Origin of the sequence: Cryobacterium sp. TMT1-62 (assembly GCF_004403145.1) — a bacterium.
Taxonomy (GTDB): domain Bacteria; phylum Actinomycetota; class Actinomycetes; order Actinomycetales; family Microbacteriaceae; genus Cryobacterium; species Cryobacterium sandaracinum.
The window spans coordinates 1-57179 of sequence record NZ_SOGZ01000021.1 but is presented as its reverse complement, the minus strand read 5'-3'; the positions used below and the strand labels follow the sequence as shown (position 1 = coordinate 57179).

Here is a 57179-nt window from a genome sequence, read left to right as displayed (position 1 = left end):
CTGCCCCGAAACCGAGATCCCCGTCGATCACGGGGATCTCTTCCGGCCAGCCCTCGGGCAGCTGCCCGCCCAGGCTGACATCGCCTCCGGTTGCCCCGTTCACCGCGCCGTCGACCGCGGAGCCGACGGCCTCGCCGGAGCATCCGGACAGCAGGGCCACGCCCGCGACGGCCAAGGTCACGGCCAGCACACGTACTCGGTTCAACTGCATCAGGGATCCCATCCTTCGGTTCGATCGTTCACGTGCTTAAAAGCGCGAAACCGCAGGGGCAGCACTATGGAAAACCATAACCGCACCCCTACGGTTTCGCTCGTCGCGGCCGCTCAGCCGCACGGTGGCGACGGTTAGTTCGCGTCCTGCTTTTTCAGACGCGAGACGTTGCGCTGACGTGCCGAGGCGGCCAACTCGACCTTGCGGATGCGCACGACGGCCGGGGTGACCTCGACGCATTCGTCTTCACGGGCGAACTCGAGGCACTGCTCGAGCGTGAGCTGCTTGGACGGGGTCATCGACTCGAACGTGTCGGAGGTGGACTGACGCATATTGGTCAGTTTCTTCTCCTTGGTGATGTTCACGTCCATGTCGTCGGCGCGCGAGTTCTCGCCGATGACCATGCCCTCATAGACCTCTTCGGTCGGGTTGACAAAGAACGACATGCGCTCCTGCAGAGCGATGATCGCGAACGGCGTGACCACGCCGGACCGGTCGGCGACGATCGAGCCGTTGGTACGAGTGGTGATCGTGCCGGCCCAGGCCTCGTAGCCGTGGAAGATGGCGTTGGCGATACCGGTGCCGCGGGTGTCCGTGAGGAACTCGGTGCGGAATCCGATCAGGCCACGCGACGGAACGATGAATTCCATCCGGACCCAGCCGGTGCCGTGGTTCGCCATGTTCTCCATGCGTCCCTTGCGGGCGGCGAGCAGCTGGGTGATCGCGCCGAGGTACTCTTCCGGCGAGTCGATAGTGAGGTGCTCGTACGGCTCGTGAATTTTGCCGTCGACGCGCTTGACGACGACCTGCGGCTTGCCGACGGTGAGCTCGAAGCCTTCGCGTCGCATCTGCTCCACCAGGATGGCGAGGGCGAGTTCGCCTCGGCCCTGGACCTCCCAGGCATCCGGGCGTCCGATGTCGATAACGCGGAGCGAGACGTTGCCGACGAGCTCCTTGTCGAGACGGTCCTTGACCATGCGGGCGGTGAGCTTGTGGCCCTTGACCTTGCCGATGAGCGGCGAGGTGTTGGTGCCGATCGTCATCGAGATGGCCGGGTCGTCGACCGTGATGGTCGGCAGCGGGCGCGGGTCCTCCGGGTCGGCCAGGGTCTCACCGATGGTGATGTCGGCGAATCCGGCGACAGCGACGATGTCGCCGGGGCCGGCGCTCTCGGTTGGGTAGCGGTCGAGCGCCTTGGTGATCATGAGCTCGGTGACACGCACATTTGCGATGGTGCCGTCGTGCTTGATCCAGGCGACCGTCTGACCCTTCTTGATGGTGCCCTGGAAGATGCGCAACAGTGCGAGACGGCCGAGGAACGGCGAGGAGTCGAGGTTGGTTACCCAGGCCTGCAGCGGGTGCTGGTCGTCGTAGACCGGCGCTGGAATGTGCTCGAGGATCGCTGCGAAGAGCGGCTCGAGGTCTTCGTTGTCGGGCAGCTGGCCGTTCTCGGGACGGTTGAGGCTGGCGGACCCGTTACGGCCGGACGCGTAGACGACGGGCACGTTGAGAACCAGGTCGAGGTCGAGGTCGGGCACATCGTCGGCCATGTCGCTGGCGAGGCCGAGGAGCAGGTCCTGGCTTTCCTCGACGACCTCGTCGATGCGAGCATCGGGACGGTCAGTCTTGTTCACCAGGAGAATGACGGGCAGGTGGGCCTCGAGCGCCTTGCGCAGCACGAAGCGGGTCTGCGGCAGCGGACCCTCACTGGCGTCGACGAGAAGCACAACACCGTCGACCATGGAGAGGCCGCGCTCGACCTCACCGCCGAAGTCGGCGTGGCCGGGGGTGTCGATCACGTTGATGGTGATGGGGCCATCCTTGGCGTGGATGCCCTTGTAGGAGATCGCCGTGTTCTTGGCGAGGATGGTGATGCCTTTTTCGCGCTCGAGTTCGTTCGAGTCCATGGCGCGCTCTTCGGTGTGTGAGTGCTCGGCGAACGAGTTGGTCTGCTGGAGCATCGCGTCGACCAGCGTGGTCTTGCCGTGGTCAACGTGGGCTACGATCGCGACATTTCGGAGGTTATTGCGCGTGGCAATCGCCATGAAGTAAATCCTTACGAAGAATGGATGCCGCAAAGTACCGCATGCGACGAAGAGTGGATGTGTGTGGTCAAAGTCCGACCCAACGGACAATCCTACCGCACTCTCCCCGTCCGGGGGCTGAGAGTCCCTCGGATCCCGACTCGGAGCACGAAAAACGGGGCGGAGGGCTCAAGTCCCCGTCCCGTCCTCCGTGCTGTGTTGCGGGTGTGTCCGCCACTGGGTGGCCCTGTGGTTGACGAGGCCGGACTTCACGGCGTACACGTTCGGCAGCGGCGCGATCGGGATGATGGGCACGTACGCGGCGAGGACCGTGTTGATCTCGTTGGCGATGACGATGCGCTTGTCGGTGTCGAGCTCCGTGTTGGCCACGTCGTAGCCGATTGCGTCGCCCACGTTGTCTTCATATCCCTTTTGACCCGGCATAAAGATGAAGCTGCCCTGGGTGGTGGCGTCGACGCCTACCGGCGTGTTGACCGACTCGGAGATGAGACCGCGGTTGACGGCGTGGCCGATGGCGCGCCGCAGTTCGACGTCCGCGAGCGGGCCCTTCGAGCCGTTCATGGTGACGTGGGTCCAGGTGAGGCCACCGGATGCCTGGATCTCGGCATCCGCGCGCTTCTCAGCCCTCTGGTCGGCATCGGCGTTCGACGAGATGTGGAGCAGGTCGGTTTCGGAGTTGCCGAACGACGTGGCTGCCGATGCGCCGCTGGCCGGCAGCACGCTCGTGAAGATCGACGCCCAGTCGGCGTTGATCGAGTCGAACGTGACCGTGAAATCGAATTCGGTTCCGGTGGATTCGATCGCGCTGATCTGGTCGAAGATGGCCGTGGAGGCTGGGGAATACTTCTCGTTGGTGCCGTTCATGGCCGTCAGGTGGCCACGTAGTCCTTGTACGTGATCGGAGTGCGCTCTTCCCAGACCGCGGCCGGGTTGAGCTCGGATCAGACCAGTGTGCCGGGAACGGCGACGATCTGCGTACAACGATGCGAAACCATGAAGACTCCTCCATCGTTCCCCCCGCCGGGATACCGGGGGAAGGAACTGCTCTCGTGTGCTTGAGGGGAGAGCCTATGCCTGCGTGAAGCGACTCTGCCCCAGATGCCAGTCTGGGGCACTCTAAGACGGAAAATGTAACAGTTTTGAAACTTTGAGGGCACAATGCGCAAGAACACGATCTGTCCTGGAGCAAAGCTCAGGCGCAACCAGAAAATTCAGGCCAGCGACGACCACGCCAGCTGAACGGCCGGCCCGAGGACGAGCACGGCGCCGACCAGGAACGACCGTCGATGCCAGCGGCGCACCACTCGCTCCCCGGCGCGCTGCGGAGCCTCGTGCCGGTCCCAGAAGCCGCGGATGGCCCGGTGCGCGGACGACCCGGTGATCCGCCCGCTGGCCTCCCGCACCTGCCCGGCCGCCCGAGAGGTCTCCGGCGAAGTCGCCACCGACGACCGGACAGCGGACGGTGCACCCCAGCACACGAGGCGTTCGCCCGATCGGGTCACCACGACGACCTGGTGCCGAAGCACCCGGAACCCGGTCAGCGGCCAAACTGGAAGTTGCCACCGGGGATGGCCGCGAGCAGCTCCTGGGTGTAGGCCTCGCGAGGACTGTCGAAGACCTCGTCCGTGGACGCGGTCTCGACGATCTTGCCCTTCTGCATGACGCAGACGTTGTCGGCGACGAGCCGCACGACCGCGAGGTCATGCGTGATGAACAGGTAGGTCAGGCCCAGTTCAGTCTGCAGCTCGGTGAGCAGGTTGAGGATCTGTCCCTGCACGAGCACGTCGAGGGCGGAGACCGCCTCGTCGAGCACGAGCACGTCCGGCTTGAGCGCCAGGGCGCGCGCCACGGCGATGCGCTGGCGCTGCCCACCGGACAGTTCGCTCGGGTACCGGTACCGGGTGGCCCAGGGAAGGGAGACCTGGTCAAGCAACTCGCGCACGCGGGCCTGCCGCTCCGCGGCGTTGCCGATCTTGTGGGCCAGCAGGGGCTCCGCGATCGTGTTGCCCACGTTGTACTGCGGGTCCAGGGAACCGTACGGGTCCTGGAAGACCGGCTGAACGCGACGCCGGAACTTGAGCAGCGCCGCACCCTTGAGCCCGGCGACATCCTGGCCGTCGAATTCGATCTGCCCGCTGGTGATGCTCTCCAACTGCAGGATGAGCTTGGCCACCGTCGACTTGCCCGACCCGGATTCGCCGACGAGCGCCGTGGTGGTGCCCTTCTTGATGGCGAAGGAGACGTCGTTGACGGCCAGCAGCTCGTTGTACCTCAGACCCTTGGTGCGGATGCGGTACATCTTGGAGATGTTCTGCACCTTGATCAGGTCCTGCGTCGCCGCCGCCTGCTCCCGCTCGGCCGCACGGGCCACGAGGGTCGTGTCGAGCGATCCACCGGAGAAGATCTCCACGTCGTCCGCATCCTGGCTCTTGGCCGACTGGATGCGGCGCGACGCGAGGCTCGGAGCCGCGGCCACAAGGCGCTGGGTATAGGGATGCTGCGGGTTGGCGAGGATCTCCAGCGACGGCCCGGATTCGACGACCTTGCCCTTGTACATCACGACGAGCTGCTCGGCCCGCTCGGCCGCGAGGCCGAGGTCGTGGGTGATGAACAGCACCGAGGTGCCGTAGTCGCGGGTGAGGGTGCCGAGGTGGTCCAGGATCTGACGCTGCACCGTGACGTCGAGCGCCGAGGTGGGCTCGTCGGCGATCAGGAGCTTCGGCCGGGCGGACAGGCCGATGCCGATCAGAACACGCTGGCGCATGCCGCCGGAGAACTGGTGCGGGAACTGCTTGAGGCGGTCCTCCGCGTCGCTGAGGCCCGCCTCCTGCAGCACCTGGATGGTGCGCTGACGCGCCGCCTTGCCCTGAGCCACGTTGTTTGCCCTGATGGCCTCCTCAACCTGGAAGCCGATGTTCCAGACGGGGTTCAGGTTGCTCATCGGGTCCTGCGGCACGTAGCCGATCAGGCGACCGCGCACATCCTGCATCTGTTTGTCCGACAGCCCGGCGAGGTCGCGGCCCTCGAACAGGATCTGTCCGGCCGTAATCTTGCCGGTACCGGCGAGGAGCTTGATGATGGCCTGTGCGGTCGTGGTCTTGCCCGAGCCGGACTCCCCCACGATCGCCAGCGTCTGACCGGCATACAGGGTGAGGCTGACCCCCCGCACGGCGGGGACGAGGCCGTGCTGGGTCTGAAAACCGACCTCGAGGTCGCGGATCTGGAGCAGAGGCTCGGTGGAAACGACGGCGCTCTCGCCGATGGATTCGATGACGGTCTGGCTCATCGGCGGGCCCTCGCTTCGGGGTCGAGGGCGTCGCGCACGACGTCGCCCAGCATGAGGAACGCGAGAACGGTCACGGACAGTGCCGCCGCAGGGTAGAGCAGCACCTGCGGGTTGGTGCGGAGCGAACTCTTCGCCGCGTCGATGTCGTTACCCCAGGACATGATGCCCGGCGGGAGGCCGATGCCGAGGAACGACAGGGTGGCCTCGGCCACGATGAACGTGCCCAGCGAGACGGTGGCGATCACGATCACGGGGGCGATCGAGTTCGGCACGACGTGGCGCAGCAGAATCCGGAATTTGCTGACGCCCAGGGCGACGGACGCCGTGACGTAGTCCGAGTTGCGGGCGGAGAGTACCGCGCCGCGCATGATTCTCGCGATCTGCGGCCAGGCGAAAAGCGACAGCACGAGTGCGATGGTGACGGGGGTTCGCTCCGGCAGGACCGACATGAGCACGATCGCGCCCAGCACGGTGGGGACGGCGAAGAAGATGTCGCCGATGCGGGAGACGATTGAGTCGAGCACGCCGCCGTAGTAACCGGCGAGCGCGCCGACGATGATTCCCGTGAAGGTCACCAGGATCGTGGCGAGCAGGCCGACGGTGACCGAGGCCTGCGTGCCGAAGATGATTCGCGCGTAGATGTCGCAGCCCTGACGGGTGTAGCCGAGCGGATGTCCGTCTCCCGGACCAGCGTGGCTGTCGCCGAGGTCGCACTCGGTGGGCGACACCTGGGCGAACAGGCTCGGGAACAGGGCGACGATAACGATCAGGAGGATCAGGGCCGAAGAGATCCAGAAGGTGGGCCGCACGCGCATGGCGTCCCAGGCATCCGCCCAGGTGCTGCGGGCCTTCTGCGATTCATCGAGGCGGTCGACGACTTCGACCGGGGTTTCTTCGAGCGCGGCCACGTAGTGGGTCTGCGCGTTCGGGTTCTTATTTGGCATAACGAATCCTCGGGTCCAGAGCTGCGTAGAGGAGGTCGACGAGCAGGTTGGCCAGCACGAAGATCACGACCATCACCGCGATGAACGACACCACGGTGGGTCCTTCGCCGAGCTTGATCGCCTTATAGACGGTGCCGCCGACGCCGTTGATGTTGAAGATGCCCTCGGTGACGATGGCACCGACCATCAGTGAGCCGAGGTCGACGCCGAGGAAGGTGACGACCGGGACCAGGGAGTTGCGCAACACGTGCACGCCCACCACCCGGCGGCGGGAGAGCCCCTTTGCTGTGGCGGTTCGCACGAAATCCGCGCTGAGGTTGTCGGAGACACTGGCCCGGGTGAGCCGCACAATGTAGGCGAAGGACACGGAGGCCAGAACAAGGGCCGGCAGCAGCAGTTCACTCAGGGGAGCTTCGCTGCTCACCGTGGTGCGCGCCCAGCCGAGCTTCACCGCGAAGACGTATTGCAGCACGAAACCGATCACGAACGTGGGGACGCTGATCAGGAGGAGGCTGACCACGAGGGCGCTGGTGTCGAAGAGCTTGCCCTTGCGGAGCCCAGCAACGAGACCGACGAGGATGCCGAAGATGGCTTCTATGGCCAGCGCGAGCAGGGCCAGACGGGCGGTGATCGGGAAGGCCTTCGCCATCACGTCGCTGACCGGGCGGCCGGAGTAGGTGGTGCCAAGGTCACCCTGGAAGAAGTTGCCGATGTAGATGAAGTACTGCACGATGAATGGCTTGTCCAGGTTGTACTGGGCGCGGATCTGCTCGATCACTCCAGGAGCCGGCGGCCGATCGCCGTACAGGGCCGCGATGGGGTCTCCGGGAAGAGAGAACACCATGAAGTAGATCAGGAGTGTCGCACCGAAAAACACCGGGATCATCTGGAGCAGGCGTTTGCCGGTATACCAGATCATCAGGTCCCCAAGCCGGAACGTATGTACATGAAATTCACAATCACTGGTCGAGTCTAGTCACGTGTGGGGTCCGGGGCTGTATGCCCCGAACCCCACACGTGTTATCTGTTTACTGCTGACGAGCTGGTTGAACGAGAGCTACTCGCTCTTGGTGATGTCGGTGTACATCGGCACGGAGTCCCAGCCGAAGACGACGTTCTCGACCGACTCGGACCAGACGCCACTGACGTTGGAGTACCAGAGCGGGATCGTGGGAAGGTCGGCGAGGAGGACTTCCTGTGCTTCCTGGTACTTCGCGGTGGCGTCCTCGACGGAGGACGCGGCTGCGCCTTCCTTGAGCAGCGCGTCGAACTCTTCGCTGGTGTAGTCCTCGTAGTTCGAGCCGGCACCGGTCTGGTACAGCGGAGCGAGGAAGTTGTACAGCGACGGGTAGTCACCCTGCCAGCCGGCGCGGGTTCCACCGGTCAGCTTGTCGGCGGAACGGTCGTCGAGCGCCGCAGCGAACGTCGGGTACGGCTTGCCGATGGCTTCGATGCCCAACGTGTTCTTGATGCTGTTGGTCACCGCGTCGACCCAGGCGGCATGGCCGCCGTCGGAGTTGTAGGCGAGGTCGAACGTGCCGGTGTAGGGTGCGATCGCGTCGGCTTCGGCCCACTTGGCCTTGGCTTCTTTCGGGTTGTATTCGAGGACTTCGGCACCCTTGAGGGAATCGGAGTAACCGTCGATGACCGGCGAAGTGAAGTCGGTCGCAGGGGTGCGGGTGCCCTGGAAGATGACGTCCGTGATTTCCTTGCGGTCGATCGACATCGAGATGGCGGCGCGTCGCAGCTTGCCCTCCTCACCACTCCAGTGCTCGAGGTAGTACGGCATGTTGAAGCCCTGGAAGATGGCGGCCGGCTGGTTCACGAAGCGGTCCGGGAAGTCCGACTCGTAGGACTCGAACGCGGCGTCCGGGACGGCGTCGAGCACGTCGAGGTTGCCACCCTGGACATCCGCGTACGCGGCGTCCATCGAGGCGTAGAAGACGATGTTCAGGCCACCATTGGCGGGCTTGCGCACGCCGTCGTACTCGGGGTTGGTGACGAGGTCGATTCCGACCTCGTGCTCCCAGGCGCCCTCTTTGGCCAGCATGTACGGGCCGTTGCCGATCGGGTTCTCGCCGAAGGCTTCCATGTCCTCATACGCGGCGGAGGGCAGCGGCATGAACGCCGTGTAGCCCAGGCGCAGCGGCCAGTCGGCCTCGGGAGAGGCCAGCTCGACCGTGAAGGTGGATTCGTCGACGACCTTCAGACCGGTCAGTTCGGCGTCAGCGTCGTAGCTGAAACCGGCGATGTTGTCAAAGAAGTAAGAGGCGCTCTGAGCGTTGCTGAACTTCGCTCCGAAGTTCCAGGCGTCCACGAAGGAGTCAGCCGTGACGGCCTCGCCGTCGGTGAACTCCCAGCCGTCGTTGAGCGTGACGGTCCAGTTCTGGGCGTCGTCGGACTCGATCGACTTGGCGACCTCGTTCTCGATCTCGCCTTTGGCGTTGTACGAGACGAGCCCGGCGAAGATCGAGGTGGTGATCTTGCCGCCTCCGGTCTCGGTGGTGTTCGTCGGGACCAGCGGGTTCTGCGGCTCGGATCCGTTCGTGGTGATGATCGCCGCGGTGTCACTCTCTGCCGGGGCGTCTCCGCTGGCGCAACCGGAGAGCACAAGGGCTCCCGCGGCAGCCAAGGCGATGGCAGGTATGCCCAGTCTCCTGATTTTCAATTTTCCTCCAGTGCACAGGGAAATGCCGCGTGACCCTCAGGCGAGCAGACATCTCGGATATACCGACCTTAAAGAGTGGGCGCGGACTTCGCATAATCTATTGGGGAAACGTTACAGATGCGAAACAAACTGCGCAGGATAGTTGCGCCACAGCAGGTTCTTGCGCGCAATCCGTCCACCGAATTCAGCAACCTGCACGTTCCGGGCAGTGGGAAGATGGGAGGATGATCGTGACCGCCCACGCACGCCCTCCGCTGTTGATCTTCGACGGCGACTGCGCGTTCTGCACGACCTCCGTGAACACCATGAAGCGTCTGATTCCCGGCATGCCGGCTTCCGCTCCCTACCAGTGGACCGACCTGACGTCCTATGCGCTGACGACGAAGGATGCCCAGTCCCGGGTTTGGCTGATCGTCGACGACCACCGGTTCGGCGGCGCCGCGGCCGTGGCCGCCCTGCTTCGGCACCAGCCGAATGTGCTCATGCGCGTCTTGGGCTGGCTCGGCACCGTGCCGCCGTGGTCGTGGGCGGCCGAAGTGGGCTACCGGCTCGTGGCGCGGTACCGCCACCGGCTGCCCGGGGGAACACCGGCCTGCCGGATGAAGCCGGGCGCGTGACTCTGCGCGGCAATCGAACCGGGCTCCGCTGGGAGGTAGGGATCGTCCTCGGAATGTCGCTCGGGGCATCCGCGCTCTACTCGATCATTTCGATCATCGCCCGGCTGACCGACGCCCGGCCGCTCTCGGAGCAGTCGGCGACCCTGAACGGGTCGCAGTCACCGCGGGAATGGCTCGACTTCAGCTATCAGTTCCTGAGCATCTTCTTCGCCCTGTTCGCCGTGGCCCTGGTGCTCTACCTGCTGTGGCTGCCGGGGCAGAGTCCGTTCCGGCGGCTGGGCTTCGACTTCACGCAGCCGGGGCGCGACCTAATGCGCGGTTTCGGGCTGGTGCTCGTGATCGGTATCCCCGGACTGGGGCTCTACCTCGCCGGGCGGTCCCTCGGCTTCACCGTGGCGATCGTGCCGTCGCCGCTCGACACGTTCTGGTGGACGATCCCGATCCTGGTGCTCTCGGCGTTGCGCTCGGCACTGGTCGAGGAGCTGATTGTGGTCGGCTACCTGTTTACCCGGCTGCGCGAGCTGGGTTGGTCCACCTGGACCATCATCGTGTCCTCGGCGCTTTTGCGCGGCAGCTACCATCTCTACCAGGGCATCGGGCCGTTCTTCGGCAATGCGGCCATGGGGGTGCTGTTCGGCTGGTGCTATCTGCGTTGGGGACGCACGATGCCGCTCGTGATTGCGCACTGGATCCTCGACATCGTCTCCTTCGTCGGGTACCCGCTCGCCCTCACCTGGTGGCCGGGGCTCCTCGCCCCCGCTGCCTGACCTGCCGGCCGACCTGACCTGCCTGACCTGCCGGCCGGCCGGCCTGCGAATTCGACGGAGATTTTGCCGAGAATGGCGCGAATCGGGCCAAAACCTGGCCGGACAGGCAAAATCTCCGTCGAATTCGTTAGGGAGTGGCGGTCTACTCGAAGGCCTCGGGGGGCGGGCAGGCGCAGACGAGGTTGCGGTCACCGAAGGCGTTGTCGATGCGGCGCACCGGCGGCCAGTACTTGCCACGGATGAGACTGCGCACCGGGTAGACCGCGGTCTCACGGTCGTAGGCGTGCGTCCACTCCCCCTCGATCACCGACTGTGCGGTGTGCGGGGCATTGTGCAGCGGGTTGTCCTCGGCAGGCCAGCGGCCGGCGGCTACGGCATCCGCTTCGGCCTTAATCGCGATCATGGCCTCGACAAACCGGTCGATCTCGCCCAGGTCTTCACTCTCGGTGGGCTCGATCATGAGCGTACCGGACACCGGAAAGCTCATGGTCGGCGCGTGGAAGCCGTAGTCGACGAGTCGCTTGGCCACATCATCGACGCTGACCCCGGTGGCCTCGGTGAGCGGGCGTAGATCGAGGATGCACTCATGTGCGACCAAGCCGTTGTCACCGGAATACAGCACCGGGTAGTGAGCCTCGAGGCGCTTGGCCACATAGTTGGCCGCGAGAACCGCGGCGCCGGTGGCCGCGTGCAGACCCTCGGCCCCCATCATGCGCACATAGGCCCAGGAGATCGGTAAAATGCTCGGGCTGCCGTACGGCGCCGCCGAGACCGGCCCGCCGGAGTGCACGACCGTGCCGCCCACTGTGCCGCCGACCGTGCCGCCACTTTCATCGACACCGCCGTCGACCGCCGCCGCATCGCCGGAGGCGAGGAGGTAGTGCTCGTCGCTCTGAGCGAGGGGATGCCCCGGCAGGAACGGAGCGAGGTGCGCCTTGGCCCCGACCGGACCGACGCCCGGCCCGCCGCCGCCGTGCGGGATGCAGAACGTCTTGTGCAGGTTCAAGTGCGACACGTCGCCGCCGAAGTCGCCGTAACGGGCGAAACCGAGCAGGGCGTTCAGGTTGGCGCCGTCGACGTAGACCTGGCCGCCGGCGTCGTGCACGGCCGTGCAGATGGCGCCGACCTCGTGCTCGTAGACGCCGTGCGTCGACGGGTAGGTGATCATCAACGCGGCGAGGTTCTCGGCGTGCTTCGCGATCTTGGCGCGCAGGTCCTCCAGGTCGACGTTGCCGAGCTCGTCGCAGGCGACGACGACGACCTTCATGCCGGCCAGCACGGCGGATGCCGCGTTGGTGCCGTGCGCGCTGGACGGGATCAGGCAAACCGTGCGCTGGGTATCCCCGGTGGAGAGGTGGTAGCCGCGGATCGCGAGGAGCCCGGCGAGTTCACCCTGGCTGCCGGCGTTGGGCTGGAGGGACACGGAGTCGTAGCCGGTGACATCCGTCAGCCAGGATTCGAGCTGCCGGATCAGTTCCAGGTAGCCCTCGATGTCGGCACGCGGCGCGAACGGGTGCAGCCCGCCGAACTCGGGCCAGCTGACGGCCTCCATCTCGGTGGCCGCGTTCAGCTTCATGGTGCAGGAGCCGAGCGGGATCATGCCGCGGTCGAGCGCGTAGTCGAAGTCGGCGAGGCGCTTGAGATAGCGCATCATGCTCGTCTCCGAGCGGTGCGTGTTGAACACCGGGTGGGTGAGGAACTCGCTGGTGCGATGAAGTTCGGGCGGAAGGCCGGCCTCGACCATGCTGAAGTCCACCAGGCCGAAGGCATCCCGCCCGCCGAACGCGCCGACGACCAGGGCGAGATCCGCGAGAGTCGTCGTCTCGTCGACGGCGATGCCGACGGTGTCCGCGTCGACCAGGTAGAGGTTGACCCCGCTGGCGGAGGCGGCCCGGGCGATCTCGGCGGCGCGGCCCGGAACGGAGGCACGGACCGTGTCGAAGAACGTCGCGGTGACAACGTCGACACCGGCGGCGAGGAGAGCGACGACGAGTTGCCCGGCGCGCTCGTGCACCTGGGCGGCGATCTTCCGCAGGCCGTCGGGCCCGTGGTAGACCGCGTACATGCCGGCCATCACGGCCAGCAGCACCTGGGCGGTGCAGATGTTCGAGGTGGCCTTGTCCCGACGGATGTGCTGCTCACGCACTTGCAGCGACAGGCGGTAGGCCGGGTGGCCGGCCGCGTCAACGCTGACGCCGACCAGGCGGCCGGGAAGCTGACGCTCGAGGCCACTGCGCACGGCCATGTAACCCGCGTGCGGACCGCCGAAGCCCATCGGCACGCCGAAGCGCTGGCTGGTGCCCACGGCCACGTCGGCGCCGAGCTCGCCGGGCGAGGTGATCAGGGTCAGGGCGAGCAGGTCGGCGGCGACGACGACGAGCGCGCCCTGCGCCTGGGCGGCGGCGATAACGCCGGCCGGGTTCCAGACCCGGCCGGATGCGCCGGGGTACTGCACGAAGAGACCGAAGTACCCGCCGAGGTCCTCAGCGGACCCAGCCAGGTCGACCTCCACGAGGTCGATCCCGACGGCGGCCGCGCGATTGCCCAGCAAGGCCTTCGTCTGCGGCAGCGCGTCGGCGTCGACGAGGAAACGGGTCGACTTCGACTTCGACGCCCGACGGGTGAGGAGCATGCCCTCCACCACGGCGGTCGACTCGTCGAGCATGGACGCGTTGGCCGTGGAGAGTCCGGTCAAGTCGGCGATCATGGTCTGGAAGTTGATCAGCGCCTCAAGACGGCCCTGGGAGATTTCGGGCTGGTACGGAGTGTAGGCCGTGTACCAGCTGGGATTCTCGAACACATTGCGCTTGATCACGGCCGGGGTGACGGTGTCGTAGTAGCCGAGACCAATCATGGACCGCTTCACGGTGTTGCGGCCGGCGAGGTCCCGCAACTCCGCGATGGCCTCCCGCTCGGTGGCGGCGGGCGGCAGGGTGCTATCACCGATGGTGCGGAACTGGTCCACCTGGATCGATTCGGGCACGGCCGCGTTGACGAGGGCGTCGACCGATTCGTAACCGAGGATCGACAGCATGCGGGACTGCGCGTCGGCATCCGTGCCGATGTGGCGCTGAGTGAAGGGCTGTGACATGTGCGCGGAACCTGGCTTTTCGTTTTCGTTACTCGCCGATGAGGGCGGAGTAGTCGGCGTAACTGAGGAGCGGAGGCAACTCCGCGAACGTGACCTTGAGCAGCCAGCCGGCGCCGAACGGGTCGCTGTTGACGAGCTCGGGGCTCTCGACGACGGCGTCGTTGGTCTCGGCGACGGTGCCCGTGACAGGGGCGAAGAGCTCGCCGACCGACTTGGTGGACTCGATCTCGCCGACGACGGTGCCGCCGGCGACATCGCTGCCGACGGCTGGCAACTCGACGAAGACGACGTCGCCTAGCTTGTCGGCGGCGTAGGCGGTGATGCCGACGGTGGCGGTGTCGCCGTCGACGAGAACCCACTCGTGCTCGGCGGTGTACTGGAGTTCAGACTGTTCGGCCATGGGGGTGTTCCTCTCGAGGGGTGGACTATTTCTGACGCTTGTAGAACGGAAGGGCGGTCACAGTTGCGGGGATGCGGGTGCCGCGCACATCGACGAAGACCTGGGTGCCAAGTCGCGCCAGGCCGGGAGCCACGTAGGCCATGGCGATCGGATGTCCGAGCGTCGGCGACAGCGCCCCGCTCGTGATCACGCCGTCGGCCACGGTCGCGTCGGCACTGCGATATACCAGGTAGTCGGCGCGCCCGGCACGCTTGCCGGCAGATTCCAGTCCCACGAGTACGCGCGCCTCCGCGCTGGGACCCTCTTCGCTGGCCTCGCGGCCGATGAAATCGACCTCCTTGGCGAGGTTCACAACGCGGCCGAGTCCGGCCTGCGCCGGGTAGGTCGAGGTGCTCAGTTCGTGGCCGTAGAGCGGCATGCCGGCCTCGAGACGGAGGGTGTCGCGGCTGGCGAGCCCCGCCGGCACGAGGTGGAAAGAGGCGCCCGCCGCGCGGAGCGCGTCCCAGAGCGCCGCGGCATCCGGCACGTCGACATAGAGTTCGAAGCCGTCTTCACCGGTGTAGCCGGTGCGGGCAATGAGAACGCGGCCGGCCTGGAAGGTACCACCCAGGGCGCGGTAGTACTTCAGCGCTGACAGGTCGCCGTCGACCGTGAGGTCCGCCGTGGCCTCGAGGATGGCGCGCGAATTAGGCCCCTGCACGGCGATCAGGGCGACGTCGTCGCTCTGATCGGTGACGGTGACGTCGAAGCGGGTGGCCCGGGCCGTGAGCGCCTTGACCGCCGGGAAACGGTTGCCCGCGTTGGCGATGACGAGGTACTCGTTCTCGGCCGTGCGGTAGACGACGATGTCGTCGATGATGCCGCCGGCACGGTTGAGGATGAGGCTGTACTTGGCCTGCAGCAGGTCGATCGTGGAGAGTCGGCCGGCGAGGGCATAGTCGAGGAACGCTCCGGCGTCCGGCCCGGCCACCAGGATCTCGGCCATGTGCGAGAGGTCGAAAATGCCCGCGCTGGTGCGCACGGCGTGGTGCTCGGCGAGATCGCTCGAGTAGCGCACCGGCATCTGCCACCCGGCGAAGTCCGTGAAACTGGCGCCGGCATCCACGTGCGCCAGGTGCAGCGGGGAGAACCGCTCCACCGTGGGGGTTGAATCGGTGTGGGCTTCAGTGTCCGAGGTCATGAGTTCTCCAGGTTGTCGCCGGCCGGGGGCCGAGCAAGAATCTCCGGGGCGCGATCGATCGATCGTACCCCTGGGAACTCCCCCTCTGTCGTCAGGCCTGAGAGCTTCACCGCAGCCGTTGGTCGGGCGCGATTTTCACCGTGGGCGAGCCGCTGTCGAGCCGCGACTACTTTTCAGAGTGGCCAGTTCGATGCGGTACGAGTACCTGAGAGATTGTCGGGGAGGATTGCTCCTTCGGTGTTCGACTGCCTGAGGGCGCCGAACTCTCCCGCATCGACCTTGATGGCCCTATATTCACTTGAGGGTGTGCGCTCCGAGCCTAGCGCGTGCGGGCCCGGCAGCGCGGTGCGGCCGCTTCCGTTGCCTCCCGGCGACACCTCCAGCGGGAACGCGTACCCTTGTCACTTCGCCCGCGATTCGTGCGGCCCACACAGAAAGGCGTTCCGTGGACATCACACTCCTCCGGCATTTCATCGCCGTCGCCGAGGAGTTGCACTTCCCGCGCGCCGCGATGAACCTCAATATCTCCACCCCGAAATTGCGCTCCTCGATCGCAAAACTCGAGGCGAACATCGGCGTCGTGCTCATCGACCGAACCACGGAGACCACCCGGCTGACCGCGGCGGGCAACCTATTTCTCACGGATGCCCGCACCGAGCTGGCCGCCTCGGGTGAGTCCTGGAAGCCGCCGCTTCCGGCGGGCGGAAAGGCCAAGGCGGCGAAGGGCAAGGGCCGCGCGCCCGAGGTGAAGGGCCAGCCGCGTCCCGGCAAGCGCCGCCAGGGCCGCTAGCCCGCACGCTCGACTTCGGACTCTAGACGCCGGCCGAGGCACGGCGCCAGGCCGAGAAACTGGCCACCGATCCGCTATGCGGCGGCACCAGCCACGGCCACGGATGCAGCGCGGCCGCGCCCTCCGCGTAGCGCGCAAAGCTGGGTACCGGTGCAAACGTGACTGCTGCGTCGAGATCCGGAACGATCACTCGCGGGTCACCCAGGTACACGACCACCTCGCGACGCCGGGCCAGATCCTGAAGGGTTTCCACGGTGAAGATCAGTCTTTTGCTTGAGAGCCGCAGCCTGGCCAGGGCCGGCTCGTCGAAGACGAAGGCGGCCGGGAGTGCGGGATGCGCCGCAAGGGCCGGATCGGCGTCGCCCAGGGAATCCACCGTCAGCAGCACCGACCGGGGTGCGCGGCGGCGCACGACGTCGGTAGGCCCCTGCGTGTCGGACAGGTGCGGATCGTGCGTGAGGTTCGCCGGCACATTCGTCACCGGCACTGGCGCTGCCCCCACCGGAAACTGCTCGATCGGGCAGGCCCGGGCGAGCGGACAGTCCCGGCAGAGCTGCGGCGCTCGTTTCTCAACCTGCCAGCGGGCGAAGCCGTAGGCGGAGCCGGTGCCGGCACCCACGGTCCACTGCCAGCCCAGGAGGTTGGCCGCGCGGGAGCCGTCGAGCAGGTGCCGGTAGAATTCTTCCTGGCCGGCATGCCACCCCGCGCCAGACCGGACCGTGTACTGGGAGGCCAGCCACATCCGGGTCTGGTTGACCAGCCAGCCGTCGGTTTCCAGTTCCGACACGACCGAGTCGATGCAGTGCATCCGGTGCGGCCAGGCCTGGGGTTCGAATTCTCCGGACCAGGGTGCCGCAAAGCGCAGGTTTCGGTGCAGGGCCACACCCACACGCGCATAGAGATGTCGGGCGTATTCCTGCCAGAGCAACTCGTCCCGGAATTTGCGGGTATCTCGGGCAGGTCCGTCTGCGACGTGCTCCCAAGCCCGGCTAAGCGGCACCAGGGAGTGCCGAATGTACGGTGATAGCCGGGATGCCCCGCGATCGATTTCCGGCAGCACCTGGCTGCGCCTGGCCGCATAGCCCGCGACCGAGAATGCCGCGAGGGCACGGTCGGCGCTGGTCTGGCCACCCCGGATGCTCGGGCTCGCCCGCACCTCGTCGTCGACCAGGTGGTGCAGATGGCGCCGCACCACGGCATCCGCGGTTCCGTCATTCAGAGCGATGAGCACACCTGATTTTAGACCCTGCCTGAGGGGCAGCAGAAAGCGAAACGGGCCTGGGCCGGTCACGATCAAAATGATCGCGATCGGCCCAGGCCCGCTGGCGGTGAGCAGGTGGCCGGGTAGGCCTACTTGTTCCGCACGTGCACCGGGGCGGCGATCTCCTCAGCCTCATCGACCGATAGTTCGAGGTGTGCGAACGCCGGGTCATCCGCGAACGATTTCATCCGCGCGATCCGGTAGATGATCAGACCGTAGAGGGCCTTGGCGAGGATGTCGGCGACCGAGTATCCGATCTGTTTGCCGACCCAGGCATCCGAGCCGTCGATACCAAGCATGGGCAGTAGGTAGGCGATCGGGTAGACACCCCAGGTCAGCAGCAGAAGCAGACGCAGCTGGCTGATCGTGCGGCGCACACTCCGCGGCTGGCGGTCGAGGGACTTGGTCAGTTCGATGAACAGAACATAGAGGATGTATGCGAACGGGATGGTGGAGAGCAGACCGAAGATTCCGCGCACCCCGTTGTCCCCGCTGAGCTCGCCAGGGTACCCGAGGATGATCATCAGGGCCGAAGCCGGAATGAGCCGGTACAGGAGACTGGTCTGCACCTTGCGGGCCAGGGCGAGAACCGCGATCAGTTCGAGCAGCAGCAGGGGAACCGTGAGCAGCCAGTCGACGTAGCGGTAGCCCTCATTGAAGGACTCCCCGGCGACCTGCACATAGTTGCCCGCCCCGCCGATGGCCTCGGTGACGAAGGCCGCCTTGAAGGAGTCGAAAATGCGGAAGTAGTGGTAGGCGGCAATCGCACAGACGATGGCCGCGACGGTCATCGCCTGACGGTACCGGGGCAGGACCCGCTTGAGCGAGATGATGATGAAGATCGACGTGAACAGCTGTGACGCGATGACGAGCGAGAACACGTTGTAGACGGTGTCGTATTGAATCTGGGTGAGGGAATCGGGAATCACGTTGTCCTCCGAATAAGCGAGAAAGAACAGGAAAGAGCCGTGCTGTAGAGCTTTGCTGTGTTTATTGATTGATCAGTCATTTAACTGCCTAGCTGACTGCTGTCTAAAAATTTAGTACGAGTTTCCTGAATCTTTGCATAGAGTATGCCCCTAGTCAAAAGGTCAATAGCGGGCAGACAGATGACGGCCCCTCGGAGCACGGAGGAGCGGGTTCTCCGACAGGGGGTCGGCCGATCCGGTACGCGCCACGTCGGTGAACACCCCTCGCCTGACAGCGTGGTGCTTGAGCAGGTGGTTGCGGATGGCGCGCAGCCGCTACACGCTCGGTGACCTGGTCGACACCAGGCCGACCGCGCCCAAGCCGATGAAGATGGCCGTGCGAATCAGCAGACGCACCATGACTACCCCTTCTTGACCGCGGCCTTTGCCGCGCGCTTGGTTTCCCGCACCCGGGTCAGCGATTCGGGGTCAACAATGTCGGCGACGGACCGGAACGAGCCGTTCTCGCCATAGGGCTCGGAGGCCTCGCGCCAGCCCTCCGCGACGAGCCCCTGACGCTTGCCGAGCAGGGCAAGGAAGATCTTCGCCTTCTGCTCGCCGAATCCCGGGAGCGCTTTCAGGCGCCGCAGGATCTCGGCGCCGTCCGGGGAGTCGGCGGTCCACAGGGCGGACGCATCACCCCTCCAGTCTGAGGCGATCACACCCGCGAGGGTCTGCGTGCGAGCGGCCATCGAGCCCGGATAGCGGTGCACGGCCGGCGTGGCCCGGAACACCTCGACGAGTGCGTCGGCGTCGAAGCCGGCGATGGTCGCCGGATTGAGCGTGCCGATCCGGTCGCGGATCTTGGCCGGACCGGCGAACGCGGTCTCCATCGCGATCTGCTGATCCAGCAGCATCCCGAGGAGGAGCGCGAAGGGGTCATCACTGAGCAGGGCGTCGGCGGCGTCGTCGCCGGTGAGGTGCAGAATCATGCGCCCATTGTGCCACCGGCGGCGCGCCGGCGGGACTCCCCTAGACTCGGCGGATGTCCCGCCTCGTCGTCGTCCTCCCGCTCACGGCGCTCAGCACCGGCGACAGCTTCCCGGTGTCGGAATGGCCATTGCACATCACCGTGCTGCCCCCTTTTCACACGGATGTCGCGGCATCCGTCATCGCGGATGTCATTTCCGGCGTCGTCGCCGCCACGGCATCCGACCGCACCGCCCTCACGGCGGTCGCGGGTGCCGACGCGCTCTTCGGCCGACGCGAGGACGTGCCGGTGACGCTCGTCGGGGACGATCCACGCCTGACCCGGTTGCACCGCGCCCTCATCGAGGCTGTGCGGCCGCTTGCCTCCATCCCCGACGAGCCCGCGTTCACGGGTCCCGGCTTCCGGGCCCACATCACGATCAAGAACGGCGCCCGGGTGCACGAGGGCCAGCGGCTCGCTCTCACCCAGATCGCCCTCGTGGACATGGCGCCCCGATCGGCGGCGAGCGGCCGCACGGTGCTCGCCACGTTCCCGTTGCCAACTGCCGTGTGAGCGCAGTCACCCGGTCGGGTGCAGCGGGTCTGTGCGCCGAGTTCGACGACTGCAAGCGAGTTCGGCGCCTCTGCCGGGCAGGTTGCCGGGTGGGAGGCGATCGCGATGCTCGGCAGCCGATTCGGCGGGCACGCGGAATACGTCTGCATCCCGCAGGATGGCGCGATCACGGCGAAGCCACGGAACATGACCTTCACGGATGCCGTGACTCTCGTCTCCGGCGGGACCACCGCCCATGCTTTTTTCAGTCGCACCGCGATCAAATTGGGCAGCACCGTGCTCGTGAACGGCGCATCCGGTGCCGTGTGCACGGCGGCGGTGCAGCTCGCCAAGCAGATGGGCGCGCGAGTCACCGGTGTGTGCAGCGGCGCCAACCGCGAGCTGGTCACCGCGCTCGGCGCCGACCGGGTGATCGACTATACAACGGAGGATTTCCTGCTCGAGGAGCAAACCTACGACGTCATCATGGATTGCGTCGGGAACGCCCCCTTTGAACGCGCTGCGGCGTGCCTCACTCCGGGCGGGGCCCTGTTGCTCGTCGTTTCCGATCTCCGGGGGGCTGCTTCTGGCCGCCTGGCACACCAGGAGGAGCGGGAGGCGGGTCGTCGCGGGCAACATCGACAGCACCGCGGATGCCCTCGCGCACCTGGTCGACCTTGCCGAGTCGGGTCTGTTCCTGGCGGTCATCGATTGGACGTACGACCTGACCGACATCGCTCTGGCGCACCGTTTCGTCGAGGCCGGCCATAAGAGAGGCAACGTCATCCTGTGCGTCGCGGGCGGTTGAGGGGGCGGAAGCAGTCGCTCTGGTCCGTGAGCGTCGGGTACGCGGTTTTGAATTCATCGAGCGTGGCCCCGATCCCGATTCTGTTGCTCGTCCGCGGAGACGCCGAGGTGTCGGCCGAGGGATCTCCCCGTTCCCTGCAACACGATTTGCTGAAGCGGGGAGCCCCGCGCGGTGGCTAATTCAGGAGAATTGTCCGGCCCGCGGCGGTATCCACATTGAAAGACCAGTCTGGGGGCATCCCCGGGCGACAGATCTCCTGATTTAGCCACACCCCACCGTGCCGGCTCCGTCGAGCGAGGCCTACCGCGAATTCTCACGCGCCGGATGCCCCGCTGAGAGCGCTGGCAGCGGAGTTCGCCGGCTGCGGTCGAGATCGCCCCACAACACCAGGGGGACTCGACCGGACCTGTCGATCTCGGCGACCGCGACCGCGGGCACGGTCGATCGACACGCCACACGCAACGCGCTGGACGTTGAAGCGGAGCTCCACCGCATCACCGCACGAAAACGCATTGCGACTACCAGATAACTCAGCCGGCCAAGCCAAGGAAGACCATCACGACTCGCTCGAGTGCAACGAGCTTCGCCATCGTAACTGGTGCCGGAACGGACAACTGCGCCCCGTGCACCGGCCACAATTGTCCGAAACGGAAACAGTTGCGGCCGGAACTCGGCTAGACGTTGAAGCGGAACTTCACCACGTTCCGTCACCGATAGACATGGCCCCGCCCACGAAGGCCGCCGACACGTAATTTGTGCAACGATGTCCCGACTGCAGTCAGATCCAAGGCGACATCGGGGGAAGTATGACCGTTCACGGGGTGCCGGATAAGTTCGGCAGAGCGCTGGCAGCTCTGTTTCTGATTGCAGCTCTGTTTCTGACCGGATGTTCCGGCCCACCGGGTCCCGTCCTCGGCGGCGAAAGCCCGACGGCAACAGCAACGCCGACGGCGACAGCAACGCCAACGCCGGGCCGCACTGAAGCGGCGCGTCCGTCAGCTCCGGCCCCTGTGACGGACCTCCTCATCACTGCAACGTCGATCGAACTTCGAGACGCGTCCGGCACGACCCTGTCCACGTTCGATTATTTTCAACCTGCCGGCGAGTTGGTTGCCGGTCTGTCCACGGCTTTCGGAAGCGCACCTACCTCAGAGCACTTCGAGGGCGGCAGCGAGGTGCCTCCGGGAACCAATTACATCTGGGGCGATATCCTGCCTACGGGCTCTGAGTCGCCTACTCCATGGGACGGCGATTTCGTCCTCGTGGATGGTGTGCCAGGCGGGACGTCACCACATGAACCGAACACCTGGGTGAAGGTTTCCTCGTCCGCCGTGAACGGTGTTCAGATCAGCACCGTCGACGGAATCGCTGTCGGAGATGATGCCGCCGAGATCGCGGCACGACACCCCGACACCGCGCGCCCACAAGGCAGCAGACGCGACATCTTCGTTGGTCTCGTGCCGCTCCCACCCTTGGACTCCCTGTCAGAACTGACGTTTTCAGTCTGGCTCATCGCCGCCGACCCACTCGGCCCTATCACCGAATTCCGCTCTCCCTCACCTAACTGGGGCGTGTGAGGTTTTCACTCTTGGTGAGAGGACACAGTATCTCGCGGTGAGGCTCCGGGAGCCAGAGACTCTGTACGAGACGTTCCGGCCACTGCGAGTGACCACTTCTGGGGGAGCGTGAATGAACGGAGGCTATGCCCCGGAGCCCTGAATCGACCGAAGCCGCGCGGGGAAGAAGTAGGCTCTGACCAGGCCCCAACTTCAACACCTGGAGGACTTTGTAATGCGCCGACCGCTGGCTCTGACCGCCATTGTGGCCGCCGCTTTGCTCACCCTTGCCGCATGCAGCACCGACCAGGTCGAAGGCGATGTCGCCGCATCGTCACCGACACCGGTCGCGACCGCCACGGTAGCACCCGAACCGGAACCCACTCCATCGGCGACACCTGCCGCGCTGCCGGCAACCATAATCATCGGCGCCGAAGCCACCGATATCGTCACAGCCGACGGCACGGTCCTCGCATCGCTGAACTATCAGAGCGATGGGGATGCAGCTGTGGCCGTACTCAGGGGCCTTCTCGGCGAGCCGACGTCAGAATCGGTGGAGGAGTCCTCCCATTACCCAAGGGCCGAACTCACGGAATGGGACGGCTTCACGATTGGGGTGAACCGTCCTGACGCAGACTTCAATCCGCGGCCGGGCCCGTACAACCCCGCCTTTCAGGTCAGGGCATCCGGAACCATGGCCACCAACGGTGTCGCCATTGAGGATGTCAACGGCAACCAGACCGGGCAGGACTTCGAGTCAACAGCTGACGGCAAGCCTGCCGATCAAGTGCATTTTGACGAAACCTTCGGGATCGACTCTGTCACCCTCGACATGCCGTCGTCATTCTCAGGCGCGATTCCGGATTACGGACTGCCAATGACCTACGGCGTGATCGGTTTCACCGGCCGAGACACCGGCATCATCGAAAAAATCCTCGCCCCCACCGACTTGTTCTCGCTAACATAGCCGCGCCCTCAAACGTCGGGACGAGCTGATCAGCTCACCTGCCTCGTCCTCGACGCACGCCGCAGACATGACGTTGTGTCCCACTTCCCGCACCAGGTCGGACGGATACAGACTCTCGACCGTTGTCATGCCCAACCCGGAGCGGGCTACACGTTGAAGCGAAATCCACGGAGTGGCATCGCGGAGCAACCTTTAGAGCCACGTTTCGCGCCCTCCTGGCTGTCTCCGCATCGTCGCTGCCAGCAGCGTAGTGCCCCCTACTCTCTGCCTTCCTCAAGCGGGATGAGCATTGTTCGAAATGGTCCGGCAACGGCGTGGAGGTCCCAAATCCGATCGGCGACGCCGTCGATGCCGTTGGCAAGCTGAAGCTGAGGAATGCCTCCTGGGATCACGAGTTGGCTGACACGGACTCCCTCACCCGCGAGCGCGTCGTGGAGCATCTCGCCGTAGGCGCTCTCAGCCGGGAAGGCGACCGATGTACCTGCGAAGTCAGCGCGGGCCTTCACCGAGGTTCCGCCGTTGATCATGATGATGCTGCCGCTTCCTGCCTGCCGCATTGCTGGGAGCACCGTACGCACCGCGTGGATGAGTCCGAGGGTCGAGAACTGCAGGGCCTCTAGCGCCAGCTCGGGAGTCATCTCAAGCACCGGCTTCAGGTAGTCGCGCGATGGGAGCGGACTGTACTGCAGCGCGGTGATGGGCCCGAGCTCTGCCGCGGCACGCTTAAGGGCAGCTTCGAGCGACGCCGGCGTGCGGACATCAGCAGGGTAAGCACTCGCGGTGAAGCCGGCAGCGGTGAGCTCGGCTGCCATAGCGTCTAGTTTCGACTGGTTTCTGGCGATCAGGGCAATTGAGAAGCCCTCGCGCCCGAACCTTCGCGCAACTGCTGCTCCGAGTCCCGGTCCGGCTCCGATGATGACGATGACAGGCACGATGGTCTCCTTCGATTGCTGCTGCTTCGATGACTAACGCGAGGAGCTAGAGCCTATACATTGAACCTGAACTCCACCACGTCGCCGTCCTGCATGATGTATTCCTTGCCCTCGATGCGGGCCTTGCCCCTGGAGCGGGCCTCCGCCACGGAACCGGCCTCCATCAGGTCGTCGAAGGAGAAGATCTCCGCCTTGATGAAGCCCTTCTGAAAGTCGGTGTGAATGACGCCGGCGGCCTGCGGAGCGGTCCAGCCCTTTCGGATGGTCCAGGCGCGTGTTTCCTTGGGGCCGGCCGTGAGGTAGGTCTGCAGGCCGAGGGTGTCGAAGCCGATGCGGGCGAGCTGGTCGAGTCCGCTCTCGGCCTGGCCGGTGGAGGCCAGCATCTCGGCGGCGTCCTCGGCGTCGAGTTCACTGAGCTCGGATTCGAGCTTCGCGTCGAGGAACACGGCGTTGGCCGGGGCCACCAGCGCGGCCAGAACAGCGAGCTTCCCGGCATCCTGCAGCACCGCCTCGTCGACGTTGAACACGTAGATGAACGGCTTGGCCGTCAGCAGGCCCAGCTCGCGGATGGGCTCGATGTCGAGCGTGGCCGATGACAGCGGCGCTCCGGCGTCGAGGATGGCCTGCGCCTTGAGCGCGGTCTCCAGCACGATGGGGGGAAGCTTGCGCCCTTTGACCTCTTTCTCGAAGCGGGAGACCGCCTTCTCGAGGGTCTGCAGGTCGGCGAGGATGAGTTCGGTGTTGATCGTCTCCATGTCGCCGGCCGGGTCGACGGCGCCGTCGACATGCACCACGTCGGGGTCGGCGAAGCCGCGGATGACCTGCGCGATGGCGTCGGCCTCCCGAATGTTGGCAAGGAACTTGTTGCCGAGCCCCTCCCCCTCGCTGGCGCCGCGCACGATGCCGGCGATGTCGACGAACGACACCGGGGCAGGCAGCAGACGCTCGCTACCGAAGACCGCGGCCAGCTTGGCCAGGCGGTGGTCGGGCAGGTTGACGATGCCGACGTTGGGCTCGATGGTGGCGAACGGGTAGTTCGCCGCGAGCACGTTGTTCTTGGTCAACGCGTTGAAGAGGGTGGACTTGCCAACATTGGGCAGTCCGACGATTGCAATAGTAAGAGCCACGAGAGTCAATCGTACCGTCTGCGACCCGAGGCCGGTCGGCACAGCGGCGACGCGCTGTCGGCGGCCCGTGACAGGATGAAGCGGTGCCAGTCAACTTCACCGCCATCGACTTCGAGACCGCCAACTCCTCCAGCGCTTCGGCCTGCTCGGTGGGGCTGGTGAAGGTCCGTGACGGCAAGGTCGTCGACCGCATCGCCTGGTTCATCAAGCCGGCCGTCGGGCACGACGTCTTCCTGGCCTGGAACATCAAGATCCACGGCATCCGGCCGACGGATGTCGCCTGTGCGGCCACCTGGGCGCAGCAGCTTCCCGACCTGGTCGCCTTCGCCGGCGACGACCACCTCGTGGCGCACAACGCCGGGTTCGACCTGGGGGTCATCAAGACGTCCTCCACGGTCGCCGGGCTGGTCGTGCCCGACTTCAACTACGTCTGCAGCCTCCAGGTGGCCCGCCGCACCTACCACCTCGACTCGTACCGGCTCCCGGTGGCCGCGATGGCCGCGGGCTTCGAGGGTTTCGCCCACCACGACGCCCTGGCCGACGCGGAGGCCTGCGCGGCCATCATGATCCACGCCGCCGACCGGCACGGGGCCGACACTCTCGAGGAGCTGGCGCAGATCACCGGCGTGAAGATCGGCGCCATCGGGCCGTTCGCCACGAAGGAGAAGTCCGCCACGCACGGCCCGATGGCGCTGAACTAGGCATCCTTGGGGCACCGGCTCGGGCAATGTCGGTGGCCACTGGCAGAGTAGAACCATGGATTCCTGGTTCAGTCTTCTTCTCGGCCTTGTCGTCGGCGCCCTGCTCGGCACCCTACTCACGGTGGTCCTCACGGCGCGTTCCGCCGAGCGCCGCAACGAAGGCTCGTCCGGCACCGATCCCCTCGTCATCGAGGCCCGGCACCAGGTGGCCTTGGCCGAGGTGTATGCCCGAGAGGCCGGCATCCAGTCCATCCTGCGCGAAGAGCTGGCCTCAGTCCAGGCCACCGCCGACGCCCTGCGCGGACAGGTCGTCGACGCGGGGCGGCAATACCGCGAACTGAGCGACCGCCAGCGCAACGACCAGGACGCGCGCACCGAGCAACAGAATCAGGAAAGCAAGGTGCTCCAGGCCCTCGCTCCGGTCAAGGAGAGCCTGCAGGACATGCAGCAAAAGGTCGCCGAGCTCGAGGCCCAGCGCAGCCTGCAACACGGCGAGCTCAGCCAGCAGCTGCGGTCGGCGACCGAGTCGGAGGAGCGCCTACGGAGCACCGCCGAGTCGCTCGCGTCGGCCCTGCGCGCCAACAACACGCGCGGGGTCTGGGGCGAAACCCAGCTGCGCAGCGTGGTCGAGGCCGCCGGCCTGATCGAGCGGGTCGACTTCGATGTGCAGTCGAGCATCACCTCTGACGCCGGCGCCGGCCGCCCCGACATGGTCGTGCACCTGCCCGGCGGCAAGAACATCGCCGTCGACGCGAAGGTGCCGTTCACGGCGTTCCTCGAAGCCAGCCAGATCCCGGTCACCGCCACCGGTGCCCTGGGAGCCCAGCGGGCCGTCTACATGAAAGCTCACGTCAAGGCCGTGCGCGACCACATCACCGCCCTCGGCAGCAAGGCCTACTGGCAGGGCTTGGAGGCCTCCCCGGAGATCGTGATCGCCTTCATCCCGAGCGAGTCCCTGGTCTCCTCGGCGCTGGAGGCCGACCCCTCGATCATGGAATTCGCGTTCTCGAAACGGGTGGCCCTCGCCTCCCCGGTGACCCTGTGGTCGGTGCTCAAGACGGTGGCCTTCACCTGGCAGCAGGACGTGCTCACGCATGACGCAAAAGTCTTGTTCGACCTCAGTCGGGAGCTATACGGCCGTCTGGCCACCACGGCCACGCACATCGAGAAACTGGGCCGGTCGATCGAGCGCACGGTGAAGGACTACAACGGCTTCGTCGGCTCGATGGAACGCCAGGTACTGCCCACCGCACGCAAGCTCAATGCCCTCGACGAGTCCAAGGTGCTGGCGCCGCTGGCGGGCATCGAGGACACACCGCGCGAACTGGCCGCCTGGGAGTTCGTGTCGGAGCTGGAGGCCGCGGCACTCGAAAGCGCCGCACTCGATGCCGCCGCACTCGATGCCGCCGCACTGACTGACTCCGAGAATCGCCGATAACGCCGAAAATCGCCGTCGGGACGGCGATTTTCGGCCTTGCAGGCAGCTAAAGCCGAGCGCCTAGAGCCACTTCGAGGCGAGGTGCTCGGCGATCACCCGACGCGTGGTGCCGGACTTCGAGCGCAGCACGATGCTCTCGGTGCGGATGATCGGGCCCTGGCGGCGCACGCCGTCGACGAGTCCGCCATCCGTCACGCCCGTGGCGACGAAGAAGGTGTTGTCGCCGCTGACCATGTCGTCCAGCTCGAGCAGCTTGTCGACGTCGAGGCCGGCCGCGACGGCACCCGCACGCTCGGCGTCGTCCTTCGGTGCCAGGCGTCCCTGCATGTAGCCGCCGATGGCCTTGAGCGCGCAGGCCGTGGTGATGCCTTCCGGGCTGCCACCCGTGCCGACGCACATGTCGATGCGCGTTTCCCAGCGGGCCGCGTTGATGCCGCCGGCGACGTCGCCGTCGCTCATCAGCCGCGTGCCCGCTCCGGCGCTGCGAATGGCGTCGATAAGTTCGGCGTGGCGGGGACGGTCGAGCACGGCGAGGACCATTTCGCCGACTGGCTTGCCCGTCGCCTTCGACAGCTCACGGATGTTGTCGCCGATCGGGGCGTCGAGGCTGACGACTCCGCGCCCGGCGGCGCCCGTGACGATCTTGTCCATGTAGAACACGGATGACGCGTCGAGCATGGTGCCGCGGGAGGAGACCGCGATCACGGAGAGGGCATTCTGGCGTCCGGCGGCGGTGAGGCTGGTGCCGTCGATCGGGTCGACCGCGATGTCGCAGGCGGGTCCGGTTCCGTTGCCGACGCGCTCACCGTTGAAGAGCATCGGGGCTTCGTCTTTCTCACCCTCGCCGATGACGATGAGTCCGTCGAAGTTCACGGTGCCGAGGAAGACGCGCATGGCGTCGACGGCTGCCTTGTCTGCGGCATTCTTGTCGCCGCGGCCGATGAACGGGACCGCACGAATCGCTGCGGCCTCGGTGGCCCGCACCAATTCCATCGCAAGGTTGCGGTCGGGGTGCATGAAATTGGGGGCGACTTCGGGGCTGTTCACAGATGGTCCTTCCCGGACGAAGAGTGCGGCAGTGGCAAGACCCATCTTTGGGCCGGCACCGGTGTCGGTGCTGCCTCGTTCAGCCTAGCGCCCGCTCTTCGTCGCGGGGGCGTTCGCTCGCTGGCACGGCCGGAGACCCACCTCGGTAGGATGAGAAGACCGAAACGGTTCAATCGAGGAGACTCAACAATGCCCATCGCAACCCCAGACCAGTACGCCGAGATGCTCAACAAGGCCAAGACGAAGGGGTTCGCCTACCCGGCGTTCAACGTTTCGTCTTCTCAAAGCATTAATGCCGTTCTTCAGGGCCTGACCGAAGCCGGCTCTGACGGCATCATCCAGGTCACCACTGGTGGCGCAGATTACTTCGCCGGCCACACGGTCAAGAACCGCGCATCCGGTGCGCTCGCGATGGCGCGCTTCGTGCAGTCCGTCGCCGACAATTACCCCATTACCGTTGCGCTCCACACGGACCACTGCCCCAAGGGCGCGCTCGAGGACTTCGTCCTCCCGCTCATCTCCGCTTCCGAAGACGAGGTGAAGGCCGGCCGCAACCCGATCTTCCAGTCGCACATGTGGGACGGCTCCGCAATCCCGCTGGCAGAGAACCTGGACATCGCCAAGGACATCCTGAAGCGCACCCAGGCGATCAACACCATCCTCGAGGTCGAGATCGGCGCCGTCGGCGGCGAAGAAGACGGCGTCGAGGGCGACATCAACGAGAACCTGTACACGACACTCGACGACGCGCTCTCGATGATCGATTCCCTCGGCATGGGCGAGAACGGCCGCTACATGGCTGCCCTCACCTTCGGCAACGTGCACGGCGTGTACAAGCCCGGCAACGTCAAGCTGCGCCCGGAGCTCCTCAAGGAGATCCAGGACGGCGTCGCCGCCAAGCTGGGTACCGGCCCGAAGCCGCTCGACTTGGTCTTCCACGGTGGGTCAGGCTCGACCGACGCCGAGATCGCCGAGGCCGTCGCGAACGGTGTCGTCAAAATGAACATCGACACCGACACCCAGTACGCGTTCACCCGCGCGGTCGCCGGCTACATGCTGAGCAACTATGACAGCGTGCTCAAGGTTGACGGCGAAGTCGGCAACAAGAAGGTCTACGACCCGCGCGCCTGGGGCAAGGTTGCCGAGACGGGCATGGCCGCTCGCGTCGCCGACGCCACCCGCCAGCTCGGCTCCGCCGGCCACTCGAACAGCTAGCACCGGATGACGATGGCCGAGAATTCTTCGTCGACTCCTTCGGGAACCCCTCCGGAGGATTCCCGGCCCCGTCCCCAGTACGGTGAGCTTGCGCCCGAGGGTTGGAGCTGGACTCCCAGCCCGGATGAGCCCACGCTCGCCACACCGCCGGCTCCGGGGCCGTCCGCGGCCCCCGAGCGGGCTGTGCGCCCGGCCGGAACCGCGCCGGCCTGGGACCGGCCGGTGACTATGAGCCTGCTCGTCCTCGGGCTCCTGTCCACGTTCTTCGCGGTCAGCATGCTCACGATGATCACCGAGTCCATTCAGTTGCTCCATACCCAGCTGGATCTCGCCGCGTATGAGCCGGATCCCTCCGCGGCCGGGCTGGTCACGGCCGGGATCATCGGTGTGTCCCTGGTCTGGCTGGCCACGGCGGCAGGCGTGATCCTGTTGCTGGTCCGAGGCAAGCGCGCGTTCTACGTGCCGCTGATCGGTGTGGTCCTGTCCGCGTTCGTGTTCATCGCCTTCACCACCGCGGTTTTGGCCACCGACCCGACGCTGCTCAACGACCCGAACCTGATGGACGTCTACGGCCAGCTGTAGACGACGCCATTCTGCCGGGTCCGGCGTGCACGAAGGCCCCCGTCGGTCAGATCCTGGATCTGATCGACGGGGGCCTTCGTGGTGAACGCGGCTGGCCGGTTCCTAGCTGCTGACCCGTCCGCCGAGACCGCGGGCATCCGCGTTGCCGGCCAGGTCATTGCGCAGTTCCTTCGGCAGCGAGAACAGCAGGTCCTCCTCGGCCGTCTTGATCTCTTCGATGTCGCCGTAGCCGGCCTCGGCCAGATCGGCGAGCACCTCGTGCACGAGTTCGTCGGGCACGGATGCCCCGCTGGTCACGCCCACGGTGACAACCCCGTCGAGCCACTCCTGCTGGATCTCGCTGGCGAAGTCCACGCGGTAGGCAGCCCGAGCACCGTACTCCAGCGCCACCTCGACCAGTCGCACCGAGTTGGACGAGTTCGCCGAGCCGACCACAATGACGAGGTCCGAATCACGGGCCACCTTCTTGATCGCCACCTGGCGATTCTGGGTGGCGTAGCAGATGTCGTCGCTGGGGGGATCCTGCAGATTTGGAAAACGGGCACGCAGGCGACGCACGGTTTCCATGGTCTCGTCCACGCTCAGCGTGGTCTGGGACAGCCAGACCACCTTGTCGGGGTCGCGCACCTCGATGGTGTCGGCGTCGTCAGGGCTCCCGACGAGCGTGGTGTGCTCGGGTGCCTCCCCCGCGGTTCCCTCGACCTCTTCGTGGCCTTCGTGGCCGATCAGCAGGATCTGGAAGTCGTCCCGGGCGAAGCGCACGGCCTCACGGTGCACCTTCGTGACCAGTGGGCAGGTGGCGTCGATTGCCAGCAGGCCGCGGTCCGCCGCCGCAGTGACGACGGCCGGTGACACGCCGTGGGCGCTGAAAACGATGTGGGAGCCGGTGGGCACCTCGTCTACTTCCTCGACGAAGATCGCCCCCTTCTTCTCCAGCTCGGAGACCACGTGGATGTTGTGCACGATCTGCTTGCGCACATACACGGGGGAGCCATACAGTTCGAGGGCCTTCTCGACGGCGATGACGGCACGGTCCACGCCGGCGCAGTAGCCTCGCGGGGCGGCCAGCAGCACCCGTTTGCGTCCGAGCACCGGGGTATCCTTGAGCCTGTTGCGTGCGCGGGGAATCCGTGGCATGCCAAGGTCGATCACAGGCGAATCCGTACTGATAGTCACCTCCTCATCTTATGGGGGCCGACTGTGCAGTCCGTGGGAGGAACGATTGATGACGGACGCACCACCCACCCTCGAGGCCCCCTGGCCGGTCGGGCTGCTGGCCAACAAGATCCGCGGCTACATCGAGCGCCTCGGCACGGCCTGGGTCGAGGGCGAGATCACCCAGTGGGGCGCCAGCGGCGGCAACGTTTACGGCAAGCTCAAGGACCTCACCGAAGACGCCACGGTCGGCTTCACGATCTGGTCGTCGGTGCGCGCGAAGCTGACCAACGACTTCAAGCAGGGCGACCGGGTCATCGCCCTCGTCAAACCCAACTACTGGGTCAAGGGTGGCACTCTCACCATGCAGATGCTCGAGATGCGCCACGTGGGCCTCGGCGACATGCTGGAACGGCTCGAACGACTGCGCAATCGGCTGGCCGGCGAGGGTCTGTTCGACGCGTCCCGCAAGAAGCCGCTGCCCTTCCTCCCCCATTGCATCGGCCTGGTCACCGGCAAAGACTCCGACGCTGAGAAAGACGTCATCCGCAACGCCCAGCTGCGCTGGCCGGCCGTCACTTTCGACCTGGCCTACGCCGCCGTGCAGGGTGATCGCATGGTGTCCGAGGTGACCGCGGCCATCCAGCGGCTGGACGCCGACCCGGAGGTCGACGTGATCATCGTCGCCCGCGGCGGCGGCGACTTCCAGAACCTGCTCGGCTTCAGCGACGAGACGCTGATCCGGGCTGCGGCGGCCTGCACGACCCCGCTGGTCAGCGCGATCGGCCACGAGGCCGACCGGCCGCTGCTCGACGACGTGGCCGACCTTCGCGCGTCGACGCCGACGGATGCCGCCAAACGCGTCGTGCCGGACGTCTCCGACGAACTCAACCGGGTACAGCAGGCCCGGGCCCGCCTCAGCAACCGGCTGACCGGTATCCTCGCGCACGAGGTCGACCGGATCGGTCAGCTTCGCTCACGCCCGGTGTTGAGCACCCCCGAGTGGATCATCGATTCCCGATCCGAGGACCTCACCCGCTACGTCGCCCGCGGCGCCGAGCTAATCGACCGGGCGGTCGAGCGGGCCGGAGCGGTGATCGTCGACCTGCGTTCCCAGTTGCGCGCCCTTTCCCCCCAGGGCACCCTCGACCGCGGCTACTCGATCGTGCAGTTGCAGGGCGGCCAGGTGGTGCGCTCGCCCGGGCAGGCACCGTCGCAAACGAAACTCCTGATCACGCTCGCCGAGGGCGCTCTGGCGGCCACCGCGGACGTGGCAACCTCCGACCCGACACCGTCGAATGAGAAATTAGAATGGACACCATGACCTCGGCACCAGACGAAATCAACGCACTGAGCTACGAACAGGCCCGGGATGAACTCGTGCGCGTGGTGAACGCCCTCGAGCAGGGAGCCTCGTCGCTGGAGGAATCGCTCGCGCTGTGGGAACGAGGTGAGGCTCTCGCCCGCCGCTGCGAAGAGTGGCTGATCGGCGCGAAAGCCAGGCTGGATGCCGCCAGGGCAGGCCAAGTCGACTCCGCCGCGACAGCCGGATGAGCCCCGCCAAGCGCGCGCCCCGAATCGTCGCAGAGCTGGGTCGCCCGGAGACGCCGGATGAAACCCGCACCCGGCTGGCCGAGAACTCCCGCAAGTACCGCTCCCACAAGACCGTGAACAATCTGGTCCTGTCCCTGCTGGCCACACTGGGCACAGTCCTGGTGCTCGTGCTGCTGGTGCCGCGCAGCGACGCCCCGCAGAACCGCGACGTCGATTTCGCCGCCGTCGCCGCGCAGGTGCAACCCGGCCTCACCGATCCCCTGCTGGTTCCGGAGTTGCCGAGTGGGTGGACGGCCAACGCCGCGCAGTGGCGCCTGGGCGGAAGCGACAAGATCCCGTCCTGGTACATCGGTCTGATCACGGCCAAGACCGAGTTCATCGGCCTCACCCAAGCGCTCGGCGCCAACCCGAGCTGGCTCGCCGACGAGCTGCAGGATGCTCCGGTCGCCGGCACCGTCATGATCGCCGGAGTCACCTGGGACGTCTACCGCAACACCGCACCGGAAGATGACCGCGGCAATTTCGAATCCGCTCTGGTGACCACGGCCGGCGACAGTACCTACCTCCTCGTCGGCACCGCCGATGACGAGGAACTCGCCGTCCTGGCCGCAGTGCTGGCCGAACAGATCAGTTCCAACAGCACCGAGGGACAGTAATGGGCGAGGCAGCAACACCGGCAGACGTCTGGACCGACCTGCAGCGCGGAAACGACCGCTTCGTGAGCGGCGAGCCGCGGCATCCGCGGCAGGATGTGGACCGCCGAGCCGAACTCGCCTTCGTACAGACCCCCGACGCGGCCCTGTTCGGCTGCAGCGACTCGCGGCTGGCCGCCGAGATCATCTTCGACAAGGGCCTCGGCGACCTCTTCGTCGTGCGCAATGCCGGTCAGGTCATCTCCGATTCGGTGCTCGGCTCACTCGAATACGCGGTCGCCGTGCTGCGTGTGCCGCTCATCCTGGTGCTCGGCCACGACGGCTGCGGGGCCGTGCGCGCCGCCATCGATTCCCAGGCCGCCGACGCGCAACCTCTGCCCGCGCACATCAGCCGGATCATCGAGAAGATCGTGCCGGCCGTCCGCCGGGTGGCGGAGTCCAAGGATGCGACGTCGATCGATCCCGAGCTGGTCGACGCCCTCGCCGTCGGCCGCGAACACCTTCGCGACACGGTGTCCGAACTGCTCGAGCGCTCTGAGATGATCAGGGCGGCCGTGGCAGAAGGTACATTGGCTATCGTCGGGGCGAACTACCGGCTGCTCGAAGGCCGTGCCGTACCCGACATCGTTGTCGGCGTGGTTTAGCCGAGCAGCCCGCCTGCGGCGAGCCGCCCAGGCCGTCGCCGCGCGTTCCCGTACCGAAGAGATTCCCAACCGAAAGGTAATACACACCGTGGTGGACAAGACCGCTGAAGCCGAGTACCGGATCGAACACGACACGATGGGCGAGGTCCGGGTTCCGGTCGCCGCCCTCTACGGGGCGCAGACGCAGCGGGCCGTCGAGAATTTCCCGATCTCCGGCTCGGTACTGGAGCCCGCCCAGATCGCCGCCCTGGCACGCATCAAAAAGTCCGCCGCCCTGGCGAACGCGAAACTAGGGGTACTAGACGTCGACATCGCCAACGCGATCGCCACCGCCGCCGACGAGGTCTCCACCGGTCGCTACGACTCCGAGTTCCCGATCGACGTCTACCAAACCGGCAGCGGCACCTCCTCGAACATGAACATGAACGAGGTCCTCGCGACCCTGGCGACCCGCAGCCTCGGGCGCCCGGTGCACCCGAACGACCACGTGAACGCGTCTCAGTCCTCCAACGACGTGTTCCCGACATCCGTGCACCTCGCCGTGACGAGCGCGCTCATCGACGAGCTCGTCCCCGCACTCGACCACCTGGCTGTGGCCTTAGAGGCCAAGGCCGAGCTGTGGGCCGGCGCGGTCAAGGCCGGCCGCACCCACCTGATGGATGCCACCCCGGTCACCCTCGGCCAGGAGTTCGGCGGATACGCGCGGCAGATGCGCCTCGGCATCGAGCGCGTGCGCACCGCGCTTCCCCGCGTCGCGGAGGTCCCCCTCGGCGGCACTGCGGTCGGAACCGGCATCAACACGCCCGCCGGGTTCCCGCAGCTCGTGATCGAGCTGCTCGTCGAGGAGACCGAACTGCCGGTCACCGAGGCACGCGACCACTTCGAGGCGCAGGCCAACCGGGACGGCCTGGTGGACGCATCCGGCGCCCTTCGCACCATCGCGGTGAGCCTCACCAAGATCTGCAACGACCTGCGCTGGATGGGCTCGGGCCCCAACACGGGCTTCGGCGAGCTGAACATCCCCGACCTGCAGCCGGGCTCCTCGATCATGCCGGGCAAGGTGAACCCGGTGATCCCCGAGGCCGTGCTGATGGTCTGCTCCCGCGTGATCGGCAACGACGCCACCATCGCCTGGTCGGGCGCGTCGGGCTCGTTCGAGCTCAACGTCGCGATCCCGGTGATGGGCACNTGGGCACCGCCCTGCTCGAGTCGATCCGCCTGCTCTCGAACGCGGCCCGCGTGCTCGCCGACAAGACCGTCGACGGCCTCACGGCGAATGTCGAGCGCGCGCGCGCGCTGGCCGAGTCCTCCCCCGCCATCGTCACTCCTCTAAACCGGGTCATCGGCTACGAGGCCGCGGCCAAGGTGGCAAAGTACTCGGTGGCCGAAGGGGTGACCGTGCGCGATTCCGTCATCGCGCTCGGTTTCGTTGAGCGCGGCGAGGTCACCCTCGAACTGCTCGACACCGCCCTCGACGTGCTGAGCATGACCCGACCGCCTCAGGCGAAGTAGCCCCGCGCTTTCTCACTTGCGCAGCTCCTTGTCCGTTCAGCGCTCACCAATTCGACGGAGATTTTGCTCCCAGTTGCCTGTTTTCGTACCGAAAGCGGCTTCTGGGGCAAAATCTCCGTCGAATTCGTCAGGGCGCTAGCGCACCTCGTTGCCCTCGAGCATCTCGGTCACGAGGGCGGCGATCGCGCTCCGCTCCGAGCGGGTGAGCGTCATGTGGGCGAAGAGCGGATGTCCCTTGAGCGTCTCGATCACCGACGCCACCCCGTCGAAGCGGCCGACCCGCAGGTTGTCCCGCTGCGCCACATCGTGGGTGAGGACCACCCGCGAGTTCTGCCCGATCCGGCTGAGCACCGTGAGTAGCACGTTGCGTTCGAGCGACTGAGCCTCATCGACGATCACGAAAGCGTCGTGCAGGGACCGGCCGCGGATGTGCGTCAGCGGCAGGACTTCGAGGATGCCGCGCTCGATGACCTCCTCCAGCACGTTCTCGGAGACGATGGCCCCGAGTGTGTCGAAGACCGCCTGGGCCCACGGGCTCATCTTCTCGGCGGCGTCGCCGGGCAGGTACCCCAGCTCCTGGCCGCCGACCGCGTAGAGCGGTCGGAAGACCATGATCTTGCGGTGCTGCTGGCGTTCCAGCACGGCCTCGAGCCCGGCGCAGAGGGCGAGCGCCGACTTCCCCGTGCCGGCCCGACCTCCCAGTGACAGGATACCGATCTCCGGGTCGAGCAGCAGGTCGATGGCGAGCCGCTGCTCCGCCGAGCGTCCCTTCAGCCCGAAGACGTCCCGGTCGCCGCGCACGAGCTTCATCGCGCCGTTGCCGGTCACCCGGCCGAGCGCCGAACCGCGGTCGGAGTGGATGACCAGGCCCGTGTTCACGGGCATGTCCTGCACGAGACGGGTGTGCACGACCTCCTTGTCGTAGAGCTCGTCGATCAAGTTCGAGCCCAAGGTGATCTCGTCGATGCCGGTCCAGCCGGAATCCACGGCAAGTTCATGACGGTACTCTTCTGCGGTGAGGCCGAGCGAGGCCGCCTTGACCCGTAGGGGCAGGTCCTTGGAGACGACGGTCACATTCAAGCCGTCGTGGGCGAGATTCAGGGCCACGGCCAGGATGCGGGAGTCGTTGTCACCGAGTTGCAGTCCGGACGGAAGCACCGACATGTTCGAGTGGTTGAGCTCCACGCGGAGGCTGCCGCCGTCACCGACCGGGATCGGGAAGTCCAACCGTTCGTGCTTCACCCGCAGTTCGTCAAGGAACCGCAGTGACTGGCGAGCGAAGTAGCCGATCTCCGGGTCGTTGCGTTTGGCCTCGAGCTCCGCAATCACCACGACGGGGAGCACGACGGCGTGCTCCGCGAAACGGAAGATCGCTTTGGGATCGGAGAGCAGAACCGAGGTGTCAAGAACGTACGTGCATTCGGTCTGCCCCGTCGCCGACGCGCTCTGGTTAGAACCCTTGTTATCGATCTGATTAGCGGTCACAACCACTCCCACCCCGTGCCCCGTGAGGCACAGATTGTGTTGGCGAGCGGCCACAGGGTTCTCGAGCCGTACTTATGTGGCCGTCTCGATCAGGCGCCATACCTGATAAGCATGACGCTACTTACCCGCACGCTCCAGGGGAAGAGCGACACGCCCATTCGAAACAATGTTCACCGAGCCGTCGTCAGTAGGTCACGGCGGTCGCATACGAGGTGAACGCCCCGCGCAGCATGTCGACCGTGTCCGGGCTGAGCGCAGCATGGGTGCTCAGCCGCACGGTCCCGTTGCGGGTCGTCGCCGTCACCCCGTGGTTGTGCAGCGCGATGCTCAGCAGCGTGAGCTGGCTCGCCGGTGGCTCGAGCACCAGGATGCCGGCCCGCTCCCGGTCGTCTCGGGAGGAAACCACGGGCACAGCGAACTCGTCCGCCAGATCGATCAGAAGCGACACGTTCACGGCGATCGCATCTTCAATGGCACGGATACCGACCTCGGCCACCTCCTCGAGGGCGGCCGCGAACCGGGCCTGGGCGATGGCGTCGCCATTGCTCACCCGGAACGCGTTTGCGCTGCGGCTCGGCGGCAACACTTCGTCCCACGGCTCGGGGACGTCGGTGCCGGCGAAACCGGAGAACACGGGGACCAGGCGTTCCACCGCACGGTCGCTGAGAGCCAGGAACCCGGTGCCCCAGCCGGCCCTGGACCATTTCTGCCCGCCCGACGCGACGACGTCTGCCACCTCGTAGGGGACATCCACTGCGCCGAAACCCTGGATGGCGTCGACGATGAGCAAACGGTCGCCGATGACCTGACGGATGCCCTCGAGGTCCACGCGATGGCCGGTGCGGGAATCGACGAGGCAGACCGCCACTGCGGCAGTGGCCGGGGTGAGCTGCTCCCGGATCTGACCAGGGGTGACGCGGCCGTGGTCGGTCGCCAGCCAGAGCGGGGTGACCACCTGCAGCGCCTCCGCGGCGCGCACGGCCGCGAACGGGACCGTGGGAAAGTCGCCCGACGACAGCAGCACCGCCCCCGTCAGGCCGAACATGGCCTGCATCACGCCGGTGGTGGTGTTGGGCTCGGAAACGACCTGGTCGGCGCGGAATCCGGTCACCCGGGCCACGGCGGTGCGCAGCCGCTCGTCCTGGGCTTGGAAGTGGTCCAGGCTGCCGAACCGGGCCCGCGAGAGCACCTCGGTCTGGCCGAGGGTTTCGGCGACCACACCCGCCGACAGCGGGCCGATCCGGGCATAGTCGAGGTAACCGGGTTCCGCGATGAACCCGTCAAGGAACCGTTCGAGAGCCGTCATGAGGTGCCCCTACCCTCCGAAGCGGCGCTGGCGCCGAGCAAAATCGCGCAGGGCGCGCAGAAAATCGACCTGGCGGAGGTCAGGCCCGAGCGCCTCCACGAAGTAAAACTCGCTGTGTGCGCTCTGCCAGAGCATGAAATCGCTGATGCGCTGCTCCCCCGACGTGCGGATGACCAGGTCCGGATCGGGCTGGCCGCCCGTGTACAGGTGCGCGCCGATCAGATCCGGGGTCAGCGTCTCCGCAAGGTCCTCGAGCACGCCGCCGCTGGCAAGGTGCGCTCCCACGATGCTGCGCATGGCGTCGGTGATCTCGGTGCGCCCGCCGTAGCCGACGGCAAGGTTGACGTGCAGCCCCTTCTTGCGGGCCGTGCGCGCTTCCGCGGCGTTCAGTGCGGCCACCAGCGGCTCGGGCAGTCCGGTCTTCGAGCCGACCTGCTGCACCCGCCAGTCGCGGTACCGGGATAACTCCTCCGCGAGCTTGGCGATGATCTTCGTCAGCTCCGCGAGTTCTTCGCTGGGCCGGTTGGTGAGGTTGTCGGACGACAACAGGTAGAGCGTGACGACGGAGATGCCGAGGTCGTCACACCACTTGAGGAACTCCCGCATCTTGGCGGCACCGGCCCGATGCCCGTGGGCGGCGGAGTCGAACCCGAGCTGTTTGGCCCAGCGCCGGTTGCCGTCGATGATCATGGCGACGTGGTTTGGAAGCACATCCGGCGTCAGCCCGCGACGAAGCCGACGCTGATAAACCCCGTAGAGAATGCCGCGCGCCCAAGGAACTTCCCGTTTCTGCACACAGTTACGCTAGCCCACTCGGGAGCGTCGCGTACCGCGCGCGGCATGCACACTGTCCTATTCTTGCAGCATGGCCTCAGCGGATGACATCCCCAACCTGCCGTTGTTCGAGGACGACCTGCCCCCGCAGGTGGACGTCAAGCCCACCTGGCGAGGATGGATCCACGCCGGCACGTTCCCGGTCACGATCGTGGCCGGGATCGTGCTGCTCCTGTCGGCCGAGGGCAGCGCGGCCCGGTGGAGTTCGCTCGTGTTCGTGCTCAGCTCGATGCTGCTGTTCGGCAATTCGGCGCTGTACCACCGGTTCGACTGGAGTCCGCGCACGAAGGTTATCCTCAAACGGATCGACCACGCCAACATCTTCCTGCTGATCGCGGGCTCTTACACGCCCATCGCCGTGCTGGCCCTGCCGCCCGCCAAGTCCACGCTGCTTCTGTCGCTGGTCTGGGGCGGCGCCATCCTCGGAATCGCGTTCCGGGTGTTCTGGATCCACGCCCCACGCTGGCTCTACGTTCCGCTGTACCTGGCACTCGGCTGGGGAGCGCTGATGTTCATCGTGGACTTCTTCCAGGCCAACGCAGCGATGATGACACTGATCATGGTCGGCGGGCTCTGCTACTCGGTCGGCGCCGTCATCTACGGCATGAAGCGGCCGAACCCGCTGCCGGGCGTATTCGGCTTCCACGAGATCTTCCATACCCTGACCGTGGTGGCCTTCCTCTGCCACTGGGCGGCGATCATGATCATCGCGACGAACCCGATCCACCCGTAGTTCGCTAGTCCTTGTCGGCGATTCCGGCCTCTGCGGCCTTCTGTGCGGCCATCTCCGCCTGCAGACGTTCCTGAATCTCGGCGCGGTAGGTGTTGCGGCGCACTCGGCGGGCCATGTCCATCGCCAGCAGCACCGCTCCCACGGCGACCAGAGCAATCGCCACAAAGCCTTCCGGGCCCGGCGTCACCGTGTTCGGGTCGAACTCCGGCGGTGGGGTGGCGGCCAAGACGATGCTCACGAGGGGAGCCAGGATCAGGCCGCTCACGAGTCGTCCCGGATTCCGGTGAAGAGGTCGGATTCAGGTATCACGGTGTCCACTTTCGATTCGACGAGCTGGAAGTCTTCATAGGGCCACGCCTCGCGGATGAGGTCGTTCGGCCAGAAGAAGAAACTGCTGGTGGGAGCAACCTGACTCGCGTGGGCTCGAAGCGCCGCGTCCCGCACCTCGAGGAAGTCACCGACGGGCACATGGGTCGTGGCCAGCTTCGGGTAGTCTTTCATCCATTCCCTGGCCGCTCCGAGCGGCTCCAGCAGGGGCGAGTCCGGCTCCGTGACGCTCAGTTCCAGGAACATGGCGTCGACGCGTTCAAGGTTGAAAATCCGATCGTAATAGAGCTTCTCGACCTGCCAGGGCTCACCGGCATCCGGGTACCGGGTCGGGTCGGCGGCGGCACGGTAGGCCTCCATCGACACGTCGTGGCAGCGGATGTGGTCGGGATGCGGGTAGCCGCCCTTCTCGTCGTAGGTCACCAAGACCTGCGGCCGAAATTCGCGGATCAGCCGGACGACCGGTTCGGCGGAGATCGCCACCGGGATGTCCGCGAACGAGTTCCGGGGCACCGAACCGTCTTCGTTCATGCCGGAGTCCTCGTAGCCAAGCCAGCGGTGCTGCACGCCGAGGGCCCGCTGGGCCTCGGCCATTTCCAGACGGCGCAGTCCCGGCAGGTCGCGCTCGGCCAGCGGATGGCCGAGCAGAGCCTCATTCAGGATGCTCCCCCGCTCGCCGCCCGTGCAGCTCAGGATCATCACTTCGACGCCGAGACCCCGGTAGTGGGCATAGGTCGCAGCGCCCTTGCTCGACTCGTCGTCGGGATGGGCGTGCACCGCCAAGAGTCGCAGCGCCATGAAACTCCTCAGAAATGCCAGATAACCTTGCTACCAAGACTAATCGTTGATCCGTGAGTATGGAGTCTGAGTGGCCCTGAGCAGCAACCTCGACACCCGGTACGGGCGCGCCCCGAACCGGGGCACGAGAGACCGCCGCGTTCTGTTCGTCTCAGCCGGCTCCCTCGCGGCAATCCTCCTGGGCTTCGTGGTCTGGGTGGGACTGGGGGCGTCGCAGCCTTTGATCGAGACCCGGGACATCCGTCACAGCATCATCGACGAGAACACTGTGAGCGTCACGTTCGAGGCGTCCATCCCGGTCGGCCGCACCGCCAGCTGCGCGGTTCAGGCGCTCAACGAGAGTTTCACGGTGGTTGGCTGGAAAGTCGTCAACCTGCCCGCGAGCATCGTGTATTCGCGGTCGACGACGACGGATGTGCGCACCACCGAGCAGAGCAACACCGGATTGATTTACCGCTGCTGGCTGACCTAGACTGAGGACTTCGCCCTGACGTGATCGTCGGGGCGTCCGTTGTATATCTGCGGGTTCACCCGCACGGGCATCGAACGAGCACGAACAAGCATGAGGAGATTCCACCCATGACTACCGAAACCACGGTCACCTGGCTGACGCAGGAGGCCCACGACCGCCTCGCCGCGGAGCTGGACACGCTCAGCACCGTCGGGCGCGTCGAGATCGCGAAGAAGATCGAATCGGCTCGCGAGGAGGGCGACCTCAAGGAGAACTCGGGCTACCACGCGGCCAAGGATGAGCAGGGGAAGATGGAGGCCCGCATCCGCACCCTCGTTCTACTGCTGCGCAACGCCGAGGTCGGCCATGCGCCGAAAAGCCGGGGGGTCGTCGAGCCGGGAACCGTGATCACGGCCACGATCGCCGGCGATGAGACCCGCTTCCTGATCGGCAGCCGCGAGATCGCCGGGGACAGCGACCTCGACGTCTTCAGCGAGCAGAGCCCGCTCGGCACCGCGATCATCGGCCTCGCCGTCGGAGCGACAACGTCGTACGTGACGCCCACCGGCAAGGAAATCGCCGTCGAGATCTTCCTCGTGGAGACCTGGACCGGCAACTAGCCGCACCGGTCCCCCGCTCGCGCCGCGCCCCGCCTGGCTCCCGTCGTCGAACCAATTCGACGGAGATTTTGCGGAAAATGCGAGTTCTCGGGGCTTCTGGAGCCGATCCGGGCAGAATCTCCGTCGAATTCGTCAGAGGCACGGCACCGTCACGAGCGTCAAACCCAACGACGCACGATTCGTCGAAGCTCCCCCGCTAGTCGATCTGCGGGTCGTATCCGGCCGCACGCAACACATCCACGACGAGCTGGCGGTGGTCGGGCCCGCGAGTCTCGACGCTGACGTTGAGTTCGACCTCGCTGATCTGAAGCCCCACACCGTGCCGCGTGTGGAGAACCTCGATCACGTTGGCGTGCGCCTCGGCGAGCAGCTCCGAGATGCGGGCCAGCTGCCCGGGACGGTCGGGCAGCATGATGCGCAACGTGAGATAGCGGCCGGATGCCGAGAGACCATGGCTGATCACGCGCTGCATCAGCAGCGGGTCAATGTTTCCCCCGCTGAGGATCGCGACCGTCGGGCCGGTCGCGGTGACCTTGCCCGCGAGGATCGCCGCCACGGCGACCGCGCCGGCCGGCTCGACCACGAGCTTGGCGCGCTCGAGCAGCACCAGGAGGGCACGAGCCGTGTCATCCTCGGTGACGGTGACGACCTCATCGACGGCATCACGCACGATCTCAAAATTCAGCAGGCCCGGTTTGGCCACCGCGATGCCGTCGGCGATGGTCGGCATGATCTGGATCTCCAGCACCCGGCCGGCCTCGAGGGACGGAGGGTAAGCGGCCGCGTTGGCGGCCTGCACCCCGATCACCCGGATCTGGCGGCCGTCCCGGCGCGCGCGCTGCTTGAGCACGCTGGCGACACCGGAGATGAGGCCGCCGCCGCCGATCGGAACGATCACGGTGGCGAGGTCGGGAACCTGGTCGAGGATCTCCAGACCCACGGTGCCCTGGCCGGTGACGACATCCGCGTGGTCGAACGGCGGGATCAGGATGGCGCCGGTCTCGGCGGCCCACTCCGCGGCCGCGAGCAGCGGCTCGGCCACCGTATTGCCGCGCAGGATGACGTGCGCGCCGTAGTCGCGGGTTGCCTGCAGCTTGGGCAGGGCGACGCCCACGGGCATGAAGATCGTGGCCTGGATGCCGAGCTCCCGCGCCGCGAAGGCAACGCCCTGGGCGTGGTTGCCGGCCGAGGCGGCCACGACGCCGCGAGTCTTCTCTTCGTCGGTGAGCTTGGACATCCGGTTGTACGCGCCGCGGATCTTGTAGGACCCGGTGCGCTGCAGGTTCTCGCACTTGAGGAGGACCGGCGCGCCGAGGAGCTCCGAGAGGTAGCGGGACGTTTCCATCGGGGTGACGGCGGCGACCCGACCGACGATGTCCCGGGCGGACTCGAAATCGGCCAGGGTCGGTCCGACGAGCGAGACATTAGTCATGGGAGGCACTTTTCTCGAGGCGGTATGCCGGTCGGCGGAAACCGGGGCGTTGCGGGACGGTCTGCCACAACGAGGAGGCGAAGACGGGTGCCGAGGCGGTCTGCTCGGATCGCCACGCCCCGCTGTTGATGTAGCTGATCATGACGTTGAGTACGGCAGCGATCGGCACGGCGAAGAGGGCGCCGGCGATGCCCGCGAGCAGGGCGCCGGCCGCCACCACGAGAACGACACCCAGTGGATGCACCTTGACCGCCGTACCCATGATCAGGGGCTGTAGCACGTGACCCTCGATCTGCTGCACCAGCAGCACAACGCCGAGCATCAGCAAAGCCACCACCCAGTCGTTGAAGATCAGGGCGATCACGACCGCCACCGCGCCCGTGGCCACGGCGCCGACGATGGGGATGAACGAGCCGAGGAAAACGAGCACGCCGATCGGGATGGCGAGCGGAACCCCCAGCAGTGCGGCCCCGACCCCGATGCCGATCGCGTCGATGGACGCCACCAGGATCTGCACCCTGGCGAAGTTCCCCAGCGTGGTCCAGCCGGCCACCCCCGCGCCATCGATGGCCGCGCGCGCGCCATGGGGGAACAGGCGCACGATCCAGGACCAGATGCCCTTGCCATCGATCAGGATGAACAGCAGGCTGAACAGCGCCAGAAGGAAACCTGTCACCAGGTGGCCGAGCGAGGACCCCACGGAGAGCGCCCCAGAGACGAAAACCTGGCTGTCCGCCTGAATGGCGTCCCAGGCCTGGCCGAGGAACGCGTTGAGCTCCGGTTCGGTCAGCTGCAGCGGCGACGCCAGGAGAACGGCCTTGAGGCTCTCGTAGGAGGCGGCGAGCCTCTCGTTCAGGCCGACCGTGCCGATGGCGATCTGCTTCACGGCCAGCGTGATCAGTCCGCCGAGGATCGCGAAGGTATTGATCAGAGCGACCACGACCGCGAGAGCCTTGGGAAATCGGTGTCGCACCAGGAATCCGACGAAGGGCACGAGCAGTGCCGACACCAGCACGGCCACGAGCAGCGGGATGACGATCAACCGGAGCTGGATGACGATGAAGATGAAAACAGCAAGTGCGCCGGCGAGCGCGAGCAGGCGCCAGGACCAGGCGGCGGCGAGTCGGATGCCGGCCGGCAGGTTCTCGTCGACTCCGTAGCCGTGCGAGGGCGGGAGCTCGACCAGGATCGGGGGTACGGTGCGGCGGCGTCCGAACACGCCGAAGAAGCCGCTGCGGGCGGGTTTTCCGTCGGTTTCCATCACGGCATCAGTCTAGGCAATCACACGTGCCGTCTCCGGTATGGGCCAAAGGTGCTCGCTGCCTCAGGCCCCGGACCGGTCACTACGCCGGAGAGGGGAGCGGGTCGACCGAGACGGGCGCGCCCGTGAACCGCACCAGGACCCGGTCCCCGGCCGACGGATGCAGCCGCGCGCCGTGCTGCACGACGAGCGACGCGCCGTCGTCCAGGCGCACCCTCGTGCGCCGGAGCGAGCCGTGGAAACTCGACGAGAGCACGACCCCTGGTGCCCCCGCAGCGCCGAATTCGAGGTCTTCCGGCCGCACGGAGACGGACACAGCGCCATCCGCCTGCGAGGGGTCGAGTAGCGGCAGAGAGGCACCGTGAACCCGCGCGAACCCGTGGCGCACCACGCCGACCAGTCGATTGCTGAGCCCCACGAAGTCCGCGATGAACGACGAGGCCGGCCGGGTGTAGAGCTCTTCCGGTGCTCCGACCTGCTCGATGGAACCCGCCCGCATCACGGCGACGCGGTCGGCCACGGCGAGCGCCTCGTCCTGGTCGTGCGTGACAAACAGGGTCGTGATGCCCAGTTCGGTTTGGATGCGCCGGATCTCCTCGCGCAGCACCACCCGAACCTGGGCGTCAAGGGCCGACAACGGCTCGTCGAGCAGGAGAACCCGGGGCTCGGTGACGAGGGCGCGCGCCAGCGCCACCCGTTGCTGCTGACCGCCGGAGAGCTGGTGCGCGAAGCGATCGTAGTGGGCGTCGAGCCCGACCAGGGCGAGGGCCGCGGCCGCTCGGGCGCGCCGTTCCTCGCCGCGGACCTTCCGCATGCGCAGGCCGAACTCGACGTTCTCGCCCGCGCTGAGGTGCGGGAACAGCGAGTAGGACTGGAACACCATGCCCAGGTCGCGCCGGCTCGTCGGCAGTGTCGACACGTCGGCTCCGTCGATCAGGATGCTTCCGGCATCCGTGGATTCGAGCCCGGCCAATACCCGCAGCGCGGTGGTCTTGCCACTACCGCTCGGGCCGAGCAGGGCGACGAACTCGCCCGCGTGCAGGGTGAGATCGAAGCCGGCCAGGGCACGGTGGCCGGTGAAGTCCTTCACCACGCCCGCGAAGCGCACCGAGGCTCCCGCCGGAGCGATCGCCGCCGAACGGTCTCGGTTCTGATTCTGGGTCCGAAGCTGGTTCTGGTTCATAGCTGACCTCCGGTGGTGGGCCGTCGCCGGCTGCCGGCGCGAACCGTGCCGAGACGCCCGATGACGAGCAAGAGCAGAAATGCGAAAGTGAGTGCGAGCAAAGACAGGATGACGGCCGTATAGGGGTCGGCCTTGCTCACGACAACGAGCGCGGTCTGCAGGGTGATGCGGTTGAGCAGGGAGGCGATCGTGAATTCGCCGAGCACGACTGCGATCGAGATGAACGCGCCGGCGAGGATGCCGCGGCGCAGGTTCGGGATCAGTACCCGCACGAGCACGCTCACCCAGCCCGCGCCGAGCGTGCGGGCCGCCTCACTGAGCGTGCACACGTCGACGCCGTCGAGGTTCGTCTGGATGGCCCGGTAGGCGAACGGGAGCACCGTGATGCCGTAGGCGAACGCGAGGGTCCACACGCCGCTGCCAAGCAGGCGGGCGAGCACCGAGTACACCGGGGCCAGGCCGACCACGAGGACGATGGCCGGGATGCTGATGGGCAGGATGCAGACGAACTCCATCACGCGGCGCAGGCGGGGAAACCGCAGGTGCACCAGCAGCAAGGTCGGCACCAGCAGCAGGAGAACGATCGAGACGGTGCCCACGGCCAGCCCGACCGAGTTCCCGAGCGCGACGAGAACCGAACGGTACGGGCCGGCGAAGCCACCCTGGAACAGGGCCGTCCAGCGGGAAAGGTCGTGGCCGCCGGCGAGGCCGCGGCGCAAGGTGAACTCCACCATGGCGACGATGGGGATGGCGACGAGGAGGCCGATGCTGCCGAGGATGAGGCCGCGCGCCAGCCGGGTGGGGGTGTGCGCCACCGCCTTCATCGCTGCCACCGGGCCGCCCGTGCCTGCAACGCCGAGTAGCCGGACATGACGACGAACATCACCAGGATCATGCCGAGCGCCAACGCCCCGGCGAGATTCTCCCGGCCGAGCAGGGTTTCACTGGTCAGGGCCGAGCGGATCTGCAGCGGAACGATCTGCGATCCCTGGCTGGTGAGCGCGGCGGCGGTCGCATAGGAGGAGAACGCGTTGGCGAAGAGCAGCAGCAGGCTGCCGAGAAACGAGGGCGCCAGCACCGGGAACGCGATCCGGAACCAGTAGGTGGCCCGGTTGCCGCCGAGGGTTGCGTTGGCCTCGGCCCAGTGCGGGTTGAGTGCCTGCAGCGCGGGCAGGAAGGTGATGATCATCAGGGGAACTTGAAAGTAGATGTAGGGCAGCACGAGGCCGGGGAGTTCGTAGAGCCATACCCCGTCGGCGAAGATGTCGACGCCGAAGGTGTCGCGCAGGATCACGGTGACCAGACCCTGGATGCCGATAGTCGCCACGAACGCGAAGGCCAGCATGACGCCGCCGAACTGGGCGAGCACGCCGCTGAGGGAGTCCACGACGGCGCGGAGGGGGCCGTCCTCGCGCGCGCCGAGCAAGCCGTAGCAGGCAAGGGCACCGACGATCGCACCCACAACGGCGGTGAGTGCCGACAGTCCGAATGACGCGGCGAAGGCGTCTCTCACGACCGGGTTGCCCAGCGCGGCCACAGTGTCGAGCGTGAACACCCCGGACTCGTCGACGAAGCCGCTTCCGACTGCGATCAGGGTTGGCACGAGCAGGAAGAGCACCACATATGCCGCGAACGGCAACAGCCCGAAGGCTGCCGCCGTGCCGCGCCGGCTACCGGACAGCTGCGGCCCACTTCGCGCCGAGGAGCGCGGCTCCCGCGGCGCTCTCCGCCTCGGAGGGGACGACCGTCTCGGCCGGGGCCGCAGGGAGTGCGGCGAAGAGCGCCGCGTCGATGGTGCCGGCCGCCGCCATCGCCTCGGCGCGCACGGGGCGGGCGCCACCGGCGAGCCAGAGGTTCTGGCCCTCGTCGCTGTAGAGGAATTCCTGCCAGAGCCTGGCTGCGGCCGGGTTCGGGGCATCCTTGTTCACGGCCTGGTTGTAGTAGCCGGCGTACCCGGTTCCCGGAAAGACGACGACCTCCCAGTTGCGCTCGCCGGCCAGACTCGTGCCGTAGCCCACGTTGAGGTAGTCCCAGTCGAAGACCACCGGGGTCTCACCCGACGCGATGGTCGCCGAAGTCGGGTCGATCTTGACGAAGTTGCCGGCCTGGTTGAGCTCGTCGAAGAAGTCGATGCCGGCCTGGAAGTCACTCACATCGCTCCCGCTCTGCACGGTGGCCAGCCCGACGGCGGCGAACGCAGCCCCGGCCTGTGTCGGGTCGCCGTTGATCGCGACCTTGCCCGTGTACTCGGCGCCGAGCAGGTCACGCAGCTCGGTCGGCGCGGGAACGGCGTCGGGGTCGTAGCCGATCGCCAGGTAGCCGCCGTAGTCGCCCGTGTACAGCCCGGAGGTCTCCTTGAGCGCATCCGGGATTTCGGCCCATGCCGCCACCTGGTAGGGCGCGAAGCGATCGGTGCTGGACAGCGCCACCGCGAGGCCCAGGTCGAATACGTCGGGGGCGGTGTCCTGCCCGGCGAGGTTGTCCGCGGCCAGGATCTCCTCGGCGCTGGACGCGTCCGGCGAGGCCTCGGTGATGGTGATCTCCGGGTACTTCTCGGAAAATGCGTCGAGCACGGCGCCGTAGTTGGCCCAGTCCCGCGGCAGGGCGATCACGTTCAGGGCGCCTTCGGCCCGGGCCGCGTCCTCGAGGGCGGCCAGGTCGCCGAAGGCGGAGAGGCTGGTCGCGGAGGCAGCATCGACCCCCGTGGTTCCGGAACCGGCATCCGCGGCACCGGAGCAGGCGGACAGGCTCAGGGCGAGGGCGGTGGTCGTGGCCAGGGCGGCCAGGATGCGGGTGGTGAACAAGTTTCCTCCGTCGGACCGGTGTCGGCCGCCGCGCGAAAACGCGGACGTGTGGAGCCGGGTAGCCGGTAAAAGCGAGGCTAGGAGCAGCCGACGACCGTGAGGGGGTGCGCCGCTGAACATCGGGTGAATGCCGTCTGAAGCGTGCCACTAGGGTCGGAGAGTGGTGCAGACGATCTCCCCAGCCCTTGCCCGCCGGATCGCGCTCGGCGCGCAGGGCTTCGGCCGCCCGCCGTCAGTGACACCGGGCATCCGTCAACTGGATGCCCTGGTGAACCGGCTCGGGCTGCTGCAGATCGACTCCGTGAACGTGTTCGAGCGCAGCCACTATATGCCGGCGTTCAGCCGACTCGGCGCCTACGACAAGGCGCAGCTGGACCGGCTGACCTCGGGCCGCGAATCCCGGTTCACCGAGTACTGGGCGCACGAGGCATCGTTCCTGCCGCGCGACGCCTGGCCGCTCTTCGGCTGGCGGATGCGCGAATTCCGGACCCGGTCGGCAACCGAGGCGTGGGCTCAGGGCAACCGGCCGATGCTCGACTGGCTGCTCGCCGAGCTTGCCGCCAACGGTTCCCTGCGCGCGAGCGCCATCGAGCACGACGCGAACCGCCGCCGCGGCCCGTGGTGGGGCTGGTCGGACGTGAAGACCGGGTTGGAGACCCTGTTCCGCTGGGGCGACGTGGCGATCTCGGGCCGGGAACGGTTCGAGCGGGTCTACGGGCTGCCGGAGCAGGTGTTCCCGCGGGAGTTGCGGGAGCGCACGATCGGCCGGGACGACGCGCACAGCGAGCTGGTGAGTCGCTCGGCGCGGGCGCACGGAATCGGCACGGGGAAGGACTTCGCCGACTACTTCCGGTTGCGCGGCCCGGCGACCCTGGCGGCCATCCACGACCTCGAGGATGCCGGCGAGCTCATCCCGGTCGAGGTGCCGGGCTGGGGTGCGGGCGGCGCATCGGGGGGCGCCTGGTTGCACCGCGACGCGCGGCTCCCGCGCCGGGTGGATGCCGCGACCCTGCTGTCGCCGTTCGACCCGGTCGTCTGGGAACGGGCGCGCGCGTTGCGCCTGTTCGGGTTCCACTACCGGATCGAGATCTACACGCCCGAACCGAAGCGGGTGTTCGGGTACTACTGCCTGCCCGTGCTGCTCGGAGACACGATCGTGGGCCGGGTCGACTTGAAGAACGACCGGCAGGCGCAGGTGCTGCGGGTGCGCGCGGCCTGGGTGGAGCCGGGCGCGCCGTCGGACACGGCCGGGCGTCTCTCATCTGTTCTCAAGGAGGCCGCCGCCTGGCAGGGCCTGCCACAGATCGAGGTGGAACGGCGCGGCAATCTCGCCGAGGCGTTGGCCGCCGAGCTGCGTTAGCGGCCGTCGAAGCAGGTCAGAACTTGCGGCCCATCGTGTGCAGGCGCTCGACGCGCTCGGCGATCGGCGGGTGCGTGGCGAAGAGCTTGTCCATCACGCCGGGCTTGAGCGGGTCGGCGATCCAGAGGTGGGCCATCGAGGTATTCTGCTTCTTCATCGGGCGCCCGAAGGCCTCGAGCTTGCCGAGTGCGCTGGCCAGGGCGTCCGGATGCCGCGTGGTCAGGGCGGCCGTCGCATCCGCCAGGTATTCGCGCTGCCTCGACACCGCAAGCTGCACGATCGTGGCGATCAGGGGCGCCACGAGCACGGCGACGAGACCGACCACCATGATGACGGGGCTGCCATTGTTTTTGCTGTTCCGGCCGAAGAACGCCATTCGAAGGAAGATGTCCGAGATGAACCCGACGGCGACGACGAGGCCGAACACGACCATCGACAGGCGGATGTCGTAGTTGCGCACGTGGCCGAGCTCGTGCGCCATGACACCCTCGAGCTCGGAGTCGGTCATGATCTCCAGCAGGCCGGTGGTGGCCGCGACGATCGCGTGTTCCGGGTCGCGCCCGGTGGCGAAGGCGTTCGGCGCCGGGTCGTTGATGACATAGATCGCGGGCATCGGCGTGCCGGTGGTGATCGAGAGGTTCTCGACGATGTTCCAGAGCCTCGGGTTCTCCGATTGACTGGTGATGCGGATGCCGCCGCTCATCGCGATCGCCTGGCGACCGGCCACGAAGTACTGCACCACGGCATACCCCGTGGCGAAGACGACCGTGAAGATCAGGATGCTGTAGTCACCGGGCGTGCTATAGACCGCGTTGGCGAGCCAGCCGAGACCCGCGATGATGGCGATGAACAGGATGATGATGAAGACGGTGTTGCGCTTGTTGCGCGCAATTGCGCTGTACATGGAATCCGTCCGCTAGAACTGAACGCGAGGCGGCTCCGCGATGGCGGCGGAGTCGGACACCTCGAAAAAGTCTCGCTGGGTGAACCCGAGGTTGCGGGCGATGAGGTTGTTGGGGAAGACCTGGATCTTCGTGTTCAGTTCCCGAACGCCGCCGTTATAGAACCGGCGTGAGGCCTGGATTTTGTCCTCCGTGTCGACAAGCTCGCCCTGCAACTGCAGGTAGTTCTGGCTGGCTTGCAGCTGCGGGTACGCCTCCGCTACGGCGAAGATGCTGCGCAGCGCGGTCTGCATGTGGTTCTCGGCGGCGGCGGCCTCGGCCGGACCCTGCGCGTTGAGCGACTCGGCCCGTGCCTTCGTGACGTTCTCGAAAACGGCCCGCTCGTGTGCCGCGTAGCCCTTGACCGTCTCGATCAGGTTCGGGATCAGGTCGGCCCGGCGCTTCAACTGAACGGTGATATCACTCCATGCCTCGTCCACGCGCACTTTGAGGGTGACGAGAGAGTTGTACGTGGCCCAGAGGTAAATCCCAATGATGACGACGAGTGCAACAACGATGAGGACCGGGATGAGCCATTCCATGGCAGCTTCTCCTTGAGGTGAGGCGGGGCGGGCAAGCAGGCCGCGGCGGCGTTTTTTACGACGCACGAATTATCATAACCGCGCGCCCTGAGGCTCACATGCGCTTCCCGACACACTCCAAGTAACGCGGCGACGACCGGCCCCACGCGACCGTCAGCGGGCGGAGAGCACCGTCTGCAGCCAGCGGTAGGAAGACTTGGGGGTGCGGGTGCAGGTGCCGCTCTGGAAGTCGACGTGCACGAGGCCGAACCGTTGGGTGTAGCCGGCCGTCCATTCGAAGCTGTCCAGCAGGGACCAGACCAGGTAGCCCTGCAGGGTGACCCCGTCGGCGATCCCGCCGGGGGCCACCGCGGCGAGCGCCGCCGTGATGTGCTCGGCCAGGTAGTCGATCCGCGCCGGATCGTGCACGGCACCCCACGTGTCGGCGACGTCGGGGAAGCTCGCTCCCCCGGCCGTGATGCAGACGGGCGGCAGGTTCTCCGCGTAGCGGTCGCGCAGTTCGCCGAGGGCCACACCGAGGTATTCGGGCGCGATGGCCGTGCCGGCGTTGGTCACCGGGAACTCGCGAAACGGGGTGACGTGGAAGGGAAAGGCCACGACCTTTTCCGGCGGCCCGCTGGGCGGCGGCCCGTTCGGGGTCTTCGGGGCAGCGGCGCCGGCCTTGATCCGGCTCGGCTGGGAGTAGCCCAGCCCGTAGAAGTCGAGCGGCTGGTGGATGGTGCGGAGGTCGTCCGGGTCGGTTTCCAGCAGCATCCGCATCGGCACCTGGTAGGGCTCCGGCGGTTCCGGGTAGCGGCCGAGCAGCACCGCGTCGGCGTAGACGCGATTGTGCAGCACGTCGAAGAGCGCGGCGGCGACCTCGTCGGCTTCGCGGCCGCTGGCGGATTGCACGGGCGAGTGCACGTTGGAAATCCCGATCCGGCCGCGCACATCGGCGGCGCGCAGCCCCTGCACAGCGAGTCCGTGAGCAAGCAGCTGATGGTGCGCCGCCGGCAGGGCACCGAAAAGCCGGGCCTCCCCCGGGGCATCCGTGCCGAGGGCGTAGCCGTTGAGGGTCACCGTCGCGGGGTCGTTCAGGGTCAGCCAGGAGTCGATCCGGTCCCCGAACACCTCGCCGACCTGGTGGGCGTAGTCGCCGAACCGCATCGCGGTGTCTCGGTTCAGCCAGCCGCCGCGCAACCGCAACGGGGTGTCCCAGTGGAACAGGGTCGCCATCGGGCTGATCCCCGCGACCAGAAGCCCGTCGAGCAGCCGGTCGTAGAAGGCCAGGCCGGCCCGGCTGAGCGAGCCGCGGCCATCGGGCTGCAGCCGGGACCAGGCCAGGGAGAACCGATAGACGTCGACGCCCAGTTCGCGGAGCAGCGTGACGTCCTCCTCGAGCCGATTGAAGTGATCGGTCGAAACGGATGCGTTGGAGCCGTCACGGATGCGCCCGGCGGTGGCCGTGAACGTGTCCCAACTCGATTCGCCGCGACCACCCTGCCTGGCGCCACCCTCGATCTGGAAAGCGGACGTTGCCACGCCCACGGTGAAGCCGTCGGGCAGCCGGTCTCCCAGCTCCCCCGCACGGTGTTCCCAAGCACGGGCGGCGGGGGTGTTGCTGTTGCTCATCGACCCAGGACTCTTTCCAGATAGCTGTTGCTGAAGCGGCGCTCCGGGTCAAGCCTGTCACGCACCGAGAGGAAGTCGTCGAAGTGCGGATAGTCGGTGCGGAGGGACGCCGCATCCCGGTCGTGCGTCTTGCCCCAGTGCGGACGCCCGCCGTGCGCGCGCATAATGGCCTCGACCGCCTGGAAATACGCAGCCGGATCCTCCCGGTAGTAACGGTGCACGGCGATGTAGCCGGTCTCCCGGCCCGCTGCGGTGGACAGCCAGACGTCGTCGGCGGCGGCCGAGCGCACCTCGATCGGGAACGAGATGCGCCAACCCCGCGCCTCGATCAGCGCCCGCACTTCCCGCAGCGCGGCCGGTACCAGGGCGCGCGGCAGGGCATATTCCATTTCTTGAAAACGCACCGTGCGGTTCGTCAGGAACACGCGGTGGGAGACATCCGTGAATTCGCGTCTGCCGGTCAGGCGGGCGGCGAGTCGGTTGAATCCGGGGACTGTCGCCGGCGCCACGGCGCCCAGGGCGCAAATGCCGCGGTAGACCCCGTTCGCGAGCAATTCGTCGTCGACGAAGCGGGCGACCTTGCCGAGCGGCGACCGGCCGGACTCCAGGGGCAGCCGGGTGTTGGTCTTGGTCAGGGCGGTCTCGGTGTGCGGGAACCAGAAGAACTCGTAGTGATCGCTGTGGTCGGACCGGTCGAGGTAGTGCTCCAGGACCTCCTCGAGCGGCTCGGCCGCCTCCACCGCGTGCAGCAGGAACGCGGGCACGCACTGCAGGGTCACGTCCACCACGATTCCGAGCGCACCGAGACCGAGCCGGGTCGCGGGCAGCAGCTCCGGGTTCTCCGTGGCGCTCACGCGCAGCAGGGTGCCGTCACCGACCACCAGGGTCAGCGCCACGATCTGGGTGGCCAGGCCGCCGTACCGGCCGCCCGTGCCGTGGGTCCCGGTGGACGTGGCGCCGGAGATCGTCTGCCGGTCCACGTCGCCCAGGTTCGGCAGGGCCAGACCGTAGGGCCGCAGCAGCCGGGGCAGTTCGAACAGTCGGGTGCCCGCGGCCAGAGTGACCTGCCCGGCCACGGTGTCCACACCGATCAGCCCGGCGAGGTCAAACAGGTCAAGCTGGACCCCGGGCGCGAGCGCGATGCCCGAGAAGCTGTGCCCGGAGCCCACGGCCTTGACCCGAAGGCCCACCGCCCCGGCCGCCACCACGGCGCGCTGCACGGCGGCGACGCTCGACGGCCGCTCCACGCGCACCGGGGTCACCGCCTGGTTCCGGGCCCAGTTGCGCCACACCGCTCCGCTCGCACTCACAGAAAGGCCTTCCCCTCACCCCGGTAGGTCGGCAGGATATCGACCACCTTTCCATTCTCGACCAGCGCGAACTCGTTCACGTGCTCGCTCAGCTCCCCCGACTTGGTGTGCCGCGCCCAGACGCGGTCACCGACGCGGAGCCGGGCCGCACCGACACCGGTGAGCGGCGTCTGCACCTCACCGGCCATCTCCCGCGGCGCCAGGCTGAGGCCCTCCGGCCAGACCACGCGGGGCAGCCGGTCGGCCCCGGGCACGCCGGACGCGATCCAGCCGCCGCCGAGCAGTACGGCCGTGTCGGGGCTGGGCTTCCGCACCACCGTGAGGGTGACCGCGGCCGCAGGCGCGGGCCGAAAGCTCGCGAAATTGTCGAAGAGGTGGCCGCCGAAGAAGCCGCTGCCGACGGCAATGTCGGTGACGGATGCGTCGGCGCGCGTGCTCTCGACCGAGCCGGTTCCGCCCCCGTTCACGAACTCGAGGCGCGCGACCTCGCGCACCGCGGCGACGGCCGCGCTGCGCCGCTCCCTGAGCTCGCCAACGCACCGGCGCCGCACCCAGCGGGTGACCAGGCCCCGGAGCGGTTTCCCGGCCGGCCTGTCGCCGATCCCAGCCACCTGCGCCTCATAGGACATCACGCCGACGAGGACGAAGCCGGGGTGGGCGACGATGTCCGCGGCGACCCGGCGGGCCTCGCCGGGTGTGTGCACGGGTGAACGCCAGACGCCCAGATGGCCGAGCACGGGGGCGTCCCAGGCCGCGTCGAGTTCGAGGCAGACCCGGATCGGGGTCCGGCTGCCGGGCGGAAGCACGGCGTCGATGACGTCGAGGTGCGCGATCGAGTCGACCATCAGGGTGACCGCCCTGGCCAGCTCGGGCGAGCGGCCCGACTTCCGGATCGCGGACCGGTCGGCCGTGGGGTAGCCGACGACGACATCCGTCACCGTCTCAGCCAGCCAGAGCGCCTCCGCCAGGGTGTAGGCCAGCACACCCCGATAGCCGGGCACGGCCAGGATGGCCTCAAGCACGCCACTCACCCGAATCGACTTCGACGCGACCCGGAGGGAGGTGCCGGCCGCGCGGTCCAGCAGGTCGTGCACGTTGTGGCGCAGGGCACCCAGGTGGAGGGCGGCGACGGGGGCGTCCAGGTGCGCCGTCGCGGCCGTGAGCTCGGGCCAGAACAGCCCCGGGGTCTGCCACGGCCGGCCCGTAAGGCGGTGGGAGAGGTCGAGCATCGGCGCACCGCCTTCAGTAGCCGGGATTGAGGATACCCGGCGCGGTGACCCAGCCACAGCCGCCCCGTGCTCTTGCGCGGGGAAGCAGTAGCGTGGATGTTCCGACGCTAGTATGCCCTATGGCCCCCGCCGATCACGAATAGGTGCCGTCGCCGTCAAATTGCGTGTCGCACGTTGACTTTCCCGGCGCTGGCCCGTGAAATGGTCACAGGGGGAATCATGTACGGGACACGTATGGCCGGTTCGGGCGGAACGCCCGGGCGCCGTCGCCGACGGTGGACGCCCGGCACCCTGCCTCTGATCGTCGCCCTGGTCGGCCTGTCTCTCCTCGGCGTGCCGGGCGCGGCGTTCGCCGAACCGACTGCCGCAGCCACGCCGGCTCCCACACCGGCTCCCACAAGCGAGCGGGACGCCAAGGCGGCGCCGACGAACGCGCCGGCCATCGTCAGCCCACCGCCGGGCAGTTTCGTGGGTAGCGGAACCACCACCGTCTCCGGCACGGGCGAAGCCGGCCGGGAGATCCGGTTGCTCTCCCCCGTCGACGGTCAGGACCCGCTCTGCTTCGCCGTGGTCGACGGCGCCGGCCAGTGGAGTTGCGCCGCGGTTTCCCTGCCGAGCGGGCCATCCGTGCCGCTTCGCGTCGTCGTCACCGGAGCCGCCGACCTGACCGACGAGCACACGATCGCCGTGTTGTCCGCCCCCCGGGTGACGGGCGGTTCCACCGGTGGGAGCCTGACCAACGGCACGGTGCGCGGCACCGGCTATCCGGGGGCCTCCGTCGTCATCACGGTGAGCGGCGGCCCGCGCTGCACGGCCACCGCCGACTCCTCCGGCAACTGGTCGTGCACGTTCGCCGACGGCCTCGCCGGCGGGCAGGCCGAGGTCTCGGCCAGCCAGCAGACGAGCTATAGCAATCCCTCATGGTCCAATTCGAGCGCACCGGTCGACCTCGTCTTCGACCTCGACCGTCCGGCGCCGCCCACGCTGACCACGCCGGCGAGCGGCGCCCAGCTGCCGCTCACCGACGCCGGGTACACGGGCACCGGAGAAGAGGGTGCGACCGTGACCGTCTTCGCCGGATCATATTCGGTCTGCAGCGCCGTCGTCGCATCCGGGTCGTGGAGTTGCTCGGCGGGCGGAGTCGCTGCCGGTACCTTCCGGGTGATCGCGGTGCAACTCGACCTGGCCGGCAACCTCGGCCCGGGCAGCCCCGGGGTGGACGTGCTCTACGGCGTCCCCACCCCTTCCCCCTCCGGCTCGACCGGCCCCGAGGCGACCGCCCCGTCCGCCGACGCCCCCGCCGCCCCGCCGCCGGCCGAGGAGTCGGCACCGGCGGAAGCCCCGCCCGGTTCTGCAGCCCCGGCCTCGCCG

Annotated in this window: 52 protein-coding genes, 3 pseudogenes and 1 riboswitch (1 of these 56 running past the window's edge); of the genes and pseudogenes, 21 read left to right on the top strand and 34 right to left on the bottom strand. The window is 67.1% G+C overall.

Annotated elements, in window-relative coordinates:
• The 8 genes from E3T34_RS04875 to E3T34_RS04840 all read right to left on the bottom strand — a co-directional run.
• A protein-coding gene (locus E3T34_RS04875; RefSeq protein WP_134342335.1) for a hypothetical protein crosses the window boundary here: on the bottom strand, window positions 1-211 show its beginning. Its footprint begins 230 nt before the window's first position; 211 of the gene's 441 nt are visible here — the first part of the coding sequence; the start codon lies at window positions 209-211; its stop codon lies beyond the left edge, outside the window.
• A 134-nt stretch (window positions 212-345) separates the two neighbouring features.
• Entirely contained in the window at window positions 346-2256 is a 1911-nt protein-coding gene (gene typA, locus E3T34_RS04870) for a translational GTPase TypA (protein ID WP_134342334.1), read from the bottom strand.
• A 168-nt stretch (window positions 2257-2424) separates the two neighbouring features.
• Window positions 2425-3120 carry an ABC transporter substrate-binding protein gene (locus E3T34_RS04865; RefSeq protein WP_134342333.1) on the bottom strand — a complete coding sequence of 232 codons (696 nt, stop codon included), beginning with the start codon at window positions 3118-3120 and terminating at the stop codon, window positions 2425-2427.
• A gap of 347 nt (window positions 3121-3467) precedes the next feature.
• Complete coding sequence (locus tag E3T34_RS04860) at window positions 3468-3698, bottom strand: hypothetical protein (RefSeq protein WP_134342332.1); 231 nt, start codon at window positions 3696-3698, stop codon at window positions 3468-3470.
• Between the two features lie 95 nt (window positions 3699-3793).
• A complete protein-coding gene (locus E3T34_RS04855) occupies window positions 3794-5542 on the bottom strand; it encodes an ABC transporter ATP-binding protein (protein ID WP_134342331.1) in 1749 nt (582 codons plus the stop codon).
• Window positions 5539-6486, bottom strand: a complete 948-nt coding sequence (locus E3T34_RS04850; protein WP_104100880.1) for an ABC transporter permease — start codon at window positions 6484-6486, stop codon at window positions 5539-5541. Before E3T34_RS04850 ends, E3T34_RS04855 begins: the two co-directional genes overlap by 4 nt.
• The gene (locus E3T34_RS04845) at window positions 6476-7405 is read right to left on the bottom strand and encodes an ABC transporter permease (protein WP_104100879.1); all 930 of its coding nucleotides are present in this window, start codon (window positions 7403-7405) and stop codon (window positions 6476-6478) included. Before E3T34_RS04845 ends, E3T34_RS04850 begins: the two co-directional genes overlap by 11 nt.
• A gap of 138 nt (window positions 7406-7543) precedes the next feature.
• Window positions 7544-9154 carry an ABC transporter substrate-binding protein gene (locus tag E3T34_RS04840; RefSeq protein WP_104100878.1) on the bottom strand — a complete coding sequence of 537 codons (1611 nt, stop codon included), beginning with the start codon at window positions 9152-9154 and terminating at the stop codon, window positions 7544-7546.
• 230 nt (window positions 9155-9384) lie between these two features.
• Here E3T34_RS04840 and E3T34_RS04835 point away from each other — a divergent pair, with 230 nt between their 5' ends.
• Together E3T34_RS04835 and E3T34_RS04830 are read left to right on the top strand one after the other, a co-directional pair.
• A complete protein-coding gene (locus tag E3T34_RS04835) occupies window positions 9385-9771 on the top strand; it encodes a thiol-disulfide oxidoreductase DCC family protein (RefSeq protein WP_241977339.1) in 387 nt (128 codons plus the stop codon).
• A gap of 53 nt (window positions 9772-9824) precedes the next feature.
• Window positions 9825-10538, top strand: a complete 714-nt coding sequence (locus E3T34_RS04830; protein WP_134342344.1) for a CPBP family intramembrane glutamic endopeptidase — start codon at window positions 9825-9827, stop codon at window positions 10536-10538.
• Window positions 10539-10680: 142 nt separating this feature from the next.
• On the opposite strand, the gene gcvP is transcribed toward E3T34_RS04830, so the two are convergent.
• From gcvP to gcvT, 3 genes are read right to left on the bottom strand one after another with little or no spacing between them, the layout of a single operon-like run.
• Window positions 10681-13629, bottom strand: coding sequence for an aminomethyl-transferring glycine dehydrogenase (gene gcvP / locus E3T34_RS04825; RefSeq protein ID WP_134342329.1), 2949 nt, complete (start codon window positions 13627-13629; stop codon window positions 10681-10683).
• Window positions 13630-13657: 28 nt separating this feature from the next.
• On the bottom strand, window positions 13658-14029 hold the full coding sequence (gcvH, locus tag E3T34_RS04820; RefSeq protein ID WP_104100875.1) for a glycine cleavage system protein GcvH: 372 nt from the start codon (window positions 14027-14029) through the stop codon (window positions 13658-13660).
• A 25-nt stretch (window positions 14030-14054) separates the two neighbouring features.
• Window positions 14055-15209 carry a glycine cleavage system aminomethyltransferase GcvT gene (gcvT, locus tag E3T34_RS04815; RefSeq protein WP_134342328.1) on the bottom strand — a complete coding sequence of 385 codons (1155 nt, stop codon included), beginning with the start codon at window positions 15207-15209 and terminating at the stop codon, window positions 14055-14057.
• Between the two features lie 183 nt (window positions 15210-15392).
• Window positions 15393-15490: riboswitch (glycine riboswitch) on the bottom strand.
• A gap of 164 nt (window positions 15491-15654) precedes the next feature.
• Here gcvT and E3T34_RS04810 point away from each other — a divergent pair.
• Window positions 15655-15999: a LysR family transcriptional regulator gene (locus tag E3T34_RS04810; RefSeq protein WP_134342327.1), complete on the top strand. Its 345-nt coding sequence runs from the start codon at window positions 15655-15657 to the stop codon at window positions 15997-15999.
• Window positions 16000-16021: 22 nt separating this feature from the next.
• On the opposite strand, the gene E3T34_RS04805 is transcribed toward E3T34_RS04810, so the two are convergent.
• The 3 genes from E3T34_RS04805 to E3T34_RS04795 all read right to left on the bottom strand — a co-directional run bounded on the left by E3T34_RS04805 (window position 16022) and on the right by E3T34_RS04795 (window position 19160).
• On the bottom strand, window positions 16022-17230 hold the full coding sequence (locus E3T34_RS04805) for an FAD-binding domain-containing protein (RefSeq protein ID WP_198411491.1): 1209 nt from the start codon (window positions 17228-17230) through the stop codon (window positions 16022-16024).
• 119 nt (window positions 17231-17349) lie between these two features.
• The gene (locus E3T34_RS04800) at window positions 17350-18189 is read right to left on the bottom strand and encodes a bacteriorhodopsin (RefSeq protein WP_104100872.1); all 840 of its coding nucleotides are present in this window, start codon (window positions 18187-18189) and stop codon (window positions 17350-17352) included.
• 401 nt (window positions 18190-18590) lie between these two features.
• Window positions 18591-19160 (bottom strand): HhH-GPD-type base excision DNA repair protein, encoded by a 570-nt coding sequence (locus E3T34_RS04795; RefSeq protein WP_104100871.1) that lies wholly within the window; start codon window positions 19158-19160, stop codon window positions 18591-18593.
• A gap of 53 nt (window positions 19161-19213) precedes the next feature.
• Between E3T34_RS04795 and E3T34_RS04790 the strand changes: the two genes are divergently transcribed.
• From E3T34_RS04790 to E3T34_RS04775, 4 genes and pseudogenes are all read left to right on the top strand, one after another.
• Window positions 19214-19711, top strand: a complete 498-nt coding sequence (locus E3T34_RS04790; RefSeq protein ID WP_104100870.1) for a 2'-5' RNA ligase family protein — start codon at window positions 19214-19216, stop codon at window positions 19709-19711.
• Window positions 19712-19816: 105 nt separating this feature from the next.
• Window positions 19817-20498: pseudogene (locus E3T34_RS16895) on the top strand (NAD(P)-dependent alcohol dehydrogenase).
• A gap of 806 nt (window positions 20499-21304) precedes the next feature.
• On the top strand, window positions 21305-22075 hold the full coding sequence (locus E3T34_RS04780) for a hypothetical protein (RefSeq protein ID WP_134342325.1): 771 nt from the start codon (window positions 21305-21307) through the stop codon (window positions 22073-22075).
• A 214-nt stretch (window positions 22076-22289) separates the two neighbouring features.
• Window positions 22290-23021, top strand: coding sequence for a hypothetical protein (locus E3T34_RS04775; RefSeq protein WP_134342324.1), 732 nt, complete (start codon window positions 22290-22292; stop codon window positions 23019-23021).
• Between the two features lie 257 nt (window positions 23022-23278).
• On the opposite strand, the gene E3T34_RS04770 is transcribed toward E3T34_RS04775, so the two are convergent.
• A complete protein-coding gene (locus E3T34_RS04770) occupies window positions 23279-23953 on the bottom strand; it encodes an SDR family oxidoreductase (RefSeq protein ID WP_104100866.1) in 675 nt (224 codons plus the stop codon).
• A gap of 53 nt (window positions 23954-24006) precedes the next feature.
• Window positions 24007-25080, bottom strand: coding sequence for a redox-regulated ATPase YchF (gene ychF, locus E3T34_RS04765; RefSeq protein ID WP_104100896.1), 1074 nt, complete (start codon window positions 25078-25080; stop codon window positions 24007-24009).
• Between the two features lie 83 nt (window positions 25081-25163).
• On the opposite strand from ychF, the gene E3T34_RS04760 reads away from it, so the two are divergent.
• Window positions 25164-25781 carry an exonuclease domain-containing protein gene (locus tag E3T34_RS04760; protein WP_134342323.1) on the top strand — a complete coding sequence of 206 codons (618 nt, stop codon included), beginning with the start codon at window positions 25164-25166 and terminating at the stop codon, window positions 25779-25781.
• A gap of 55 nt (window positions 25782-25836) precedes the next feature.
• On the top strand, window positions 25837-27219 hold the full coding sequence (gene rmuC, locus E3T34_RS04755; protein WP_134342322.1) for a DNA recombination protein RmuC: 1383 nt from the start codon (window positions 25837-25839) through the stop codon (window positions 27217-27219).
• 60 nt (window positions 27220-27279) lie between these two features.
• Here the strand turns inward: rmuC and glpX are convergent, their stop codons facing one another.
• The gene (glpX, locus tag E3T34_RS04750; RefSeq protein WP_233191397.1) at window positions 27280-28236 is read right to left on the bottom strand and encodes a class II fructose-bisphosphatase; all 957 of its coding nucleotides are present in this window, start codon (window positions 28234-28236) and stop codon (window positions 27280-27282) included.
• 219 nt (window positions 28237-28455) lie between these two features.
• Here glpX and fbaA point away from each other — a divergent pair, with 219 nt between their 5' ends.
• The gene (gene fbaA, locus E3T34_RS04745) at window positions 28456-29481 is read left to right on the top strand and encodes a class II fructose-bisphosphate aldolase (protein ID WP_104100861.1); all 1026 of its coding nucleotides are present in this window, start codon (window positions 28456-28458) and stop codon (window positions 29479-29481) included.
• A 6-nt stretch (window positions 29482-29487) separates the two neighbouring features.
• Window positions 29488-30063, top strand: coding sequence for a DUF6264 family protein (locus E3T34_RS16380; protein ID WP_347232702.1), 576 nt, complete (start codon window positions 29488-29490; stop codon window positions 30061-30063).
• 102 nt (window positions 30064-30165) lie between these two features.
• On the opposite strand, the gene E3T34_RS04735 is transcribed toward E3T34_RS16380, so the two are convergent.
• A complete protein-coding gene (locus E3T34_RS04735; RefSeq protein ID WP_104100895.1) occupies window positions 30166-31200 on the bottom strand; it encodes a 4-hydroxy-3-methylbut-2-enyl diphosphate reductase in 1035 nt (344 codons plus the stop codon).
• Between the two features lie 88 nt (window positions 31201-31288).
• Here E3T34_RS04735 and xseA point away from each other — a divergent pair, with 88 nt between their 5' ends.
• From xseA to E3T34_RS04710, 5 genes and pseudogenes are all read left to right on the top strand, one after another.
• Window positions 31289-32542, top strand: coding sequence for an exodeoxyribonuclease VII large subunit (xseA, locus tag E3T34_RS04730; protein ID WP_134342320.1), 1254 nt, complete (start codon window positions 31289-31291; stop codon window positions 32540-32542).
• Entirely contained in the window at window positions 32539-32772 is a 234-nt protein-coding gene (locus E3T34_RS04725; RefSeq protein ID WP_347232351.1) for an exodeoxyribonuclease VII small subunit, read from the top strand. Before xseA ends, E3T34_RS04725 begins: the two co-directional genes overlap by 4 nt.
• Window positions 32769-33428: a DUF4245 domain-containing protein gene (locus E3T34_RS04720; protein ID WP_104100857.1), complete on the top strand. Its 660-nt coding sequence runs from the start codon at window positions 32769-32771 to the stop codon at window positions 33426-33428. Before E3T34_RS04725 ends, E3T34_RS04720 begins: the two co-directional genes overlap by 4 nt.
• The gene (locus tag E3T34_RS04715; protein ID WP_104100856.1) at window positions 33428-34069 is read left to right on the top strand and encodes a carbonic anhydrase; all 642 of its coding nucleotides are present in this window, start codon (window positions 33428-33430) and stop codon (window positions 34067-34069) included. Before E3T34_RS04720 ends, E3T34_RS04715 begins: the two co-directional genes overlap by 1 nt.
• 136 nt (window positions 34070-34205) lie before the next feature.
• Window positions 34206-35581, top strand: a pseudogene (locus E3T34_RS04710) (class II fumarate hydratase).
• Window positions 35582-35716: 135 nt separating this feature from the next.
• Here E3T34_RS04710 and E3T34_RS04705 read toward each other — a convergent pair.
• The 3 genes from E3T34_RS04705 to E3T34_RS04695 all read right to left on the bottom strand — a co-directional run bounded on the left by E3T34_RS04705 (window position 35717) and on the right by E3T34_RS04695 (window position 39167).
• On the bottom strand, window positions 35717-37051 hold the full coding sequence (locus E3T34_RS04705) for a PhoH family protein (protein ID WP_233191395.1): 1335 nt from the start codon (window positions 37049-37051) through the stop codon (window positions 35717-35719).
• Window positions 37052-37250: 199 nt separating this feature from the next.
• Window positions 37251-38372, bottom strand: coding sequence for an aminotransferase class V-fold PLP-dependent enzyme (locus tag E3T34_RS04700; RefSeq protein WP_134342319.1), 1122 nt, complete (start codon window positions 38370-38372; stop codon window positions 37251-37253).
• Window positions 38373-38381: 9 nt separating this feature from the next.
• Entirely contained in the window at window positions 38382-39167 is a 786-nt protein-coding gene (locus tag E3T34_RS04695; protein ID WP_104100852.1) for an isoprenyl transferase, read from the bottom strand.
• Window positions 39168-39237: 70 nt separating this feature from the next.
• Between E3T34_RS04695 and E3T34_RS04690 the strand changes: the two genes are divergently transcribed.
• Complete coding sequence (locus tag E3T34_RS04690) at window positions 39238-39939, top strand: hemolysin III family protein (protein ID WP_134342318.1); 702 nt, start codon at window positions 39238-39240, stop codon at window positions 39937-39939.
• 4 nt (window positions 39940-39943) lie between these two features.
• Here the strand turns inward: E3T34_RS04690 and E3T34_RS04685 are convergent, their stop codons facing one another.
• Both E3T34_RS04685 and mca read right to left on the bottom strand, forming a co-directional pair.
• Entirely contained in the window at window positions 39944-40204 is a 261-nt protein-coding gene (locus tag E3T34_RS04685) for a hypothetical protein (protein ID WP_233191388.1), read from the bottom strand.
• A complete protein-coding gene (mca, locus tag E3T34_RS04680; RefSeq protein ID WP_174721882.1) occupies window positions 40201-41064 on the bottom strand; it encodes a mycothiol conjugate amidase Mca in 864 nt (287 codons plus the stop codon). Before mca ends, E3T34_RS04685 begins: the two co-directional genes overlap by 4 nt.
• A gap of 70 nt (window positions 41065-41134) precedes the next feature.
• Here mca and E3T34_RS04675 point away from each other — a divergent pair, with 70 nt between their 5' ends.
• Together E3T34_RS04675 and greA are read left to right on the top strand one after the other, a co-directional pair.
• Window positions 41135-41536, top strand: coding sequence for a DUF4307 domain-containing protein (locus tag E3T34_RS04675; protein ID WP_134342317.1), 402 nt, complete (start codon window positions 41135-41137; stop codon window positions 41534-41536).
• A gap of 107 nt (window positions 41537-41643) precedes the next feature.
• Window positions 41644-42135, top strand: coding sequence for a transcription elongation factor GreA (gene greA / locus E3T34_RS04670; protein ID WP_104170843.1), 492 nt, complete (start codon window positions 41644-41646; stop codon window positions 42133-42135).
• Window positions 42136-42331: 196 nt separating this feature from the next.
• Here greA and ilvA read toward each other — a convergent pair whose 3' ends face one another.
• From ilvA to E3T34_RS04640, 6 genes are all read right to left on the bottom strand, one after another.
• Window positions 42332-43567, bottom strand: coding sequence for a threonine ammonia-lyase (ilvA, locus tag E3T34_RS04665; protein ID WP_104100848.1), 1236 nt, complete (start codon window positions 43565-43567; stop codon window positions 42332-42334).
• On the bottom strand, window positions 43560-44831 hold the full coding sequence (locus E3T34_RS04660; RefSeq protein ID WP_370327225.1) for an AI-2E family transporter: 1272 nt from the start codon (window positions 44829-44831) through the stop codon (window positions 43560-43562). The genes ilvA and E3T34_RS04660 overlap by 8 nt, the downstream gene beginning before the upstream one ends.
• Window positions 44832-44910: 79 nt before the next feature.
• Complete coding sequence (locus tag E3T34_RS04655) at window positions 44911-46011, bottom strand: ABC transporter ATP-binding protein (RefSeq protein ID WP_134342316.1); 1101 nt, start codon at window positions 46009-46011, stop codon at window positions 44911-44913.
• On the bottom strand, window positions 46008-46835 hold the full coding sequence (locus E3T34_RS04650; RefSeq protein WP_134342340.1) for an ABC transporter permease: 828 nt from the start codon (window positions 46833-46835) through the stop codon (window positions 46008-46010). Before E3T34_RS04650 ends, E3T34_RS04655 begins: the two co-directional genes overlap by 4 nt.
• Window positions 46832-47653 carry an ABC transporter permease gene (locus E3T34_RS04645; RefSeq protein ID WP_370327235.1) on the bottom strand — a complete coding sequence of 274 codons (822 nt, stop codon included), beginning with the start codon at window positions 47651-47653 and terminating at the stop codon, window positions 46832-46834. Before E3T34_RS04645 ends, E3T34_RS04650 begins: the two co-directional genes overlap by 4 nt.
• Before the next feature lie 28 nt (window positions 47654-47681).
• Entirely contained in the window at window positions 47682-48815 is a 1134-nt protein-coding gene (locus E3T34_RS04640; protein ID WP_241977338.1) for an ABC transporter substrate-binding protein, read from the bottom strand.
• A gap of 160 nt (window positions 48816-48975) precedes the next feature.
• Here E3T34_RS04640 and E3T34_RS04635 point away from each other — a divergent pair, with 160 nt between their 5' ends.
• Window positions 48976-50175 carry a winged helix-turn-helix domain-containing protein gene (locus tag E3T34_RS04635; protein WP_134342314.1) on the top strand — a complete coding sequence of 400 codons (1200 nt, stop codon included), beginning with the start codon at window positions 48976-48978 and terminating at the stop codon, window positions 50173-50175.
• Window positions 50176-50191: 16 nt separating this feature from the next.
• Here the strand turns inward: E3T34_RS04635 and E3T34_RS04630 are convergent, their stop codons facing one another.
• From E3T34_RS04630 to E3T34_RS04610, 5 genes are all read right to left on the bottom strand, one after another.
• Window positions 50192-51079 carry a M48 family metallopeptidase gene (locus tag E3T34_RS04630; protein WP_134342313.1) on the bottom strand — a complete coding sequence of 296 codons (888 nt, stop codon included), beginning with the start codon at window positions 51077-51079 and terminating at the stop codon, window positions 50192-50194.
• Between the two features lie 12 nt (window positions 51080-51091).
• Complete coding sequence (locus tag E3T34_RS04625; RefSeq protein ID WP_104100842.1) at window positions 51092-51658, bottom strand: LemA family protein; 567 nt, start codon at window positions 51656-51658, stop codon at window positions 51092-51094.
• Between the two features lie 153 nt (window positions 51659-51811).
• The gene (locus E3T34_RS04620; protein ID WP_134342312.1) at window positions 51812-53269 is read right to left on the bottom strand and encodes a glycoside hydrolase family 1 protein; all 1458 of its coding nucleotides are present in this window, start codon (window positions 53267-53269) and stop codon (window positions 51812-51814) included.
• On the bottom strand, window positions 53266-54579 hold the full coding sequence (locus E3T34_RS04615) for a D-arabinono-1,4-lactone oxidase (protein WP_104100840.1): 1314 nt from the start codon (window positions 54577-54579) through the stop codon (window positions 53266-53268). The genes E3T34_RS04620 and E3T34_RS04615 overlap by 4 nt, the downstream gene beginning before the upstream one ends.
• Window positions 54576-55808: an alanine racemase gene (locus tag E3T34_RS04610; protein ID WP_134342311.1), complete on the bottom strand. Its 1233-nt coding sequence runs from the start codon at window positions 55806-55808 to the stop codon at window positions 54576-54578. Before E3T34_RS04610 ends, E3T34_RS04615 begins: the two co-directional genes overlap by 4 nt.
• Before the next feature lie 219 nt (window positions 55809-56027).
• Here E3T34_RS04610 and E3T34_RS04605 point away from each other — a divergent pair.
• Window positions 56028-57179, top strand: a pseudogene (locus E3T34_RS04605) (hypothetical protein); the annotation flags it as partial.

Coding starts and splice junctions, on each gene's coding strand:
- E3T34_RS04780 (WP_134342325.1), top strand. CDS start 21,305: ATGACCGTTCACGGGGTGCCGGATAAGTTCGGCAGAGCGCTGGCAGCT.
- E3T34_RS04865 (WP_134342333.1), bottom strand. CDS start 3,120: ATGAACGGCACCAACGAGAAGTATTCCCCAGCCTCCACGGCCATCTTC.
- E3T34_RS04855 (WP_134342331.1), bottom strand. CDS start 5,542: ATGAGCCAGACCGTCATCGAATCCATCGGCGAGAGCGCCGTCGTTTCC.
- E3T34_RS04850 (WP_104100880.1), bottom strand. CDS start 6,486: ATGCCAAATAAGAACCCGAACGCGCAGACCCACTACGTGGCCGCGCTC.
- E3T34_RS04715 (WP_104100856.1), top strand. CDS start 33,428: ATGGGCGAGGCAGCAACACCGGCAGACGTCTGGACCGACCTGCAGCGC.
- mca (WP_174721882.1), bottom strand. CDS start 41,064: ATGGCGCTGCGACTCTTGGCGGTGCACGCCCATCCCGACGACGAGTCG.
- E3T34_RS04725 (WP_347232351.1), top strand. CDS start 32,539: ATGACCTCGGCACCAGACGAAATCAACGCACTGAGCTACGAACAGGCC.
- ilvA (WP_104100848.1), bottom strand. CDS start 43,567: ATGACTAATGTCTCGCTCGTCGGACCGACCCTGGCCGATTTCGAGTCC.
- E3T34_RS04620 (WP_134342312.1), bottom strand. CDS start 53,269: ATGAGCAACAGCAACACCCCCGCCGCCCGTGCTTGGGAACACCGTGCG.
- E3T34_RS04845 (WP_104100879.1), bottom strand. CDS start 7,405: ATGATCTGGTATACCGGCAAACGCCTGCTCCAGATGATCCCGGTGTTT.
- E3T34_RS04830 (WP_134342344.1), top strand. CDS start 9,825: ATGTCGCTCGGGGCATCCGCGCTCTACTCGATCATTTCGATCATCGCC.
- gcvT (WP_134342328.1), bottom strand. CDS start 15,209: ATGACCTCGGACACTGAAGCCCACACCGATTCAACCCCCACGGTGGAG.
- E3T34_RS04720 (WP_104100857.1), top strand. CDS start 32,769: ATGAGCCCCGCCAAGCGCGCGCCCCGAATCGTCGCAGAGCTGGGTCGC.
- E3T34_RS04700 (WP_134342319.1), bottom strand. CDS start 38,372: ATGACGGCTCTCGAACGGTTCCTTGACGGGTTCATCGCGGAACCCGGT.
- rmuC (WP_134342322.1), top strand. CDS start 25,837: ATGGATTCCTGGTTCAGTCTTCTTCTCGGCCTTGTCGTCGGCGCCCTG.
- fbaA (WP_104100861.1), top strand. CDS start 28,456: ATGCCCATCGCAACCCCAGACCAGTACGCCGAGATGCTCAACAAGGCC.
- E3T34_RS04610 (WP_134342311.1), bottom strand. CDS start 55,808: ATGCTCGACCTCTCCCACCGCCTTACGGGCCGGCCGTGGCAGACCCCG.
- E3T34_RS04625 (WP_104100842.1), bottom strand. CDS start 51,658: ATGGAATGGCTCATCCCGGTCCTCATCGTTGTTGCACTCGTCGTCATC.
- xseA (WP_134342320.1), top strand. CDS start 31,289: ATGACGGACGCACCACCCACCCTCGAGGCCCCCTGGCCGGTCGGGCTG.
- E3T34_RS04690 (WP_134342318.1), top strand. CDS start 39,238: ATGGCCTCAGCGGATGACATCCCCAACCTGCCGTTGTTCGAGGACGAC.
- E3T34_RS04650 (WP_134342340.1), bottom strand. CDS start 46,835: ATGAAGGCGGTGGCGCACACCCCCACCCGGCTGGCGCGCGGCCTCATC.
- E3T34_RS04735 (WP_104100895.1), bottom strand. CDS start 31,200: ATGCCACGGATTCCCCGCGCACGCAACAGGCTCAAGGATACCCCGGTG.
- E3T34_RS04775 (WP_134342324.1), top strand. CDS start 22,290: ATGCGCCGACCGCTGGCTCTGACCGCCATTGTGGCCGCCGCTTTGCTC.
- E3T34_RS04795 (WP_104100871.1), bottom strand. CDS start 19,160: ATGATTCTGCACCTCACCGGCGACGACGCCGCCGACGCCCTGCTCAGT.
- E3T34_RS04655 (WP_134342316.1), bottom strand. CDS start 46,011: ATGAACCAGAACCAGCTTCGGACCCAGAATCAGAACCGAGACCGTTCG.
- E3T34_RS04790 (WP_104100870.1), top strand. CDS start 19,214: ATGTCCCGCCTCGTCGTCGTCCTCCCGCTCACGGCGCTCAGCACCGGC.
- typA (WP_134342334.1), bottom strand. CDS start 2,256: ATGGCGATTGCCACGCGCAATAACCTCCGAAATGTCGCGATCGTAGCC.
- gcvH (WP_104100875.1), bottom strand. CDS start 14,029: ATGGCCGAACAGTCTGAACTCCAGTACACCGCCGAGCACGAGTGGGTT.
- E3T34_RS04630 (WP_134342313.1), bottom strand. CDS start 51,079: ATGTACAGCGCAATTGCGCGCAACAAGCGCAACACCGTCTTCATCATC.
- greA (WP_104170843.1), top strand. CDS start 41,644: ATGACTACCGAAACCACGGTCACCTGGCTGACGCAGGAGGCCCACGAC.
- gcvP (WP_134342329.1), bottom strand. CDS start 13,629: ATGTCACAGCCCTTCACTCAGCGCCACATCGGCACGGATGCCGACGCG.
- E3T34_RS16380 (WP_347232702.1), top strand. CDS start 29,488: ATGACGATGGCCGAGAATTCTTCGTCGACTCCTTCGGGAACCCCTCCG.
- glpX (WP_233191397.1), bottom strand. CDS start 28,236: ATGCACCCCGACCGCAACCTTGCGATGGAATTGGTGCGGGCCACCGAG.